Source organism: Streptomyces sp. NPDC037083, assembly GCF_055606485.1.
The window spans coordinates 3,144-45,385 of record NZ_JBVJSQ010000025.1 but is presented as its reverse complement, the minus strand read 5'-3'; the positions used below and the strand labels follow the sequence as shown (position 1 = coordinate 45,385).

The 42,242-nt window shown below is 67.7% G+C and carries 37 protein-coding genes and 4 pseudogenes; 20 read left to right on the top strand and 21 right to left on the bottom strand.

The genetic code is table 11. The features are described from left to right. Window positions 1–509: 509 nt before the first annotated feature. Window positions 510–992, top strand: coding sequence for a hypothetical protein (locus tag ACZ7DE_RS39455; protein ID WP_470769224.1), 483 nt, complete (start codon window positions 510–512; stop codon window positions 990–992). A 598-nt stretch (window positions 993–1,590) separates the two neighbouring features. Here the strand turns inward: ACZ7DE_RS39455 and ACZ7DE_RS39450 are convergent. The 10 genes from ACZ7DE_RS39450 to ACZ7DE_RS39405 form a co-directional block, all read right to left on the bottom strand. Continuing rightward, entirely contained in the window at window positions 1,591–1,764 is a 174-nt protein-coding gene (locus ACZ7DE_RS39450) for a hypothetical protein (protein WP_470769222.1), read from the bottom strand. 535 nt (window positions 1,765–2,299) lie between these two features. After that, window positions 2,300–2,557: a hypothetical protein gene (locus ACZ7DE_RS39445; protein ID WP_470769221.1), complete on the bottom strand. Its 258-nt coding sequence runs from the start codon at window positions 2,555–2,557 to the stop codon at window positions 2,300–2,302. A 1,292-nt stretch (window positions 2,558–3,849) separates the two neighbouring features. Continuing rightward, window positions 3,850–4,092 (bottom strand): hypothetical protein, encoded by a 243-nt coding sequence (locus ACZ7DE_RS39440; RefSeq protein ID WP_470769220.1) that lies wholly within the window; start codon window positions 4,090–4,092, stop codon window positions 3,850–3,852. Continuing rightward, window positions 4,089–4,943 carry a hypothetical protein gene (locus ACZ7DE_RS39435; RefSeq protein ID WP_470769219.1) on the bottom strand — a complete coding sequence of 285 codons (855 nt, stop codon included), beginning with the start codon at window positions 4,941–4,943 and terminating at the stop codon, window positions 4,089–4,091. The genes ACZ7DE_RS39440 and ACZ7DE_RS39435 overlap by 4 nt, the downstream gene beginning before the upstream one ends. A 342-nt stretch (window positions 4,944–5,285) precedes the next feature. Further along, entirely contained in the window at window positions 5,286–5,840 is a 555-nt protein-coding gene (gene tpg / locus ACZ7DE_RS39430) for a telomere-protecting terminal protein Tpg (protein WP_470769218.1), read from the bottom strand. 128 nt (window positions 5,841–5,968) lie between these two features. Beyond that, on the bottom strand, window positions 5,969–7,240 hold the full coding sequence (gene dnaB, locus ACZ7DE_RS39425; protein ID WP_470769230.1) for a replicative DNA helicase: 1,272 nt from the start codon (window positions 7,238–7,240) through the stop codon (window positions 5,969–5,971). A 200-nt stretch (window positions 7,241–7,440) separates the two neighbouring features. Next, on the bottom strand, window positions 7,441–8,445 hold the full coding sequence (locus ACZ7DE_RS39420; protein WP_470769217.1) for a hypothetical protein: 1,005 nt from the start codon (window positions 8,443–8,445) through the stop codon (window positions 7,441–7,443). A gap of 423 nt (window positions 8,446–8,868) precedes the next feature. Next, complete coding sequence (locus ACZ7DE_RS39415; RefSeq protein ID WP_470769229.1) at window positions 8,869–9,213, bottom strand: type II toxin-antitoxin system MqsA family antitoxin; 345 nt, start codon at window positions 9,211–9,213, stop codon at window positions 8,869–8,871. A 6-nt stretch (window positions 9,214–9,219) separates the two neighbouring features. Then, the gene (locus ACZ7DE_RS39410) at window positions 9,220–9,765 is read right to left on the bottom strand and encodes a GNAT family N-acetyltransferase (protein ID WP_470769215.1); all 546 of its coding nucleotides are present in this window, start codon (window positions 9,763–9,765) and stop codon (window positions 9,220–9,222) included. A gap of 10 nt (window positions 9,766–9,775) precedes the next feature. Further along, complete coding sequence (locus ACZ7DE_RS39405) at window positions 9,776–10,297, bottom strand: hypothetical protein (protein WP_470769213.1); 522 nt, start codon at window positions 10,295–10,297, stop codon at window positions 9,776–9,778. Between the two features lie 531 nt (window positions 10,298–10,828). Between ACZ7DE_RS39405 and ACZ7DE_RS39400 the strand changes: the two genes are divergently transcribed. Then, window positions 10,829–11,176, top strand: coding sequence for an RRQRL motif-containing zinc-binding protein (locus ACZ7DE_RS39400; protein WP_470769228.1), 348 nt, complete (start codon window positions 10,829–10,831; stop codon window positions 11,174–11,176). Window positions 11,177–11,272: 96 nt separating this feature from the next. Here ACZ7DE_RS39400 and ACZ7DE_RS39395 read toward each other — a convergent pair whose 3' ends face one another. Beyond that, a complete protein-coding gene (locus tag ACZ7DE_RS39395; RefSeq protein ID WP_470769212.1) occupies window positions 11,273–12,376 on the bottom strand; it encodes a ParB/RepB/Spo0J family partition protein in 1,104 nt (367 codons plus the stop codon). 35 nt (window positions 12,377–12,411) lie between these two features. Further along, entirely contained in the window at window positions 12,412–13,461 is a 1,050-nt protein-coding gene (locus ACZ7DE_RS39390) for a ParA family protein (protein ID WP_470769211.1), read from the bottom strand. Window positions 13,462–14,082: 621 nt separating this feature from the next. On the opposite strand from ACZ7DE_RS39390, the pseudogene ACZ7DE_RS39385 reads away from it, so the two are divergent. Continuing rightward, window positions 14,083–14,160: pseudogene (locus tag ACZ7DE_RS39385) on the top strand (DUF6417 family protein); the annotation flags it as partial. 63 nt (window positions 14,161–14,223) lie between these two features. Here ACZ7DE_RS39385 and ACZ7DE_RS39380 read toward each other — a convergent pair. After that, complete coding sequence (locus tag ACZ7DE_RS39380; RefSeq protein WP_470769210.1) at window positions 14,224–14,712, bottom strand: DUF6233 domain-containing protein; 489 nt, start codon at window positions 14,710–14,712, stop codon at window positions 14,224–14,226. A gap of 158 nt (window positions 14,713–14,870) precedes the next feature. On the opposite strand from ACZ7DE_RS39380, the gene tap reads away from it, so the two are divergent. After that, window positions 14,871–17,102, top strand: coding sequence for a telomere-associated protein Tap (gene tap / locus ACZ7DE_RS39375; RefSeq protein WP_470769209.1), 2,232 nt, complete (start codon window positions 14,871–14,873; stop codon window positions 17,100–17,102). Between the two features lie 11 nt (window positions 17,103–17,113). Then, entirely contained in the window at window positions 17,114–17,677 is a 564-nt protein-coding gene (tpg, locus tag ACZ7DE_RS39370; RefSeq protein WP_470769208.1) for a telomere-protecting terminal protein Tpg, read from the top strand. A 55-nt stretch (window positions 17,678–17,732) separates the two neighbouring features. Here tpg (ACZ7DE_RS39370) and ACZ7DE_RS39365 read toward each other — a convergent pair. From ACZ7DE_RS39365 to ACZ7DE_RS39345, 5 genes and pseudogenes are all read right to left on the bottom strand, one after another. Beyond that, window positions 17,733–18,147 (bottom strand): annotated as a pseudogene (locus ACZ7DE_RS39365) (IS5 family transposase); the annotation flags it as partial. 105 nt (window positions 18,148–18,252) lie between these two features. Further along, window positions 18,253–18,603 (bottom strand): hypothetical protein, encoded by a 351-nt coding sequence (locus ACZ7DE_RS39360; protein WP_470769207.1) that lies wholly within the window; start codon window positions 18,601–18,603, stop codon window positions 18,253–18,255. Between the two features lie 315 nt (window positions 18,604–18,918). Further along, window positions 18,919–20,616: a helix-turn-helix domain-containing protein gene (locus ACZ7DE_RS39355; RefSeq protein WP_470769206.1), complete on the bottom strand. Its 1,698-nt coding sequence runs from the start codon at window positions 20,614–20,616 to the stop codon at window positions 18,919–18,921. 1,014 nt (window positions 20,617–21,630) lie between these two features. After that, window positions 21,631–22,347: pseudogene (locus tag ACZ7DE_RS39350) on the bottom strand (restriction endonuclease); the annotation flags it as partial. 230 nt (window positions 22,348–22,577) lie between these two features. After that, window positions 22,578–23,435 (bottom strand): IclR family transcriptional regulator, encoded by an 858-nt coding sequence (locus ACZ7DE_RS39345; RefSeq protein ID WP_470769204.1) that lies wholly within the window; start codon window positions 23,433–23,435, stop codon window positions 22,578–22,580. 542 nt (window positions 23,436–23,977) lie between these two features. On the opposite strand from ACZ7DE_RS39345, the gene ACZ7DE_RS39340 reads away from it, so the two are divergent. From ACZ7DE_RS39340 to ACZ7DE_RS39330, 3 genes are all read left to right on the top strand, one after another. Continuing rightward, the gene (locus ACZ7DE_RS39340; protein WP_470769202.1) at window positions 23,978–24,334 is read left to right on the top strand and encodes an SH3 domain-containing protein; all 357 of its coding nucleotides are present in this window, start codon (window positions 23,978–23,980) and stop codon (window positions 24,332–24,334) included. Next, entirely contained in the window at window positions 24,322–24,720 is a 399-nt protein-coding gene (locus ACZ7DE_RS39335) for a hypothetical protein (RefSeq protein ID WP_470769201.1), read from the top strand. The genes ACZ7DE_RS39340 and ACZ7DE_RS39335 overlap by 13 nt, the downstream gene beginning before the upstream one ends. Window positions 24,721–25,611: 891 nt before the next feature. Next, entirely contained in the window at window positions 25,612–27,255 is a 1,644-nt protein-coding gene (locus tag ACZ7DE_RS39330; protein WP_470769200.1) for a DUF2637 domain-containing protein, read from the top strand. A gap of 288 nt (window positions 27,256–27,543) precedes the next feature. On the opposite strand, the gene ACZ7DE_RS39325 is transcribed toward ACZ7DE_RS39330, so the two are convergent. Both ACZ7DE_RS39325 and ACZ7DE_RS39320 read right to left on the bottom strand, forming a co-directional pair. Beyond that, window positions 27,544–27,747: a helix-turn-helix domain-containing protein gene (locus ACZ7DE_RS39325; RefSeq protein ID WP_470769226.1), complete on the bottom strand. Its 204-nt coding sequence runs from the start codon at window positions 27,745–27,747 to the stop codon at window positions 27,544–27,546. A 39-nt stretch (window positions 27,748–27,786) separates the two neighbouring features. Then, a pseudogene (locus tag ACZ7DE_RS39320) lies at window positions 27,787–27,936 on the bottom strand (helix-turn-helix domain-containing protein); the annotation flags it as partial. A gap of 94 nt (window positions 27,937–28,030) precedes the next feature. Here ACZ7DE_RS39320 and ACZ7DE_RS39315 point away from each other — a divergent pair. The 11 genes from ACZ7DE_RS39315 (at window position 28,031) to ACZ7DE_RS39265 (ending at window position 39,869) form a co-directional block, all read left to right on the top strand. Next, window positions 28,031–29,200: a conjugal transfer protein gene (locus ACZ7DE_RS39315; RefSeq protein ID WP_470769199.1), complete on the top strand. Its 1,170-nt coding sequence runs from the start codon at window positions 28,031–28,033 to the stop codon at window positions 29,198–29,200. A gap of 38 nt (window positions 29,201–29,238) precedes the next feature. Beyond that, the gene (locus tag ACZ7DE_RS39310) at window positions 29,239–29,484 is read left to right on the top strand and encodes a hypothetical protein (RefSeq protein ID WP_470769198.1); all 246 of its coding nucleotides are present in this window, start codon (window positions 29,239–29,241) and stop codon (window positions 29,482–29,484) included. Continuing rightward, a complete protein-coding gene (locus ACZ7DE_RS39305; protein ID WP_470769197.1) occupies window positions 29,481–30,032 on the top strand; it encodes a hypothetical protein in 552 nt (183 codons plus the stop codon). Before ACZ7DE_RS39310 ends, ACZ7DE_RS39305 begins: the two co-directional genes overlap by 4 nt. Window positions 30,033–30,144: 112 nt before the next feature. Next, a complete protein-coding gene (locus ACZ7DE_RS39300) occupies window positions 30,145–32,592 on the top strand; it encodes an ATP-binding protein (RefSeq protein ID WP_470769196.1) in 2,448 nt (815 codons plus the stop codon). Further along, window positions 32,589–33,203: a hypothetical protein gene (locus ACZ7DE_RS39295; RefSeq protein ID WP_470769195.1), complete on the top strand. Its 615-nt coding sequence runs from the start codon at window positions 32,589–32,591 to the stop codon at window positions 33,201–33,203. Before ACZ7DE_RS39300 ends, ACZ7DE_RS39295 begins: the two co-directional genes overlap by 4 nt. A 4-nt stretch (window positions 33,204–33,207) precedes the next feature. Beyond that, window positions 33,208–35,328 (top strand): hypothetical protein, encoded by a 2,121-nt coding sequence (locus tag ACZ7DE_RS39290; protein WP_470769194.1) that lies wholly within the window; start codon window positions 33,208–33,210, stop codon window positions 35,326–35,328. After that, entirely contained in the window at window positions 35,329–36,123 is a 795-nt protein-coding gene (locus tag ACZ7DE_RS39285) for a hypothetical protein (RefSeq protein ID WP_470769192.1), read from the top strand. Between the two features lies 1 nt (window position 36,124). Next, the gene (locus ACZ7DE_RS39280; protein ID WP_470769190.1) at window positions 36,125–37,342 is read left to right on the top strand and encodes a C40 family peptidase; all 1,218 of its coding nucleotides are present in this window, start codon (window positions 36,125–36,127) and stop codon (window positions 37,340–37,342) included. A 452-nt stretch (window positions 37,343–37,794) separates the two neighbouring features. After that, window positions 37,795–38,238 carry a hypothetical protein gene (locus tag ACZ7DE_RS39275; RefSeq protein ID WP_470769188.1) on the top strand — a complete coding sequence of 148 codons (444 nt, stop codon included), beginning with the start codon at window positions 37,795–37,797 and terminating at the stop codon, window positions 38,236–38,238. Next, window positions 38,238–39,092, top strand: a complete 855-nt coding sequence (locus ACZ7DE_RS39270) for a hypothetical protein (protein ID WP_470769187.1) — start codon at window positions 38,238–38,240, stop codon at window positions 39,090–39,092. Before ACZ7DE_RS39275 ends, ACZ7DE_RS39270 begins: the two co-directional genes overlap by 1 nt. A gap of 21 nt (window positions 39,093–39,113) precedes the next feature. Next, window positions 39,114–39,869: a nuclease-related domain-containing protein gene (locus tag ACZ7DE_RS39265; protein WP_470769185.1), complete on the top strand. Its 756-nt coding sequence runs from the start codon at window positions 39,114–39,116 to the stop codon at window positions 39,867–39,869. Between the two features lie 1,224 nt (window positions 39,870–41,093). Here the strand turns inward: ACZ7DE_RS39265 and ACZ7DE_RS39260 are convergent. Next, window positions 41,094–41,870, bottom strand: a complete 777-nt coding sequence (locus ACZ7DE_RS39260) for a replication-relaxation family protein (RefSeq protein WP_470769184.1) — start codon at window positions 41,868–41,870, stop codon at window positions 41,094–41,096. Between the two features lie 180 nt (window positions 41,871–42,050). Here ACZ7DE_RS39260 and ACZ7DE_RS39255 point away from each other — a divergent pair. Continuing rightward, window positions 42,051–42,242: hypothetical protein (locus ACZ7DE_RS39255; protein ID WP_470769182.1), on the top strand; the 192-nt coding region annotated here is incomplete at its 3' end.

The window sequence follows — 42,242 nt, the reverse complement described above, 5'->3', positions numbered from 1 at the left end:
ATCTCCCGCGGAGGCGGGTCCCTTTGGGCTGCGCCCAAAGCCAGCGAACCCCCGTGCTGCGCACGGGGGTTGCGCTCACGCTCCGCGTGAGCGCCTGCGGGACGCTGCGCGTTCCGCCCACCGGGGCGGCTGCGCCGCCCCGGTGACGCTCCGTCCGCTGCGCTCCCGAAGCTGCGGGGCCTCCGGCCCCGCGGGTGGCTTCCGCTGTGCTCTAGCCACCTGGTGGCGCTCCGCGCCACAGAGGCCGGCCCCGCTGCGCGGGTCGGCCAGGCGGGCCTTCGGCCCGAGCAGCAGGGAGAGGGGTGGCTGGGGCTGGTGACCCTGTATCAGGTGATGCAGCAAGTAGCTTTGGCGGATCCGCCCCACCACCGTTGCTTCAAATGAATCTGGAGATAGAGACTGGAATGAACGCGCACCCGCTCTAAGCTGCCAGGACTCTGCTGAGTGAGCAGGGGTTGCCTACGCATTGCGGAGGCAGTGGCAGCCGGAATCAGTCTCGAGAAGACCGGTTGAACAAGCAGAAAGAAGGGGCTCGAGTCGTCCCGGTCGAGACCGCTCAGTGCCGGCTTGAGCTCATTGATCAACAGCGTCGCCGCATGATTCAGAGAAACCTGGAGATCTCCGCCAGGGCTAAGGCGCTTGTTCGAAAGGCTATGGCCGCAGGCATTGCGGTTGACGAGTTCGCTCTCCTGACCGGCTACACCAAGCCACGAGTCACGAAGTGGTTTGCGTCGGTTCGTCGCTCTTTGGAGCAAGCCCAGCGCCAGCGGGAGCTAATCGCCATCCGGCGGGGCAAAGGGAGCCGGCCTCCCCAACATCTCTCGGAAGCAGAGTATGACCAGTGGCTTGTCGAGGCTGACTACAAACGCAGGAAGTCCTGCGTCGGTACGGCTTGCGGCCTCAGAGTCGCGGACCCAACCGCCAATCTCCCCGGCGAGGGAGGGGGCGTAGGCGTCAGCAGACCACCCGTAGCGTCCCTCAAAAGCGCCTGAAGAAGGGCTCTGGGAAGCACCGAAAACGCCCACGGAAGTGAACTGCGTCACTCTCGCGCGCCTACGCACGCGCGTAGGCGCGCACGCCCTATGACCCAGTATTAGTTAACCCACCGGTAAGTTCCCTTGTAGGCGACCGGAATTGATGGCGCGTCTGGGGCTAATGTCGCTGCACTCCCTCAGCGGAGTACGCACCGGTCAGACCGCCTCAGCCGGCGGCGGGGCGTGAACGACAGCCTCGGCCGCACCAGGCCGAGGAACGAAGCGGGGCCTGCCCGTCGGAATCTTTGGCGGATCGTGGCAGGCAGGCCCCTAGACCCTGGAGGGCCTATCCATGACGGTACACATCGACGAGCAGCCCGAGCGGGCCGGCAGCTGGGGAACGGATCGCAACGGGAGCAGTGAGCTGCCCATGTCCACACCCGTCCCCGTGCCGCAGCCCCAGAGCACCAAAATCAAGGTGCTGGTGGTGCTTCTGGCCGTCGTGACAGGTATCGCACCCGGCAGGTCGGTGACTAGCCGATTCCGCGGCGGCACGTTCCCCAGACCGTGCGTGGTCGGGGCTCCCCGGTGCCCCGACCACGCACGGGCGTGCGGCTCACCGGGCGAGTATCACGCCGACCAGCGCGACCATGACCGTGACCGCGCCGAACGCGGCAGCGAGCGGCTGGCCCCACGACGGATGACGGTGCACGACGTAGGCGGCACCGGCCGCGAGCAGCACTACGACGACGACCAGGAGCAGCACGACGAGCAGAGCAAGCGTGGACACGAACGAGTCCCCCTCGGGATTCGGGCACGCCCCCGGACGGGGCGTGCATGTTGGTTGGGCGGTGGAGGCGTTTGCCTCCCTGGCCCTTGGGGTCGTCCCAGACGTCCCGGACAGGGCGGCTCAGAGTGCTTGGCGCGGGGGTTAGCCCCGCAACCCCGTGCTGACCAGGCCGTTTACAGGCGTGCGTGTTCCTGGTCACAGAGCAGACGGGGGTGGGGTGCAGCAGGCACCGCGGCATGGCCGACTCTGCCAGCCGAGATCTTGAATTCAAGAGTTCTGACCTGCGAAAACACCCGACCGGAACTCTTGAATGCGTGCCACCGGTCCGGTAGGCGCCCCGCCGCATTGGTTATGGGGTGCATGTGACGCGGCACCCCGGGTGCAGTGAGTGAGTCGAACGCCTGGTCAGCCGACGCGAAGCGAAGGACGGACAACGCAGCCGCACGCCACTTCCCGACTACAGGGCGCGAAGCGCAGGTCAGAGACCTGTTAGCAGGTCAGGACCGCCACAGCACCCGGCCTACCAAGGCGAAGTTCACAGATACGCATCGCGGCGCGGCAGCGAATCCGGGGGCCAACTCGTAGCCGCGCCCGCGTGCCCGCGCGAGATGTTGACGGACAGGCAGTGCAGCAGCGTGGGCTTCCCGGCGCTGCTGCACTGCCGCGGCGCCGGTTCGTCGCCCTCACCCGGCACCGCACACGGACCGGAGTTCACCGCCTCGCACGCGCACGACACGCGCGCGCCTTGGGACCCGCCGCCGCGCCAGGCCTGGGCGGAGAAGAAGAACTTCACCGCGTGCCCGGTGGGCCACTCAGCGTTGGCGAAGGTGAGCCGCCAGGTTGGCAGGGTCTTCGGCGGTCACTGTGCAGACCGGCGGGCGGAGAGGGCTTGCCCAGCGAGGGTTACCTGCGAGGACAGAGCAGGCTTGCCCAAGGGTGCGGCAACCCTCGATGCGCCCCTCGGTCCCACCGTCCAGGCAACGGTGGGCGCACCCCTCCAGCCCCCTGTGGGAGCAACTGGCGAGACAGGCGCCGGGGAGTCCAAACGGGAGACACCGAGCTGCCGGACGTCCCGCCTTGGGCGCCGGCCCCGACCCGGCCGGGCTGTGACCGCAACTGTGACGAACGCTGTGACACGGCGGTTGTGACAGCCAGAACGGGCCGACCCGTACCGGGGCGCGCCCTTACGCGCACGTACGCGTGCATCGCGCGTGCGTGAAACCGCGCCACGCCCGACACGCGTCACGCGCGGCGCGCGTTGGCCCCCCTCCAGCAGCCTCCCGGGCGCAGTCCGGGCCGCTCCGGCACCCGGCATCAGCCGACCGCCGAAGCACCCCGTACGGCCTTCCCGTACGGACGGACGCGGACGGCCGGGCAGCCGGACGGACGCGAACGGCCGGCTGGGCGGACACCCGCCCACGCCGACGCCTGGCGCGGCCGCGCGGCTGCCTCTCGTGTGCACGCGTGTGCTCGTGCACGTGTGCACGCTTTTTTGTCCCAGCCTCCAAGGCCCTACCCGCAGCAGCGGCGGCCACCTCATGACCGATAAGTCCCATATATTTCTTCGTTGGCTCATCCGTGTATCGCCTGACGTACTCGCTAGTAACAGGCGGGCGGTCACACTTTCTAGCTTCTGACCTGTGTAAACGTGGGCATGCGAGGTGAAGGTTTTCGATATCGGAAACCTTGGTACACCCTGCGTACGACGGATTGGCTCATGCCTGTGCACGTCGCCTTTGCCCGTCTCCCTAACTAGGGAGCACACTGGCCGCATCAACTTCGACATACGTACAGCGAAGTTGGCAAAGCCCTTGGTCCACTGGGTGCAACCAAGTACTACGGGCATCAGGCGGAACGCGTGTTGGCGCACGCACCGCCAGCAAGAGGGGGAGGCCGGCGGCCTCCCCTTTCTGCTTGTCAGCACAAAGACCGACTTCCCGGCAGCCGCTCACTCACCTCTCGTCGGGGCAGTTCACCTCGCGGAACCGAGCACGGCGCGCGGCTGGGTGATTCCGGGTGAACGCGGGAGAGCCCCACGTGGCTCTCCCGCGCGAAGTCGGTGCTACGGGGTAGCGAGCTCCCCGCCTACTTCGCGGTGCTGGAGGTCGGCTGGGAAGCGGGCTCGTCGCTCTCCGTCGTGGTGTTGTTGCCCCCTCCGAGCAACAACACCAAAGCGGTGATGACGGCGACGGCGGAGGCGATGGAGCCGACGATGTCGCCGCGGCTGGCCGGTGCGGAGGACGCGCGGGTGTGCCGGTAGACGATGCAGCCCACCACGATGCCCACGAGCAGGATCGCGGCGCCAAGGGGGTCGACGTACACGGTCACCGGGCGTCCTCGCTCCGCGAGGGCGTCGCGACGCTCTTCTTGGCGGGAGACGCGGCGGCCGGGCTGGTGGTCTGCTTCCTGGGCTTGCGCGGCCGGATGATGGACGTGCGCTGGTACTGGTAGGCCATGGTCATGCCGAGGGGGGACAGCGGAGCCTTCTTGTACTCCTCCCGGCGCTCCACGAGGCCGAGTTCCAGGAGCTTCTTCAGGCCGCGCTCGTGCGTGTCGGGCGACCAGCCGTACCACTCGGATGCCTTCTCCGCGGGGAAGCTCGACCAGTTCTTCTCGCGGGCCACAACCAGCAAGAGCGCCAGGCCCGGCAGGTCCAGCGCCTCGTCGTAGCCCTTCGTCCAGAACGTCGTCGGGATCTGCAGGAAGCGGTCCTCCTCGGTGTCCCCGCGGGGGCGGTCGTACGGCTGGCCGCTGCCGTCCTCGCGCAGGAGGGTGACTGTGATCTTGGTACCGGCGCGGTGGCAGGTGATCAGTCGGCGCTTCTCGAGCCGACGCAGGGTCCGCCAGGCGCCGGTGCGGGCGGACTGGTCGGTCGCGGTCTCGAAGATGTCCATCATGCGGGCCCAGACGGCGCTGTCGTGGGTGGTCGACCAGCCACTCGTTCCGTTGCTGCACGCGGCCACGATCATGAGGTAGGCCTTGAGACCGCGGAGGTCTCTTCCCGTGACGAACTCCTTGAGCGGCCCGTGACGGCTCACGGCCCCTCTGGGGGCCTGGACGAAGGTCTTGCGCAGGGGCACGTTGGCGCGGATCGAGCGCTTGAGCACCGCCGTGCGGGTGTCCCGTCCGGTCGCCTTGTTCATCTGTATGTCCCGCTCGGCGGGCGATGTCGTCTTCATGCCGTCGAAGGTAGCCGTCACAGTCGGCCAAACCCAAACGGTTCAGCCTTCCGATGGGCGGACGTGCCAGCGGGTACTTGAGAGGCCAAGAGTGAGAGGTCAGGGTGAGAGTGCCAGGTGACATATCGAGTGGGAGAACAACTTGTGTAGAGGCCGAGACGCCTCAGCTCGGCTGACTGCACGCGCCGCTGGCGGTGTCGGGCCACGGCGGCGATGCTGGCCGACCACCTCGCCCGTTCGAGGAATCGCGCGCTACGCGGCCTCCGTTTCCCTCCCAGGAACGGACAGCGGGCGGTGCCGACCCCTGCTGGCTAGCCGGCCCGTCCCGCCCGACGGCTTCTGCTACAGGTCGAACTCCAGGTGCTCGACGTCCGTGAACTCCACCTCCAGCCCTTGGGCGCGGCGGCCGCCGTCGCGGAAGTACATCTCGCCCAGGCCTTCGGCGGCGATGTCGCGCAGCTGCTGCTCGCTCGCGCCGGCGTCCTGGGCGTCGAAGAGGCGGGCCGCGTACTGCGGGGCCAGGGCGATGGTGAGGTGGCGGACGCGGGCGTCGTCGGTGGTACCGGGCGCCGCGGTGAAGCCGAACCGGGCGCGGGTGTCGACGACCAGGCCGGTGCTGGTCGCCGCCTGCTTCCTGGCCTGAGCCCGGATACGGGGCTGCCACCGCTCGCGCACCGCGGCCTCGAGGCGCTGGGCGAGGTCGGCGCGGGGCCGGCGGATCTGGCCCTTCACGTAGCGCTCCACGGTGCGCTGCGAGACGTCGAGCGCGTCGGCGACCGCGCGGGTGCCCTTGAGCTGCTTGACCAGGTAACGCATCTGCGCGCCGGGCGACTTGGGGATGGGGCGGGTGAACGCCTGCTGCACGGCCCGTTCGAGGCCGTCTCCCACGAGACCCATGGGACTCTCCGTTCATGATCGGCTGTATGGCGCTGTGGCGGCCGATCGCCTGGCCGGGCAGGGAAGTTACTGCCGAGCTAGGCGATCGGCTGCGAGAGGGGCGCTCAGGGCGTCTGCGGGGCTGCCCGTCAGGTCTGGGCCATGTCGACGAACCGGCTGTAGTGGCCCTGGAAGGCGGTGGTGATGATCGCGGTCGGTCCGTTGCGGTGCTTGCCGACGATCAGGTCCGCTTCACCGGAGCGCGCGGATTCCTTGTCGTACTGGTCCTCGCGGTGCAGCAGGATCACCACGTCCGCGTCCTGCTCCAGCGAGCCGGACTCGCGCAGGTCGGAGACCTGCGGCTTCTTGTCGGTGCGCTGTTCGGGCCCGCGGTTGAGCTGGGAGAGCGCGACGACCGGCACCTGGAGCTCCTTGGCCATCAGCTTGAGCTGGCGGGAGATGTCGGAGACCTCCTGCTGACGGCTCTCGGGGCGGCGGCCGCCGCCGTACTGGAGCAGCTGCAAGTAGTCGATGACGACCAGGTCGAGCTTGCCGCGCTGCTTGAGCCGGCGAGCCTTGGTGCGGATCGACATGGCGGTCAGCTCCGGGGAGTCGTCCAGGAGCAGGTACCCGGCGTCGATCCTGGCCTTGGCCTTGGCCATGCGGGTCCAGGCGGCGTCGTCGAGCTGGCCGGAGCGAATGTGGTGCAGGGCGACGGGGCCCTCGGCGGACAGCAGCCGCATGTGGAGCTCCTTGCGGCTCATCTCCAGGGAAAAGAACGCGCTGGTGAGCTGGTGCTTGAGGCTCGCCGCCCGAGCGATGTCCAGGCCGAGCGTGCTCTTGCCCATGGCCGGGCGCCCGGCGATCAGGATGAGCTGACCGGGCTGCAAGCCGAGGGTGAGGCTGTCGAGGTCGATGAAGCCGGTGGGCACGCCGGTGAGCTCGCCGTGCTTGCGCTTCCCGGCGGCCTCGATGTCGTCGAACGTGTCGTCCATGCCCTGCGAGGCGTCCAGCAGCGACTCGTCGCCGCGGTGGCGGACCACGCCGTACAGCTTCTCCTGGGCCCGCTCAACCAGTTCCTCGGTGTCGCCGTCACGGGCGTAGCCGCTGGCGGCGATGGCCGTACCGGCGGTGACGAGGTTCCGGGCGACGGCGGCCGCGTAGACGATCTCGGCGTAGTACTCGGCGTTCGCCGCGGTGGGCACCTGCTGGACCAGCGTGTGCAGGTAGGCCGCGCCGCCGATCTTGGTCAGCTCACCGGTCTTGGTCAGGTGGGCCGCGACCGTGATCGGGTCGGCGGGCTCGCCCTTGCCGTGGACATCGAGGATCGCCCGGTAGACCGTCTCGTGCGCCGGCTTGTAGAAGTCCGAGCCGTGCAGGATCTCGGCGACGTCGCCGATCGCGTCCTTCGACAGCAGCATGCCGCCCAGGACCGACTGCTCCGCCTCCAGGTCCTGCGGCGGGAGGCGGTCGAAGTCGCGCGGGTCGATGTCCTCGTCGGACGAGGCGGGGGCGGGGATGGCTACGCTCATGGTGAATCTCCGTTCGCGGGATTCGGGCAGCGGCCGGGCCGGGCAAGGTTTCCGGCCGCTGCTGTTGTGCTGGGGAAGGCGCGTGCGGTTCAGGGGGCGGCGGCGAGGGCGGGTGCCTTGCGGCACTCGCACGGGCCGATCGGCAGGAAGGTCTCCGGGTCCTCGGCGAGGCCGGACCCGTTGCACTTCGAGCACTGCGGCGCGGCCGCCGCCGGGTGACCGCTGGCGCTGGCCGGGGCCGGCGGAAGCTTCTTGAGGTGCTTGCGGTAGATCGCAGCCGGATCGTAGACACGCTCCGGGTCGCACCCGCGGGCCAGGTGAGTGCGCAGTTCCGGCGCAGTCCAGCCCACGGCCAGAGCCTCGACAGCGAGCGGCAGCAGCATCTCGGCCACCTCGTCGCGGTTCATCCGGTCCCGGCCGGGCAGCCCGAGCAACATCTCCAACAACTCCGAGGGCTGCCTGTCGTCGGCCTGACCGTCACGGGGCGCCGGGACTGCGCCCAGGGCATCGGCGGGAAGGGGGTGGCCCTCCGGCGCAGCCGCTTCTCTCTCTCCTTCCGGGCGGGAGGTGTCACGCGAGTCACGCGCGTCAGAGAGAGAGTCTTCTTTAACAGTTTTGATCTTTTTAGCCGCCGCGGAACCGACAGTCGTAGGACCGACAGTCGGGTTCCCGTATGTCGTGCCGACCTGCGACGATGCCTCATTTTTGCTGGTCGCGACCGGCCTACGGGTTCCCGTAGGCCGGTCGTCGGTACGAGGGTCGAGCCACTCCGGCTCGACCCGGACGGCACGGGCGCCGGTGCTCACCTCGGGCAGCATCTCGGCGATGTCGTCACGGGTGAACGGGATGGAGTCGGCGGTGAACTCGGTACGCCACTTTCCGTCAGCTCCGTGCACCTTGAACTTGACCACGTAGGCCCGGGAGACAAGGTTGCGCATCGCACCCGCCAGGGCCTCCCGGCCCTCCTTGCGGCGCTTGGAGATGCCCTCGACCGTGACGTCGTCGCCGTCTCTCGCCCGCAGCAACAGCGTCAAGAGCCCCAGGGCCAGGACGTGCAGCTCGCCGTCGTCGGCTGCTCTGTTGTCGATGGCCACGAACCGAGGCGGCCTGCTCGCACGCTTCCTCACCGGGACACCTCCGGCGTACGGCGTGCGGCAACGAGTCCGGCGACAAGCTTCGGCTGAAAGAGCGAGCAGGCGGCAGGCGCTGCCTTCCCGCCCCTCGTCCCGTACTGGTAGTGCAAGAGGTACATCTCCCCGGATAGGGAGCCGCGACCTGCGCATGTGACCTAGCAGGACCCCGGAGTAGTGGCGTTGCGCAATCTTCTGCGCATACTCTGGGTAGAGGTGACCACGAGGGCTCTAGGGCCCACGGGTATCACCCGGCAGACGAGGTCACCTCGCTGCTCACGACTCGAAGCTCTTGGATGGGTGCGAGTCGATTTGCTAGGAAGCGGTCCTGTTGTGGCGACAGGGCCGCTTCGGCGTTTCTACGGGGGACGGTCCAGTCGGGGCACTTCAGCGGGCCTCAGCGAAGTCAAAGTCATCAGCTGCGTCGGGGTGCTTAGCGGCCCACCCTTTGAGCAGGTGGATGTACGCCTCCAGGTGGCGCCGTCGCGGCTTTGCCGCCCCGACTTCCCACCTGTTGAACGCGACGCGCGTGACGCCGAAAACGCTGGCGGCCTCCTCCTGGGTGAGCCCGTCGGCCTTTCGGAGACGCGCACGAACTTCCGGGGGCGGGAGCTCTTCCGGGCGGGCGACGAGAGCCTCAACCGCGTGGATCAGGTCGGACGGCACAGTTCTCCTCTCCCTCACCTGCGCCAGAACTATACAGCAATCTTTACATCCCGTAGTGGAATTGATGGCGTGTCACTGGTGCCTCCACTCCTGGGCGAGGATGGAAAACAGCACGCTGTCGCGCCACTGCCCGCTGGTGAAAACGTGGTCCCGCAGTGTGCCTTCGCGAGTGAAACCGAGCTGCTGCACAACGGCGATCGAGGCGGCGTTGTCCGGCCCGATCGCCGCGGTGATCCGGTGGAGACCGAGCTCCGTGACCCCGTACGTGACCAGAGTGCGGGCCGCGTCCGTTGCATAGCCGCGACCCCACTCCTTCGCTGCGATGGCGTAGCCCAGCTTCCCGGCCTGGACGCCGCTGAGCCCGATCCGGGCGAATCCGATCACGCGGTCGTCGTCTCCGGTGGTCACCCCGAGGTAGAACTCGGTCCGAGGTTCCTGCGTAGCGCGCTCGATTGTGCCCTCGATCATGGCGACGGCCTGAGCGCGGTCGCGGCTGTCGAAGCTCAGCCACGTCGTTACGGCGTCGTCACCGATGATTGCCAGCACATCGTCGACGTCATCGCGGGTGAAATCGCGCAGGACGACCTGGTCGCCGACGATGCGGATCGGATACGTCAACGGTGAACTCCTAGCTGGGCAGGGATTTGAGCGGCGTACGGGTGAAGGCCTCGATCTGCTCCTGGAGCCCCCCGCCGGCTTCGGCGTGCGGCGACTCGCCCAGCGCACGGTGGACTCGTTGGGCGCAGTGGATGATGCCGTTGATCCGCTGCTCTGGTAGGAGTTCGAGCATGGGCGCGACGGCCTCCGTAGCGCCCTCGAGCTCACCCGCCCGGATCCGGGTGATGGCCAGGGCACTGCGTGAGCCGGCCTGGTCCCCGAACGCCCACTCAGGCGAGCTGGTGTCCTCGTACGCGGCGACGGCCCGGTTCGCGTAGTCCGCTGCGGCCGTGGTCTCGGACGGCAGCCAGGAGAGGGATTCGGCCGCGTAGTAGATCTGACGGGTCCGGCCGAACGTGCAGAGTCCGCCCAGTTCGTCGACCTCGTCCTCCTCAGCGGAATCCCTTGCGGCCTCGGCACGCTCGAGGCGGCCCGGGTCGCATTGGCGTTGCCGAGAGCCGCCCAGGCGCGGGCCTCGCTCACGGGGAGCCACACGCTGGCGGTGCTGTTCGGAGCAAACTCCGCACCGGACTGGGCGTACTTGACGGACTCGCGAGTGCGGCCAGCCCAGTAGGAGACCAGCGACTGGATGCCGCGGATCCACGCGCGGAGCCCGTTGTGGTCCGCGTTGTCCGCACAGACCCCCCACTCGCCCCTGCCGGCCAGCATGCCCGCAAAGCCACGTCAGTGCCCTACCGATTCCGGCACGCTTCAGCGCCGACCCGACAGGCCGCCCGGCCACCCCGCCTCACCCCACGCCCCGTCAGCGGACCATCCGCCGACGGGGCGCAGCACTGCCCGCCATCACCCCGTTGGAGGACACACCGTGCTCATCCCACGCCCCCGCCGCCGGATCAGCCGGCCCCGCCCGCAGCGCCCCGGCCCCCGCTACCCTCAGCGCCCCCGAGGCCTCGCCCCCGCCTGGGGGCCGCAGTGACCACCCGCACCCGACGCCCCACAGCGCAGCCGCGCGACCGCCTACGGGTTACCTGAATACGACTGGGGCACCGCACCAGCCGAGCACCTGGCCCCACGCCGCCAGCTGCGCGCTGCGGGACTCCGCCTCGGCGGACACCAGCCCGTCGCCATCCTGCGCTGCAGAGCCTGCGGCACGCGCCCGCAGCGCGCGTGCACCCGAGCCGCCTATCTGTACCGCGTCGATCTCGCTCTGCCCGTCCGGCCGATGACCCTGGCCAAAGAAGCTGCCCTCGATGCTGCGATGGCCGCCCGTACCACCTGCCCGCAGTGCGGACGCCGCTACCACCACTGCCTACCGCTCAAGACGCTCGGGTCGTGCCTGGAGTGCCACGACGGCACGCCCGCAGACCCGACCACCTACACAACCCCCGACGCCCACGCACTGGCGGCCTGACGCCATCCGTCCTGCGGACGACCACAAAGGGCCCGGCTTTCACCGCGACACGTTCGCGGTGAAAGCCGGGCCCTTTCGCGTTTTCGGGCACGAGGGTCAGGCCGAGGTGCGGTCTCCCTGGCTCACCAGGTCATCCAGCAGCGCTGCGTACTCCGCAGGCTGCTGCTCGCGCAGGATTCTCAGCCACACACGAGCACCCTTGGCGAACACCTCCGGGTCCATCTTCAGGTGCAGGTGGGTCACTACGGAGAATGCGTCGTCGTAGGGAAGCCGTCGCGGCTGCCCGGCCTCATCCTGTCCTGTCTTCTCCGAAGCCTGGGCCTCCGGAGTATTAACGGCGTTAACGGTTGTCCCTGTCGGGGGCGCCGACTCTGACTCCGACGCGCTCGCCAAGGTGTTAACGGCGTTAACGGCCGACGAGGCAGAAGCGTCCGAACCCGGCGTGCTCGCTGGGGTATTAACGCCGTTAACGGTGGAGGTATCGACCGGCTCGGATGACGCGTTGCGCCGCCGCTGGCGGGGGGTCTTGGCGGCCGCCATAACCTTCTGCGCCTCCCCCACTTGCTGCCCCTTGGGAAGCCTGCCGATACGGCGAGCAGCCTCCACCTTCAACTCGCCGGCCTCCACCTGCTCCTGGAGCTCCGGCTTGAGCTCCAGGAGTGCCAGACGCTGCGACACCCACGCAGGCGTCTTCCCCAGCCTCCGTGCCACCTCGCCCTGCGATCCGTGGACCTTCACCAGCTTCTGGATGGCCTTGGCCTGATCCAGCGGCGGCACGTCGACGCGGTGAATGTTCGCGATCAGGGCGGATTCCAGAATGTCCGCGGCAGAGACCGCGAGATCGTCATTGACGTCGATCCGCAGCTCGGCCAAGTCGGCGAGGTCGGCAGCCGCCAGACGCCGGTTTCCGTCGATGACGACATACTCGGCGTCACCGAGCGCCGCCTCCTGACCCGGGTAGGCGCCCAAGAACGCTGCTCGCCGCACCACGGTGACGGGCTGGATCTGCCCCTTGGCGAGCAGTGACTCGGCTGTCTCTTCGATGTCGGTGAGTTCATCGCGCGGGTTGAACGGATTGCCGGCGAGCAGCTTGAGCTCCACCGCGGCGGGAGGCCGCTTTCCCTCACCGTTCATGATCTGCTGGCGGGTCCGGATCCGGCGCGGCGCCTGCTTCTCGCCCGCCCCGTCCTCCTCGCCCATGCTGAAACCTCGGGTGACCCGGGGCTGAGAGGGCGTCATACGGCAAGCTCCTTCGCCAGATCGCGCATCACCTGCGCGTGCTCACTGTCGGGCGCGTATTCAAGCAGCGGGATCTCCCCGTCCGCAGCCTCCCGACCTTCCTTCAGATCACCGATCACAGCGAGAACGGGCGGGGAACTGCTCTTCTCCCACTCATCCTTGTTCTGCTTCACGAGCTTGCCGCGCCGACTGTCGTACGCGTTGATGATCAAGCCGATGTAGTCGACCTGGATCCGGCCCTTCTTGCACAGATCCTCCATCTGGCGGCTGAGGAGCCGGAACGCGCGGTGTGAGGCCTTGTTCGCCCAGACCGGCGTGATGACCCCGGACCGGTCGGCGAGCTCCCCGTCGCGGCGACGGACGTAGTACAACGCGGTGTCCATGTTCAGACCCAGACTGGGCGGACCGTCGATGATGATGACGTCGTAGTCCGCCTCCAGCGGCTCCAGAGCCCGTTCCAGAGCGGCCTCGCTGAAGCTCACCTTGGACAGGGCGACGTCGCGCAGGAACGCGTCGTCAGAGGCGGGAAGAAGGTGGAGCCGCTCGCCGAATCGCTCGCCGTCCAGGGCCACCAGGAGATCGTGTATGTCGCCCTTCGCGGTTCCGTCCATGTGCATCATGAGGGTGTCGACGTCGTCCTCGTACATGAGCTCCTCGAACCCGAGCTCTGCAGTGAGGTGCCCCTGCGGGTCGTAGTCGACGATGAGCACCCGATGCCCGGCCTCCGCCAGAGCCTGCGCGATCCCCGACGACAAAAACGTCTTCCCCACGCCACCCTTCTGGTTGGCCACTATCACCCGCACCACCGGCTGGGCCACCAATGGAGCGGTAGGAGACGGGTGGTTGGCGAGCCACAGCGTGAGCGCCTGCGCCAGGCCCTTGACGTAGGTGACACCGCGTTCCGAGCAGGCCGCCTTGAACCGGTCCGGCTCGCCGACAGGGAGGAATGTCCCCCACGTCTTCGCTCCGTCGGTCGTGACGTCAGGGAGGTCGTCGGCTGAGTACCAGGCGTTGATCGCGTGCTCAGTTGCGTCCTGGATGTCCATTCCGTGTTCAAAGGCACGGATCTTCAAGTGTCGTCGCAGCTGGGGAGTGAGGGCTGTAATTAGCTTCTCTCGTTCCCCCCGAGGGCTCGGGATGCTCATGTGGCCGAACATTACTAGGTCATCGGTGGCGGGGGACGTAACGGGCTCCAACTCATTCCCCGGGCAGATGAGACCGCTATCCGGTGGCACCGCGTCCTGCGCGTCGTCGGCGGGCGGGGGATGACGAAGCCTCCAGGTCCCGAGCGGGGTCCCGGAGGCTCATCACGTGCTCCGCAGTCTCTGCTCAACGAGCGCGGCCCCGGTGTGGCCGTCCGGGACTCTGCACTGTTCGGTGCCGCCGCTGTGGTCTCCGGACGTCCTAGAAGAGGGCATCCGCCTTCGGCACCGGCTCACCGATAGGGAACGCCAACTGCCCCAGATCAGCCCGCTCGGGAGGGCACCGACGCGCCCGCCTACTCCTCGGCTGAAGCCCCGCAGAGCCTTTCGCCGCGTAGGCGACCGCCCTCCACCACCACACCGCCTCACCCTGCGGCCCCGGGCCGGCGACAACGCCGGCCCGGGGCCGCAGCCGTTCACCCAGCTCATGGACGACTACGACCACCTCGACCTCGACGACATCGCTTCGTCCCCGTGGAGCACGACACGCAGCGGCTGCGTCTGCTGACGCTGGACGAGGCCCATGACCTGCTGCGCGTGCTGCGCACGGTGGCCCTGGGGCGGCCGTGCTGGAGGCGAGGTGGCACACGTGCGGACCCCACTGCTTCAGGACGCACACAGGGGGCTGCCGCCGTGGCCGTACTTCCAGGTCTTGCGCTGGCATGCGGAGCAGGGGCCTACCTGGCTTCCCAGGCAGACGAACGTCGACGGGTCAGGGTCGGTGACCGGAGGCGGGGGAGTGCTCATCGTGTGGGTGTCCTTGCGGCGAGGGACGTGGGCAGGGGGCCGGGGTGGCGCCGCGGGCCTTAAGTCGATGATGTCGAGCTGGGTGTCGGGGCGGCAGTGGGTGCACGGGCGCAGGCCGTCGGCCAGGAGGCGTCGGGCCTCGTCGCGGTCGACGGCGCGGCGTTTGCCCGCCGCGTGGCAGTCGCCGGCGTGGACCTGCATGGGCGGGCGGCCGGCGCCGATGCCGAGCTCGACCGTCCACTCCGGCCGCGGGGGCCGGCGCACCCTGCCCTGCTCGATCTCCGTTTGACGCTGCCACACGGCTTCAATCTTCGCGTCGATGCGGGTCAGCCACATGACGTGCCACACCCGCCGCTCCAGAACTGATCAACCGTCCAGCCTGACCGCGGCACCCTTGCTCAATAGGACGCCGCGCACCGGCTTCACAGAATGCCGTACGCGCTACGTACGCCAAACGTACGCACAATGAACGTTTCGCGGTTAGGGTATTGGTCAGGAGGTGTGCCATGTCTGAGCTGTTCGACGCGGTCGATGCGCTGCTCGCGTCCCGCGCCACGCTGCCGCCGCCGCCGGAGCGTAAGCGGCTACGCGCCGCGCACGGCCTGACGATTGACGAAGTGGCCACCGCGCTGAGAGTGCGCCGGGCCACGGTGTCCGGCTGGGAGTCCGGCAAGACGGAGCCCCGCCCGCCGGAGCGTGACGCCTACGCCCGGCTGCTGGACAAGCTCGCGGAGCTCTACCCCGCCCCGGCCGACGCCACCGCGCCCGTCGCGGCTGTGTCGGCTACGTTCACCGCCGCACCCAGCCCGGTGGAAGCGCGGTCTTTGTCCGCAGGTCCGGCGCCCGACGCATCGGCCATGACTGCTACCGAGAACACCCAGACCCCTGTCCCTGTCGCTGCTGCTCCGGCGGCCGCGCCGCGTTCGGCGCGCGCCACCAGGACGTCGTCGACGTCGCGCCGCCCGGGCGCGCGGAAGGCGGCCTCGGCCGGTACTCCGGCGGGTGACGCCGACCCGCGGTTCGAGAACGGCCCGCTGGCGGTCGTCGACGTCGAGGATGGGCAGGTGCTGGCCTACTGCGTCGGCGGCCTGGTGCTGGACGTGCCCGCCAAGTCCCTGCCGTCCCTGGTGGACTGGACGCTCAAGGAGGCGAAGCTCGGGGCGCCGAAGCTGTCCGGTCCGGGCAAGGACGCTGACCCGCTGCTCGTGCTCACCCAGTCCGCATTGGAGCGTTACGGCCTGCCGGCCACTCTCACGGAGGAGGAGCGGCTCGCGGGGCGGATCCCGGAGGGCCACAAGGTCATCAAGCAGCTCGCGCGGGCGGAGTGGAAACTGACCAAGCGCGGCTTCGGCCCGTGGGCGCGGATCTACCGCCCGGCGACCGGTTCGGAGCGGGCCTGCGTGCAGCTGTGCATCCCGTCGTGGAATGCGCTGGACTCCCGGCACTGGGGTGAGGCCGGGCAGCTGGCGCCGGCGGAACTCGCCCGGGTGCTGGGCGTGTACGCGTCGCGGGTGATGACGCCGCGCGGATCGACCGCGGTGACGGGCCTGGAGCTGATGACCGCGCTGCATCCGGCGACCCGGGCCTCCGAACCGGACGCGGCGGGCAGGCGGCACTCCGAGCACAATCCCGGCTCGCTGGGTAAGGACCCGGTCGACCCGGCGCCGTGCGAGGCCCCCGACGGCCACCCGATCCTCAAGGACCTGCCCCGGTTCCACGTCCGGGGACCTGCGGAGAAGCTGTTCGAGGAGGCTTACGACTGGGCGCGGCCGATGACGGATGCCGAGTGCACCCTGCGCCACCTGGTGGGCATCGACGTCAACATGGCCTTTGCCGCCGGCGCCAACGGCTTGAACGTCGGCCTCGGTGCCCCGACACACGTCAAGGCTCCGGCGTTCGACCCGAAGCTGCCCGGCTCGTGGCTGGTCGACCTGTCCCATGTGGACCTGTCGCGGGTGAAGGTCGGCAAGGAGTGGGTGGAGCTGGACGGCAGCCTTCTGCCTTCCCCGTTCACGCCGAAGGGCGAGCGTCCCGAGGGGCCGGCTTGGTATGCGACGCCGACTGTGGCGTACGCGGTGGAGCTGGGCTACGAGGTGCGCCCGCTTCAGGCGTGGGTGCGGCGGGAGAGCGGCCGTTACCTGGACGGCTGGTACAACCGGCTGCGTGACGCGTACCTCGTCACGATGGCCGATCTCGGTGTCGACGCCGATCTCGCCCCGGCCGACTTCCTCGCGGGCATGGACGGCTACAAGGCCCGCGACCCGGAGCTGGCGATCGTCGTCTCCGCGGTGAAGGCGACGGTGAAGGGCGGCCTGGGCAAGCTGCGTGAGCGCCCGCGCGGGGAGGGCTGGCGGCCGGGCGAGCCGTGGCGGGCGCTGTCCCGCCCGACGTGGCGGCCGGACATCCGCGCTGCGGTCATCGCCCGCACCCGGATCAACCTGCACCGCAAGATCGTCAAGCATGCGGCATTCACCGGGCAGTACCCGATTGCGATCCTGTCGGACTGCGTCGTCTACGCCGCCTCCGGGCCCTCGCCGTTGGACTTCCTGCCCTACCGGGAGGGCAAGCCGCTGCCCGGCGGCTTCAAGCTCGGGGTCAACCCGGGCCTGGTTAAGCACGAGGGCACCCAGCCCGTGCTGTGGGGCGAGGAGATCCGCGAGCGGTTCAACGCCCCGGAGCTCAACCTCGCCCGGTACATCAAGGACGGCACCGTCACCGACGCCGACACCGGCGAGTAAAGGAGCAGGCGATGGCCAAAGAGTTCGGCGATGGCCTGGACAAGGCGGTCCAGAAGGCGTTCACCCGCCCCGCACCCAAGTCCGCAGGCCCGCAGATGCGGTACCTGGTCAAGCAGCTGAGCGGCACAAAGGCAGTCGCCGACCTTCTCGGCATCTCCCAGCGGCAGGTAGAACGGTACGTGGCAGGCAAGGCCAAAAAGCCCCGCTCGAACCTCGCCGCGCGCCTGGAGCACGAGGTGAAGGCCCGATGGCAGCCACAGATCCGGGCCAAGGCCCGCGAGAAGGCAGCGACGACCGGCGGCATCGTCATCGACGTCCACGCCCGCCTCGGATACGCCGGCGCGCCGATCCACACAACGGACGAGGACCGCATCCGACACCTCACCGTGGCCCTGCCCCCGCAGCACGCCGCACGCCTCTTCGACGCCCAGCAACAGGGAGCCAGCGACGACCGGCTGCGCGAGCTCACCGCCGAAGCACTCAAGGAGGTGTACTTCCAAGACGGCGGCCGCCGCGCCGGCTCTCTCCAAGAGGTGCAGATCAACGACGTGCTGGACCTTGAGTTCGAGCTGTAACAGACTCGCACTGAGCGCTTCAGTTGGCGAGTGAGCGCGGCACTCGACGAGCTGAGCGTTCAGCCATTTCGGAGTACGCCTTGTCGGCCAGGACGACGTCCGGACTGGTGCGAGGCCGGCCACGCTGCCGCTCGAAGGCAGGCGCGTCACCGGCCTGTCCTGCCGTCAGGGCGAACGCCAGGTGTCGGCATTGGCCGTCGGCCACCAGGTGGATCTTCGTGGTCAGTCCGCCGCGGGACCGGCCGATGGCGTGGTCGTTCGGTTCGCCGGCCGGGGCTCCTTTTTGCGGGCCCCGGCCGCGTGCTGGTGGGCGCGCACAATGGTGGAGTCCACCGAAACGGCCTAGTTCAGGTCCTCGTCGGCGTCGGCCTGGCCGTCAGCGCGGTGAACACCCGCCCCCAGGTGCCGTCGGCGGCCCACATGCGCAGCCGGTTGTAGACGCCTCGCCAGTTGCCGTATTTCTCGGGCAGCACTTGGCCCGTCCGCGCTACTACACCGGAAAGGCGCGTCGAAGCATGGCGCCTGTGGGCCCAAGGAGTGGGTCCACGGACCCGGGTGCGTGGAGCGCGAGAGGTCTATTTTGCAATGCCGTTACCCGGATCTGTTGGCGGGCAACTAAGGCTGCCCGCAGAAGGCGCCGGTTGGAGCAAGGCGGCCGGTGGTTGAGGCTCGCCGTCCTGCTGCACCGTGCGGACGAGGGCTTCCATCTGGAATAAGCGGAAGCCTCTCCGGGCGAGGGTGCGCACGAAGCTCTCGCCGAGAGGGGCGATCTCCGGATGCTGCTCAATCAGCTCACGCGCCTGATGATGGGTGAGGTCTCGGCCCGGTGTCCACTCACGTGGTGCCTGGCGGTTCCGCGTCGCCCAGGCGTCGAGGTCCCGGACGGCCTGGGCGAGCTCGACGGCATGAGAACTCTTCTCTTCCATCGCTTGACCATCTCCCAGGCTGTGGCGTGCACTGCCACACGCTGCCCGACGACCTCGACCGCCAGCTCACGGACTCTGGCTAGGGCCTCGTTCACGTCGATCTGTGTGGTCGTGGACTCCATCAGTGGTGGGCTCCTCCTTGGCGAGATGCCCGCTCCCCCATAGCGCGGGCACCAAGTGTCCTGGCTGCAAGCTACATGACCGGTCTTGGTTGGCTGGTGCCAACTCCGCTGCGAGCAAAACGCGTTGGCACCAGCGCAAAACACGGGAAAGGCTTCGGCGTGTGGTGCCCCAGGGGGCACCACACGGCTGGCCTTAGCTGTGCATGGGAGGCTTGCCGGACACGGCCATGCTCCTGCACCTGACGCACAGCCCGTTGCCGTCGTAACCCACTGCGTGCCGTCTCTCAGGGCAGCCGGTGCCGTCGGGACCTGGGCACCAACGGTCATGCAGCGACGTTCGAGGCGGGATGACGGCCTGGTCTTCCGGAGCGGGGCGCTCGGCGCGTGCAGCCAGAACCGCCTCTTGCCCCTGGGCGCCAAGCTGATTCCGGCTGGCCTTGTACTTCCTGGCCAGTGCGTCGGCAGCGAGGCGGGCCGCAAGTGCCTGGCCGAGGACTTCGGCTCCTTCCGCAACCGCGAGTCTCCTCGCCCTGGCGACCTCTTCGGTCAGGTACTCACGGAAGTCGGCGGCCGCCGACTCGTCGTTCTCCTTGCCGGCTCGAGCGAGGTAGTAGGCCAGAGCCTGGTCGATGAGCGCGGCAGTGGCGCGCTCAGTTGAGGCGAGAACCCTCGAGCACTCCTCACAGGGCTGGCCGACGGTGCCACGGTCCTCCTTGCAGTGTGGGCATGCTCTGCGCCTGGCCTCGGCTTCCTTCTCTGCGGCTGCGGCCTTGCGGTCCCGCTCACGGTCGGCGCGGCGATTCTTTTCCCGCTCTATGCAGGCTCGGCACAAAGAGCCGTCGTCGAAGAACTCGCCGTCCTCGCACCGGGGATCGGGGCACGGTCCCGGCTTGAGCATGGCCACTGCGGCGCCGATGGGGCTGGTCAGAGTGCCTGCTGTGTGGTGCTCCATGTAGCCGTGCGTCACCCAGCGCCGGGCGACCCTGTCGCCGAGCCTTCGGGCCTGAGCGAGACCGCCATCGGTCAGCTGCTGCTCGATCGCCTTGAGTAAGGTCTTGGGCCAGTTGAAGCGGGCGGTATCACGCAGGGCCTCCGACAGGGCGTCGGGGAAAGCCTCCAGGACAGCCTGGACCTCCTTCGTTACCAGCTGCCCTTCCCTGCCAGATCGGACCGATCTCTGATGCTGCGCTTCAGCGCCGCTGGCTGCGGCGGAGCCACTAGACGTCTCGCGCGTGCTACTACCTGCAGATGGCCTACGGCCGTTCCCAGCGCTACGCGCTGAAGGCGCTGTCTGTCGTTCACGTTGGTCTGGTTGATGTTGGTCTGGTTTTGCGCCCCCATTGTCAGGGGTACGGGCACCCCCATTTCTTGCGGACCGCGCCCCACCATTTTCAGGGGTACCGGTGCCCCCATTTTTGGGGGCACCGCGATGACCTGTGGTTTCTAGTTCGAATGCCTCGGTGTCGCTCTGCTCGGCCTGCGCTGCCGCAGCCAGGCGCGCGTTGCGGCGGGCGAGCCACTCCTGACGGGTGAGGGGACCGGCGTAACCCTGCGGAGGGCGGAACCTGATGTCGTAGACGTAGCGGCGGCGCATCCCACCCTGGTAGCGCTTCTCGGTCAGGACGACGGCGCCGATCGCTTCCAGGGATTCCCGGTAGGGCTTGAGCTGGTCGGGCTTCTTCAGGCCCATGGCGTCGGCGAGCTCGGCTTGGGTCGGCCAGACGCGGTTGTCCTTGCGGCCGTGGTTGACGCACGAAGCGAGGACTGTCCACAGCTCACGGTGAGCTGACTTGACCCCGGAGTAGGTGATCCATTCGGGGACCATCGTGAAGGGCAGCGGGCCGTCGCTGCTGATGACGTCGAAGTCGTCATCGAATGCGGGCTCGCTCATCGGCCCTGCCTCAAGCTGGTGATGGGCTGGGCGGAAAACGGGTAGAAGGGTGCGTGGGGCTGGGGTGACAAGAGTGCTTCCCTTTGCAGCGATTCGGGGAGCCTCATTGGCCAGATAGTGGGCAAGCGGCGCGATCAGGGTGCTGCTGCTGCTGGGCCACGTCTATTCTGGCTCCGCCGGCGTGTGGGCAACACGCCGGCACGAGGCTCCACCTGCGGGTGCGGGCTGGCGCCCCTCATCAGGGGCGAAGACTCTGGGCGAGTCGAACTTCGGTGGCCGTTCCGTTTCGGCGGGGCGGCCACCGGCTTTCAGCGGGGCGGAGCAGGGCGGGATCTGCCACTCAAGCCTGCTGATCGGCTCCTGACGTTCAGCGCAGCGCAGCGCGGCGGTTGCTGTGGCGGTATCGCCCGAACTTGTACGCTCATAGAAAGCGCACCTCCCCGTGATCATGGTGCGGCCGCTCTGCTGGGTCTCGACCCCCGGCAGTGGACCGACAGGCCCCCGCAAGGGGCCTGTCGCGTTTGAGAGATCTTTATCCCCCTGATGGTCTATCCGATCACACGCAACGTAACGGGCGTGTCGCAGGTCGGACCAAGCCGTCGGCTGAGGACCTCAGTTGGCATCACTGTCGCCGGGGGGGGGCGTTTCAAGAACGGCGCGGCGGCCTTGCACAGCACGGGCGCGTACCAGCCATCGCCGCACCACGAGAGAGTCAGCGACTTCACCACTCCATCGCACGGGCTGGCCCGCCGGGCGAGGTGCTTGGCGACCGACCCGGTCGCCATCAGTTAGCCATCCCACCAACGCGCGCGGAAGAAGCACTGGAGCAGCTGACCCGGGCTCTGCAGGATGAGAACGTCACCGGGCGATGACAGGCCGTCGACGCCGAGCACCCGCAGAAGCATCTCCGCAAGGCCGACCGCATCGCGGACGCAGAGATCGTGCAGGACGCTCCCCACCACTGCGGGGACAAGCCACGGCCCCAATTGCAGGCCGAACAAGACGGTCTTTTCTGCTCAAAGGTGACGTTCGGCGCGGGGGTGGTACCGCTCGCAGGAGTTCCCACAGCGGACGCGACCCCGCCGCCCACACGGCGAGCGTCTGTCGGTCGACGACGTGTAGCCGCTGCTGCTTGGCAAAGTCCACGGCCGGACCGGTGACCCGGCCGTGGGTGATGATCACGGCGACGTCCGCCCCGTGCACCTGCCTGGCCGTGCCGTTGAGGACCTGCAAAATCCGGGGTGCCCACCGCCGGGCCCTGAGCGCCGTTGCGGCGGTGCTTGCACTGGATGACCCACCGCCGGCCGAAAGGGTCGGTGGCCTTCACGTCAGCGCCGAGGTCTCCAGGGCCGCCGACCCGCTGGGCATCCTGGCAGCCGTCGCGGTGCATCAGGTCCCGGACCGCCTCCTCGAACCGGGTGTGGTGCAGCGCGTCCAACTGGGCCAGCCCGAACCACAGGCCCTGCGACCGAACCGCCTCCCACCGAGCTTGCTGCTGACGGCTGTACAGCCATCCGGCGCCCGCCAGCAGGGCGAGGACCAGGAGCAGGAGCAGGACGAGCACCCACCAGTGGGCCAGCAACCAGTTGACCACCATCACCACCAGGCTGATGACCGCGGCCGCCGCCATGGCGAAGCCGCAGCCTGGCCGATCAGCTGGGCTTCTTTTTGCTGCTGCCTCTTGCTGGGCCGTCGGCTACGCCGCCGTGCCTGCGGCCGCCGGCGGGTCACCGTTCCCAGGGGATCGGGTACGACACCGTGGGACCAGGCTTCGGCGCTCGCGCGGCGGGACGCTGTCGAACCGGATCGGATACTGCACCGTGGACTGCGGCCGCGGAGTCCCCTCGTCTTTCGCAGGGGTGTTTCCGTTGCCCAGTCCGATCACGGCCAAGGCCGCGACACCGAAGATCATCGTCTCTCGTTTTGCACCCGGCGCCCAGCGCGAATGTCCGCGAACGGCACTACTCCACGCTCAGGTCTCCCCGGACGGCTCGCTTGTCGGCGGAGGTCTTTGCGTCGCTGGTCGGCAACGGCTCGCCGTAGCGCGGCGTTTTCCTCCCACTTGTGGCGTCCTTCCCGGGACCACCCGACACAAGCAGGCTGAGTCGGTTCGCGGCCGCCGTCATCACAGCGATCGGGACCGCCAGGTCCTTCGGCATCAGTGACGAGGGCTTGAGAATGGCGACAGCCCCGTAGACGGCATCGCCCCACATGACGGGGGCGGCGATCGAGTCCCATCCAGGGATCTCCTCGCGGCCCACGGCGTACCCGGCCTGCTGGATGGCCTTCAGGGAGGCCACGAAGTCGTCGGGATCCCGGACCACGCCCGGCCCTGCGGCGGCGGGTACCTGTTCAGCTAGGACGCTGGCGACCATGGGGGGCGGCAGGTGCGCTGCGATCACGCGTCCAGAGGCACCCACTCGCAAGGTGGAACCAACCTCCACAAGCTCCGTGGCGGTCAGGCCAAGTGCGTCGAAGTCATACCGCCCAGGTGCGTAGTCGACGCAAGACCGGTGAGGTCCGCCGTATGGGGAGAGGCCCCACAGCAGCGCGAATCCGTCCAGGGCCTGGCTTGCCTGCTCCAGCACAGGGTGAAAAGTTTCGGCGCCGGGCGTGTTCACCATGGCCTGCATTCCGAGCTGCGCGGCTCCGGGCCCGAGCCGGTATCGGCCAGGAGGCACGCGGACGAAGAGCATGCTGGGAATTCCGGACTGCAATATGCGATAGACAACGGCCACATTGAGACCCGTGGCTTCGGCGATCTCGCTAGGGCCGTGGGTGGGGCCGGACAGGCGAGTGAAAGCCTCCAACACGAGCATGACCCGTCGCGCATGAGCGGTGCCGCTTGGTCGGGCGGCTCCTATCTCATCTTGTGAATTGATTGTGTGGACCTTCTGTGCTGCGGCACTAAACAACTAAGCCCCTCGTCGCGTAATCCGCTTCTCCCTCCGGCGGCGGACGGGGAGCGGTCACCCCTCGGACCGAATGGCCCATACAGCTCTCGTGGCCGGTGGTACATGTCCTCCAACCCCTCGGCCCCGCAACCCCCTTGGGGGAGTACTGAACCGCTTGGGCCACTCTACATGCGCCAGGCGAAAAGGCTCCCCATATTCATATCAGGTCAAAGCGGGCCTCTCTGGGTTGTCATTGCGTGATGCGCAATGCAGACGTTTCGTGACGCGAAAAAGACCAAGGAAAGAGATTATCCTATCTGCAGCATTGCGCGAGGCGGAAAAAGGGGAACGGCTGCTCATTGCGCGGTGCGAAAAAAGTTGACACGTCTCTGCCGAACTCAATTGACTTCCTTCTGGTTTCATTCGCAAAGGGCATTCGCGAGGATGCCGGTAACTACGGGGAAGACATGCAGATACGCAAAGCCATAACAGCCCTGTCGCTGACCGCCGCTCTTGCGGGATCCGGCCTGGTGGTCGCCGCGGGCACGGCCGAGGCCGCCGCGAAGGGCTGCTACGTCACGGCCTCGTCGGCCAACATCCGGTCCAAGGCCTCCTCCAGCTCCACCGCGGTGGGTGTCGCCTACAAGGGCAACAAGTGCTCGGAGAAGGACTACGACTACAAGGGCGGCTATGGATGGACCAAGGTCAAGATGACCACGGGCACGGCCAAGGGCAAGACCGGCTGGATCAGGGACGACCTGCTTCACACCGCGGCGGAGGACGTCCACACGTGCATCCCGGAGGACACCGCATGCCACAACTGATCAAGAGCCCGCGCGTCCGTGCCGGCGCGGTCGTAGGAACCCTGAGTCTCGCCCTCCTCACCGGCCTGGCCGCCACGCCCGCCTCTGCGAACAGCTCCGGCTGGTGGACCTCCCCCGGCAAGCGAGCCGAGGGTTTCTACAACTCCCTGACCGGCCGGGTCTACGCGAACGACATCAAGAAAGACGGCTATAGCGCGATCACCCAGGTCCGCACCGCCAAACACGGCTACTTCGTCGTCGACGTCACGGACAAGGTGGCCAACAACGGGGGCAGCTGGAAAACCCCGACCCTCTACGCGGGGGTGCGCTTCAAGATGAGGGTCTGCGTGTACAAGACCGGCCACAAGCCCACGAAGTGCGGGTCCTGGCACGAGTTCGACAAGTAAGAGCTGAGTCTCCTCCCGGAGCAGCCTCGCGTCACCGAACTCAAAGCGTGTCACCCTCTGGCGGACCTGATCAGGGCTCCCGACGGCCGTTAGGGGGTCAAGCAGTGGCCGAAGTGTGGGTGGCCACCAACCTGGCCGATGACGGCAAGCGGTACCGACTGATCCGAGCCGAGGACGTCCCGCATATACCCCGTCGGCGAGCGCCACGACTGCTTGTCCAGGTCCCTGGCGGCGAGGTGTGCGGCTGGGTGGCCTTGGCGGACAGTCCGAGCCGTACTTTCGGTTCACCGGGTGGGATCGAACTGATCCTCGGTACCGCCGCCAGTGCCGGATCGCTTCCACCCGAACCGGCCGCTGCGCTGGACCTCGCCCGCCTCAAGGCGCGCGAGGTCCAGCCGCTGGTCTGTCCGCCCCTTCATTGAGGGCGACGCGTGGGTGTGGCGGACAGGCAGCTGCGCGGTGCTCGTGAAGGAGCGCTCCTCGCGCGCTGAGCTTGCCGCGCTGCGCACCGCCCGCTTTGTGACCCGCCACCAGACCCGAGGGCCGCCGGACCTGACCTGGCGGTCCTCGGGTCTGGTCGAGCGGACCTCGATGCTGTGTCCGCCCGGCGCTTCACGGGTCCCTGAATTCGTTGATCTCTAGGAACAGCGTTTGTCGACCGGTTCTGGAGACAGTGCCTCCCAAACTCATCAACATCACCCGACCGTGGTTCTGGGCGCCTCCCAAACCCGTCGACAAGTGACGTCACTACTGCTCGACAAAGCCACCCCCCCCCGGTGTTCCTGACAGCCTCCGTCCCTGGCTGCAGGCAAATGGCCCGCTACCGGGCCGCAGCGCCATGAGAGGCTGAAGAGATCGTGACCGCGCGTCAGAAGAAGGAAGGACCAGCAAGTGACGGGGGACATACGGGGGACGGCACCGGTTGCATACAGCCGGGCCCACCGCATTCTGATCGGCATAGTGGTCTGCGGAGCGCTGATCATCGCCGGGATCGGCTTCGTCGGCTCCTACGCGGCTGTCCGTGAACTTGCCGAGAAGAAGGGCTTCGGGGCCTTCTCCCTGGTCTTTCCCATCGGCGTGGACGCCGGCATCTGTGTCCTGCTGGCACTCGACCTCCTGCTGACGTGGATCCGCATCCCCTTCCCGCTGCTCCGTCAGACCGCCTGGCTACTTACCACCGCCACGATCGCCTTCAACGGCGCCGCCGCCTGGCCCGACGCACTCGGCGTGGGGATGCACGCCGTCATACCGATCCTCTTCATCATCGCGGTCGAGGCCGCCCGCCATGCGATCGGCAGAATCGCGGACATCACCGCAGACAAGCACATGGAAGGTGTACGCCTCACCCGCTGGCTGCTGTCTCCCCTCCCGACGTTCCTGCTGTGGCGCCGTATGAAGCTGTGGGAGATCCGTAACTATGAGGAAGCCATCAGGCTCGAACAGCACCGTCTCGTCTACGAGTCCCAGCTGCGGGCAGAGTACGGCCGGGCATGGCGCCGCAAGGCTCCGATTGAAGCAGTACTGCCCTTGCGCCTTGCCCGGTACGGCATTCCCCTCGCCGAGACGGCACCACATGTCCTTGAGGATGCCGGTCTGGACATCTCCGTCGGCGCGACACGCATTGATGAATCGGCGGTCGAGACTTCACAGTCCGGCGACCACCAGGGAGTGCCCGACACCACAGAGGACGCCGCTGCCCCGCTCGGCCACTATCAGGACGCGGTACAGCAGCTGGAGCCCGCTGTGGAGCAAACAGCCGTACAGGTGAGCGAGGAACAGTGCGTCCAAGCCATCCACGTCTACGGCGTCCAGTACGGCGTGCTCCCCAACGCCCGGCAACTGGGGTTGTTCCTGCTGGATGCGTACGGGGTGGCCGATCCACTGACCGGGGGGCCCGTCGTCGAGGAGCAGCTCCGTCCCATACTGCAACAGTTCCGTCAGTTGTACGCCCGCGGCACTGACGCTCAGGCGACCGCGGAGACGACAAGGGCCGACATGGCTGGCGCAGGCTTCCTGGAAGGGGCCGAGACTCAGACGACCGAGCTGAGCAGCGCTCAGCCCACCGCCCAGGACCACGCCGCCCGACAACCCATGGACCAAGGGGGTATGGAAGAAGCGTCGGCTGTAGACGCCATGCCGTCCGGGTCGGCCGCGGAACCTTCGCGAGCGCCTGGTCTGCTGGCCGTGGAGAACTCCTGGCCGACCGATGATCCGACGCCCCAGGAGCAGTCCTCCGCTGAACTTGTGCCAAGCGGTACGGTCATGACCGAGGACGAGGTGGTCGACCAGCAGGCGATGCCTCAGCAACAGGCTCAGGAGCCCAGCTCAGACCCCATCCATCAGCAGATCGTCAGCATCGTCGGCTGGCTTGATGAGGCGGAGGAAGCGGGGGAGAAGCTCTCCGGCGCGGAGGTCGCCCGGCGCCTTGGCGTATCTCCTCGAACCGGGCAGCGGCGACTCGATAAGGCCCTCGAGTACCGCAGCGAAGACCAGCGGTTCCACGGCCGGGCTCACCTCCGGTCAGTCAGCGGCTGACCTGCTCGGTGGCAGATGAAGTGGTGAACCCTCCTGCCGGTACCAACGCCGACTAAAGCCCCGGCATGCGGTCAACGCCGCGACTCCGGGCCTTGTTGTGCTCTTGGCGTGTGCCTTCGTCCTGGTCACGGCCTCGCTGGCGGGTGTGCCCTGGGGTACGCGGGAAAAGAAGCGGAATCGACTCGCCTTGCCCCTCAAAAAAACCCTTTCCATCGCAAAGTGCATTTAAGTAGCCAATCGGGCTAGCGGCGCTACCGTCTTGCATTCTGTGGGTTTGTCGACAAAGGGCTATCTATTCTTCGGCTTCTTGAATGGGGCGCTGTTTCTAACGGTCCGTTCATCGGTATTGAAGAGAGCTTCCAGTGCGGGCACCCATCTGTCGGGGAGAGCCTGGCGTCCTCTCTCGACATCGCAATAGGTGCTGACCGCGACCTTCAGGGCCTGTGCTACCTGCGTCTGAGTGAAGCCCAGGAGTCGCCGCAGAACCCGCAACGTCGTCTCCCCGTCTACGAGTTCGACAAGATCGAGCGGGGAGACGCCGAGACGTCTGGCCAACCGGGGGAGGTACCGTGGACCGGGTCGCTGGTTCTTCGTCTCCCACATGGCAACTGTGCTGCGAGAGCAGCCCACCTCATCTGCCAACACCTGTTGGGGGATTCCACGTGCCTGCCGCAACTCTGTGACAAGCCATCCCCGTAGACGCCATCCGTTTGCCCCCGTGCGCATGGCACAGGACTCTACTCGCCCTGAAACGAACTCTTTTGACGATCAGTAGTTGACGGCGTACTGTCCAGAACTGTTCGGGCCTATCACGGGGGAAGGTCATCTGGGGATGAGTGCGTTCAAGACGGCTGTGTGGAAGGTTCTCAACCTGCCAGAGCCTCGCAACGACACCAGAGCTCCGCAACAACCGGAACCATCCCCGCAGCAGCCCACATCACTGGCCGGTGCCGCGCAGTGGGTGGCCGCGGGCAAACGGGCACAGGCCGAGCTTCACGGCCACGGCGAGCCCAAGGCTGCGACCGAACCTAAGCAAACACGGACCCCGGTCACGCCCTGGGCTCTCCAGGAGGAGAAGAGCGGCACGAGGGCTCTGGTCACCGCAGGCCGGATCGCGCTGTGGTCGGTAGTCGCCCTGGCTGCGATCACCGGCGTCAGGTCGTGGTTTTGGCCGAACGAGCCCGCGCCCGCTCCGGCCCCGAAGGTTCAGCAGGGCCCCACCTACCCTGTGCAGGACGCCCAGTCGGTTGCCGCCCGCTTTGCGTACTCCTACCTGACGTGGGACGAGGCGAAGCCGGAGGAGCGGACCAAGGCCCTGGCGCGGGACATGCCCAAGGGCATCGACACCTCCGCAGGTTGGAACGCGAAGGGGCAGCAGTCCGTACTCATCGCCCAGCCGGGCAAGGTGGACGAACTCGGCGACCAGCGGGCGCGGGTGCACGTGGACGTGCTGGTCAACACTCCTGGCCAGGCGAGCGACAAGAAGAAGACCCAGCCGGCCGAGCAGAAGTGGATCGGGCTTGAGGTCCCAGTTCTCTACACCTCCGGCCGGATCGTCGTCACTGGTGAGCCCGGCATCGTGGGCGTCCCCACCTCCGGCCCTTCGGTCACCGACCAGAACGCGGCTGATAGCGACGTCCAGTTGTCCGCTCAGACCCAGAGCACTGTGGACACGTTCTTCACGGAGTACGCCAAGGGTGAGGCCGACAGCGTGACCGCTCCGGGTGCGAGTGTTCCGCCGCTGCCCGCCGGGATGACGCTGCTGGACGTCCAGAGCTGGAACGTCGACCAGGGCAAGGGGAGCGACCGCACTGGTACCGCCGTCGTCCGCTGGCAGATCGGTGACGCGGAGCTGGAGCAGACCTACCGGGTCGAACTGACCCGGGTTGCTTCGGCCGATGCCGAACGCTGGCAGGTGGCGGAAGTTCACGGCGGAGCGTCCTGAAGCTCCGCCCGCACGAACCGAACGAGGGGATACGAGGCATGACCGAGGGCGTCAACTTGGCGTTGACTTCTGGTGCAGACCTGAAGACGTGGGTTTTCCTGATCGCCGGAAACATCTTCCTGATCATTCTGGTGGTCCGGGCGATCGGCCATTACGCGAAGCGTGAGTGGGGCGAGCTGATCGGCCACGTCATCACCGGCATCCTGGTGGCGGGCTTCGTGTTCGCCACCGATACCACCAAGACGATGTTCGTGGAGATCTTCAACAAGGTCGCGGGCGCGTGAGTCGGGTCGGACACACCTACACCCGCCACTTCGATCTTGAAACGCGCCAGCACGAGATTTTCGGCATGGACCTGGGCGAAGGCCCGTCCCGCCGGATGCTCGTGACCGGCGTAGTGATCTACGCACTGTGGACCGGGACTCTGCTGGCCCTGTTCGGGCTGCCCAGTCAGCTGACGTTCACGCTGTACTTCGCGCCGCCGGCAGTAGTCACGTTCTACGGCGCTCAGCGCAGCCGGAGAAACGAACGCAGGTGGAACCTCACCCAGTGGGCGCTGTGGGTGCGCTATCTGACGGTCGGACACCGGCCCGTCATCAACGGCGGCCGCCGCGCGGCAGAGCGCAACGAGTGGATGCCGATGCGGGCCCGCCTCGGTGAGCGCGCCGAGGCGTTTGTAGAGCTTCCCGGCATGGGGGTCTTCGAGAGCGCCCTCGGCAAGGACGCGCCAAGGCCGACCGCCGGCCGCAGCGTTCCGTTCGACACCAAGACCCGGTTGTACGGGCCAGACGTGGTGTACCGGGCCCGAAAGCGCACCGGCGGCAAGAAGTAATAAGAGGGGTACGGGGATGAAGATCGCGAAGGCAGTCGGGCGTTTCCTCGGAGTCGCGGGCGACCGGTCGGCACCGCCGCCGCGTTACGTGGCTCTGGCGGACGGAGTCGTGGTGACGGAGACTCACGCGGAGGCGTGGTACGTCCTGTCCAGCAGCAACACAGACCTGATGTCCGAGAGCGCGCGAGACGCCGAGCACGACCAGGCGTCCAGTGCGCTCGCGCGCATCCTCGCAGGGCACGAGTGCCACCTGCGGATTTTGTGGAGCCCCCTCAACGCGGAGGACTACCGCGTGGAGGCAGAGGAACTATTCACCGCCGGTGACTTCCAGTCGTGGGCGGACGCGCGTATCGAGCGGTTGAACGATCTTGCTCTGTCAAGCCGCCAGTTGCTGCTGGGTGTGCGTATCCAGGAGCGTTCCGGCCAGGCCCAGGCCCGCGGCCGAAGCGGTCTGCAGGATGCCCTCGGCATCAAGTCGACGGGCATTCCGCAGCGTGAACTTGCCCGGCTCGACGCGCTCGCGCGACGGCTGGGCCGACAGTTGGAGACGACACCGTGGCGGGCCAAGCCAGCACCGGTCGAGGTCCTGGCTTGGATGATCGCTCGTGAACAGCACCGGGTCACCGCACTGCCCAGCGCCAATTCCGCAGGGGTGATCTCCGGTGCGAAGCTGGCCGCCCTCACCCGCGGTCGCGTGGTCCCCTACCCGGACCACGTACGCGTGATCGACTCGCACGGTGAAGTCGCGTCCTGGACCAGCGTCCTGACGATGGACAGCTTCCCGGAAGAGATGGAGAGCCCCGGACCGGGAGAGTGGCTGCGGACCGTCAGCGAGATCACGTACGTCCCCGAGTACGACGAGGAGGGCGTCGACCCTGACGTCCAGATCCTCCCCGTCAACCCGGAGCCCAGCGTCCGCTTCAAGGTGCTGCACCGCCGCGACGCACTGAAGATCACGGAGGAAACCCGGCGCCTGGCCAAGGAACAGGGCGACTCGGCCGCCCAGCACTCCGCCGGGACGCCCGCAGCCGACATCATCGAGACCGAAGAGACCATGACCCAGCTCGCGCGAGACATGAAGCGCGAGGACGTCACCCTGATGGAGGACCATCCCCGGCTGGTCGTCTCCAGCGACGTCTCGCTGGACGACCTTCGGTCGAAGATCGACGCCGTGGTCACCCACTTCGGCGGACTCGGCATCGAGGTGTCCGTCGCCAGCGAGGAGCAGAAGGAACTTTGGCTGGAGACGCTGCCCGGCGACAAGGTCCGCGTCCCTGACCTCAACCACATCCGCACCGTCGGCGCGTTCGCCGGAAGCTGGTTCTGGGGCGGTGCCAGCGTCGGAGACGACACCGGCCCTGTCATCGGCTACCTCACCGGCTCCACCCCCGGGCTGGTCCGCAACGACTTGACCGGCGGCAGCCAGCGGGGCGACGCGACCACCACCGCTTTCATCGGCAGGTCCGGCCGAGGCAAGACGACCGCGATGATGATGAGCTTGCTGGACTCGGCGTTCCGCGGCAGCTTCGTCCTGGCACTCGACTTCAAGGGCGACATGGGCGGCCTGGTCGGCGCCGGCCGCCGGTACGGCCTGAACGCGCACCTGGTCGAGACGGGCAGTCAGTACGCCGGTGTTGCCGACCTGTTCACGCTTCTGACCGGCGAGAGCGCCGAGCGGGCCCAGACCGAGGTCCCCGCTCAGCTGGGCATCGCCCTGCCTCAGCACCTGCGGATGCGCGGTGCCGAGACGCCGATCCAGTCGGCCGTCAACGAGGTGATCGCCGCCGGTGACCCGCAGGTGTGGAAGGTCATCGAGTACCTGCGGCAGTCCTCCGACGACCTGGCGAAGGAGGCTGGAGAGGCGCTGTACGAACTCGCGCAGACGGGACTCGGCGCCCCGTTCATGGGCAAGCCGTCCGGCAGCGCGTTCATGCGTCCCGAGCCCGGCATTTGGGTGGTGCAGATCCCCGGAATCTCGCTTCCCGCCCCGGACGACGACCGCGAGGACTGGTCCGTGCACCAGCGGCTCAGTGTGGCCCTGGTCCACTCGATGCTCGCGTTCGGTATCTCGATGGCCGGCCGCAAGGACCTGCGGGGCCTCCGAAAGGCGATCGCAGTCCCCGAGGTGCATGTCCTGACCGCGACCCGCGAAGGCAGTTCCTTCCTGCAGTACATCGCGCGAGTCGGCCGCGCGTTGCAGACCGCTCTCGTCATCGACACTCAGGACCCGGAGTCGCTGGCGAAGCTGACCGGCTTGATAGAGCAGATCACCACCATGTTCGGTTTCCAGCTCACGAGCGCTGAGCAACAGGACGCGCTCGCCGCCCTGCTCGACCTGCCGGTGGGCGACCACACCCGGGCCCTGATCCAGGCCATCGGCGTGGACTACGACCAAGAGATCCGGCACGGTCACGCGATCATGCGCGACCGCAGGTTCCAGTCCGCCACCGTCCAGTTCGACGTCCCGTCGCTGGAGCTGCTGGAGCTGCTGAGCACGACGCCGAAGGTCGACACCGGTGGGACCAATCTGACCAAGGAACCGCAGGGGGTAGGGGTATGAAGCGCGCCGTGACCGTCGCCGCCGCCGTGGCGGCCGCCGTACTCGTCGCCGGATGCTCATCGAAGGACGACGGGGAGAAAGGCAGCACCGGCGGAGACAGTGCCGCCGACGCCACGAAGGCCGCCGTGCTGGCCGCCCAGAAGTACCAGAACGCCGTCAACGACGAGGACTGGACCACGGCGTGCGGGCTCCGCACCGAGCGGTACCGGCACGGCTCGGTCAAGGAGTGCGTCGCCAACAACCAGCCGAAGACCACGAGCCCGGAACCGACGCCGACCAACAGCGAGAGCGAATTTCCGCCGCTGCGTCGGGCGGACGGCTCCATCGTCCCCGGCAAGTCCACGCCGAGCGCCAGCGGTCCTGATCGGGCGGAGACAGGGGAGGTCAAGGCCAGCGCGCCGCAAGACGTCCCCGCGGCAGGTGACCACCCGGCCGGCACGGGAGTGCGCGTCGAGTACACCGTCACCTGGCCCGACTCCACCACCACTAGCCGCAAGGCCCTGCGCGTCGTCCGGCAGGGCGACGCCTGGCTGATCGACCAGTCCGAGGACATCGCGGAGTCGGACGAAACCCACGGCAACCCCGTCCGCGACGCGCTGACGAGGGGATGACGCAGTGACCAGCCTTGAACGCAAGACCTACCGGTTCAGCGTGCTGAAGCTGCTGATCCGACTGCAGAACTTCCGTCTGCCCCGCAAGCGGAACATCCTGATCCCGGTCCTGGGGATCTACGTCACACTGCTGGTGACCGCGCAGTCGGCATGGGCAGCGGACTACACCCCGGTCGGTATTGGCGACCTCCTCCCCTCGGTCTCGATCCCCTACACCAAGGGGCAGGGCACCCTCTACGAGGAGTACGGCAACCCGCTGCTCTACACGGCCACTGATGACTACGGCATGTGGGACGTCATGGACCCGATGCTGGAGATCCCGGCCATCATCTGCATGGGGCTCACCGCGGTGGTCGGTTCGGCTGCAGTCACCATCGTGCAGTGGATCTTCAACGTCACCACGATCCCGCCGCTGGAAAGCGCCATCACCGATTCGGTGGGCGGTGCCGCCAAGACGCTCACCGAGACGCTGCTGCCGTCCGCGATGGTGATCGGCGCGCTGGTGGCATGGGCCAACCACCGCAAGGCCAGCGGATCGAGCCTGTCACAGCTGGGCTGGGTAGCCGTGTCCACCGTCTTTTCGATCTCCCTGCTGATGTCGCCTCAGACATGGGTCAACGGCATCGACTCCGTCCGCAACGTCGGTTCCAGCGTGGCCATGAACGCAACCAGCGCCGGCCTGGGAGACGGCACCAAGGAGCCCATCGACCTCGGTCACAAGACCACGTACGGCAACAACGAGCGCGACAACATGCTGCGGAAGTCGTCCGACGCGGTCTGGCGGACGTACGTCGTCACGCCGTGGTGCGTGGTGGAGTTCGGCAGCTTGGAGGCATGCAAGGACAAGGGGAAGGAATTCCTGGACCAGGGCATGGACAGGGACAAGCGCAAGGAGTGGCTGGACGACCACGCGGGCGGCGACGACATCGGCGGCGCCAGCAACACGTGGGTCGACGGACACAATCCGGTGGGCCGCATGATGGTCGCCATCCCCGCGTTGATCTGTGTCGTGCTCTTCGCCGCCCTGGTCCTGATGCTGGCGTTCGCCAGCCTGGCGTCACTGATCGGCGCCCTCATGATGCTGCTGTCCGGAGTGATCTTCGCTTGCCTCTGGATCATCCCGGGCCGCCCCAGGATGTGGGGCACCCGCTGGTTCGACTTCCTTCTCGGCTACACGCTGCAGAGCGGCATCGCGACGATGACCCTCGGCGGCGTCCTGGTCGTGACCACCGCCTCCACCCAGCAGATGGGCGAGTACGGGTACGCAGCGGCCGCCGGTATCTCCATCGCCACCGCGGTTGTCGCCTTCAAGTTCCGGGGCGTCCTGGAATCGATCGTCGGAGTCACCGGCCTGACCAGCCCAGCCGCCGCCGTCGGCGGACTGCTGGCCGCCCGCGCTGCAGGCAAGGCCGGATGGGGCATGACCAAGGCACTCGGCCAAGGCCTCGGCAGCATGCGATTCCCCCGCATGCCCCGATTCCCCCGGCGCAGCCCCGGAGGCGGCGGAGGCGGCAACAGCGGCCGCCCGACTCCGCAGCTTCCGCCGGGCGGTACCCCCGGAGCACTGTCCGGTTCCCGGCGCCCCATACCGCCGCTGCCCTCCGGGCAGAGCGCGGGCGCCGCACTGCCGGGCAGCAGCAGCCGCAGGGAAGTTGGTCCCCTTACGAGCCGCCCCGAGCTGCCTTCGTCCACCGCCCCGGCCCGCGGCCGGTCCGTGGCCGACGGCCCGGCCACGGCCGTCCCGGGTACCCGCCGCCCTGCGGAAGTAGGGGGTTCAGTGCCCCGCCAGGCTCTGCCCGCCGGAAGCGCCTCCGCCCAGTCGGCGACCCAGCCCGCGTCGGGCAACGCGAACCGCCCGGCCACTGGAGCGGCCAGCCGCCCGTCGCCGACGCTGCGCACCGAGAACGGCGGTGCCAGCTACACCTTCCGGCAGGGACCGAAGACCGGCTCCTCCGCACCGAAGGTGATCCCGCACAAGGTGGTCCGCTCGACACCCAACAGGCCCGGCGGGTCCACCGGACCCAACCCGAGCCGGCCAGAGGCCCGCACCCGTACCCGCACCCGCGGAAGCGGGCGCGGTCTAGCCGTGCCCACCATGACGCGCCGCAACGGGGGGAGGAACTAAATGACCAGCGACGACAAGCGCCCGCGTAGCCCGGCGGAGTTCCGCGAGCTGCTGCGGGAGGTGTACGAGCCCCCCGAGGTAGAGGAGGAGGGCAAGCGCCGTCACCGGCGCCGTGCCCGCCGCCAGGCCCGCCGCGACGCGAAGCAGAACCGCAAGTCCACGGTCAAGCAGGTGCTGGAGGAGGAGCGGGCCAAGGAGCCCATGAACCCGGCCGGTGCCGCCGTGATCATCGTTGTGATCCTGGTCGTGGGGTTCGGCGCCACGAAGTGGATTCTCGGTGACGAGAAATCGCAGGACACCGTCAGCGTCGCCCCGAGCTCGACCGCTGCCGATCCTGCCGCCGGCGGCAGCACGACGCCCAGCACCACGCCGAGCGCGTCCACCTCGCCCTCGGTCTCCGTGCCGCCAGTGGACCTGAGTTCGCCAGAGAAGACCGCGGAGGGCTGGGCCCGGGTCTACATGACCCGCAATCCGCCGGTCGACAAAGAGCACGAGACCGTTGTCGAGCGTGCGGCACCCTGGATGACCGAGGCCCTGGCCCGGAACCTGGCGGGCAACGAAGACAGCCTGTGGAACAACCTGATCTCCAACGGCGGGATGTCGACCGTGACCACCGTCGACGTGAGCAAGGCCGACGAGAAGCTGGGCATCGACACCCCGCTCAGGGTCTGGCGGGAGGTCACGGTCAAGACGGCCATCGAGGGCTACAAGAAGTACGACAAGACCTATGTCTTCCAGGCGGAGATGACGCGCGACGACGACGAGTGGCGCGTGTCGAGGGTGCTGGGGGTCTGACGTGAACTCGCGCCAGGCCGCCATGATGGCCACGGGGGTGGCGCGTCGAGGGGCAGCACTGAAGCTCGCTGTTCCCGCGAGTCTCCTCTTCTTCGCCTTCCTTATAGGACTCGGGATCGTCGGCGGTATCTCCGGCAGCTCCCAGGCGTCCGCCGCGTCCTGCGGCGGCGCCGGACTGCCCGATGCCCAATACGAGAGCGACGACGAGAGCGATGGAGGTGGCACCGATAGCACCGATGGACTCCATGCACAGCAGATCAAGAACGCCAAGATCATCGACTCGGAGGCGATAAAGGCCAAACTCCCCGGCAGGGCAACTCTCATCGCTTTGATGACGGGCCTTCAGGAGTCGACTCTCCTGAACCTGGACCACGGCGATAGGGACAGCGTTGGTGTTTTCCAGCAACGTCCGTCCACGGGCTGGGGCAGCAAAGGACAGATCATGGACGTGCACTATGCGGCCAGGATGTTCTTCCTCGGGGGGGACGGAGGCGATCCGCCGGGCCTCACTGACATAAAGGGCTGGGACACCAAAGACCTGGGAGCCGCTGCCCAAGCGGTACAGCGCTCGGCAGCCCCCACGCTCTATGCGGGCCAGGAGTCCGAGGCTCGTCGGATCGCCAAGGAAGCCGGAATCAACCTCACCCGCGCCGGCAAGGCGAGCACCCAGCCGACCGACACCCCGTCAGGCGGCACATCCGCCCCGTCCGGCACCCCGAGTGGGGCACCCACCGAGCGGTGCGAGAACGAGGGGGACCAGCAGGACACCCCCGCCAAGCCGGGCACCGCATTCCACGACGGTGATGCGAACTGGCCCGCCGAGGTGAAGAACCCCCGGTCCACCGCTGACGCTGTGGCCTGGGCCCGGCGGGAGGCCGACAGCGGTTCCACTGAGTGGTACCGCAGGTGCCTCGCCTTCGTGGCAATCGCCAACGGGTGGAGCTTTTCCGGTACCAACTACGCGATAGACCACTATTGGGAAATGCCCTCCAGGATGAGGCACAACCGGGACCGCAACCCCCCGGTGGGCGCCCTCATGTACTGGAGCACCGACAGCCGGGCCGGACACGTCGCCATCTACGTCGGTAACGGCGAGATCGCGTCCAACGACATCCGCGAGCCCGGCCGGATCTCGATCGTCCCTGCCACCGACATTGAGTCGAAATGGGGTGCTACGTACCAGGGTTGGGCGCCCCCGTACTTCCCCAAGGGAGGATAAGACGTGGCATGTCAGTGCCTTTTGAGATGATCTAACCACGCTCAACGCCTGATCGACGCCACCAGCACCGAACTGCCCGACCGTAAACGGCCGGGACGGTTCTGTACTACGGCGCCGGGCCCGCGCTCGACGCCATCCAGAGAGGCTGTGCCGCCACATGGACCGACCCGGACCGGCTGCACACGGACAAGCAGTAAGGAAAGCGTCGATGCCTGTTGTGGCTATTACGGCGGCAGCGGTAGCAGGAGCACCGACCAGACCAACGGACTGCACGCCCAGCAGCTGGCCAACGCCGCGAAGTACGTCGGCTTGGCTCCGCCCTACTTCCCGAAGGGCGGCTGAACAACGGCCCGGCCGCTCGCGAGTCCATATGGGGGTGAACGGGCTGGGCTGAGCCACAGCTGGTAGGCCACCGGCGGGCTGGCACACAACGAAACCGAAAGGGAGGCAGCATGGGGGATGCCCAAGACAGGCAGAGAAAGGTCGCCTGCCAGTACCTCAACGAGTGGGACCCGCAGGCATGGACGTGCCACGGTCACACCGAGAAACCGGAGACGAGCGCCTGCTACGTCACCTTGGACCTGACCACCGGGAAACTGGCCGTCGGAGCGACCGACGAGTTCGCTGACGGGCCGCCCTGGCTGGTCGCCGTCTGCTGGTGCTTCCGCTGGCCTATAGCGCCGCTGCCGGCCGACCGCGCCAACGCGCTGCTGGACAAGCTTGCCCCCTACGCTCAGCGATTGATCGACACCACCAGCACTGAGGCACGCCACAGCAACCGACCGGCGACCATGTTGCACTATGGCGCCGGCGCAGCGATCGACGCCATCCAAAGACAGTGCGCCGGCACGTGGACCGACCCCGACCGGCTCGTAGAACGACCTGGGAAAGCTTGATGCCAGTCATAACGAATCCGGAACAGGTCCCCCTGCGGCCCGTCTACACCATCGTGGTCAGCGCCGACGAGGAAGTCACCGTCGACGGCCAGCGCATCGACAAGCTCCCTGGCCAGGACGCCCGGGAAGCCGCTCTGGCCGACATCCGAGAACGAGCCGCCCGCAGGGGCCACCCGGTACGGGTCATAGCGAAGGAACCTGACGGCAGCGCGTGGCCGCTGATCATCGACTACGACGGAGCCGTCACTCCCCTCGACGCCTGTCACCCGACGCCGCCAGTACCGCAGACGCATACGCCCCCTCCGGAACCGGCCATCAGCCACCTCCCACCGCCCACCGGCGACCCCCTGCCCGTCACCCCCCTCACCCCGGCGGCCGACTGGCTGACACCACTGCCCTACGACTTCCAGCAGATGCTCGCCCAGGTGAAGGCCGCAGAGGATGCGGGAGACCTGCCCGCAGCCGGCGTACTGGCTCAAGACCTCGAGGAAGTACTGGAAGACGGCTACGGCCCCGCCCACCCCTTTACCGTCAACACCCTTTCGACACGTGCGTATCTGGCACTGCGCCAGGGTGACTGGCACAACAGCATGGTCCTTCACCTTCAGGCCGCTGAAAGGCGCCATCAGCAGCAAGCCCCACGAGCCGAAACCCTCAGGCTCGCACGGAACGCCCACTTCTGCTGGAAGCAACTGGCCAAGCCGACCAACAACCCCGCCCACGCTCACGCACCCATGACAGCCGCTCAGTGGGGCGGCGAGGTGCTGCGCGTCCTGCGGTTGGTCGGCACCGAACTCGTCATCATCACGGTCACCGAGCAGTGGGCCGCCCGTCTGCAGCCCGCTGCCTCCTGAGACACAGCCGAAGGGGGACAGATGGCCATGCGCAGCGGCGCCGGCCAGTCCGCGCAAAACGAGTACGAACGACGTCTGCACTCGTGGCGGACCACCGCCCGCCGCCGCTTCCTGCGCGGGCTCCCCTTCGTGATCGTGGCAGCGGCACTGCTGGAGTGGTGGGTGGGCTGGCAGACCACCGGCGTGCCGCTGTACGGCCACGTCACCGCTCTCGCCGTGATTGTGGCCTGGTGCACCTCCCTGGCGGCCCCGCGCCACGTCACCGCCTGGCGAGCGGGAGCCGAGGGCGAGCGCAAGACGGCCCGAGCCCTCGTCCCCTTGGCGCGCCGAGGAGCGATAGTCCTTCATGACCGGGCCATCCCCGGCAGCAGGGCCAACCTCGACCACCTCGCCATCGGCCATTGGGGCATCGCCTACATTGACACCAAGAACTGGCAGGCCAAGGGCGCGCATGTCAGCATCAGCCGCGACGGCTCCACCCTCTGGTACGGCCGCTACGCGCAGAACAAGACGGTCTCCACAACCAAGTGGGAGGCAGAGCGGGCCACTGCCGCCCTGAGCCGCCCCCTCGACGGCATCCCGGTCCACATCCAGCCCGTCATCGCCGTACACGGAGCCAAGGTCGGCCGCCGCGGCGTACTCGCCTTCGACGGAGTGATCATCCTCGAGGCCCACCGGCTGGCCGCACACCTGCGGCGCCAGCGCCCGGTCCTCTCGCCCGACCAGATCACCCAGATCGGGGAGATCACCAACCACGCCCTGCCCCCCAAGCAGTAACCATCCGCCGGAAGCCGAAGGCGCCGCGCCCAGCGATGAACCCGGGCGCGGCGGCGAGGCAGTCACACCGGCGATGAAGGTCGCATTCATCCACGACGAGCCGACATCCTCCGGCACCACAAGCCAAGGAGGCGGCAACAGACCGACGCTGTCGGCACGGGGAACGCCTTGCCCGGCCAGGCCGCCCGGGCATGGCGACCTCAGCGGCCAACGTGATCCGCCCGGGAATCCCCGCATGGCTAAACAAACACCTCGCCATCCGGTCCCAGAACCTGCGCCTCGACCGGTCGCGGTCTCACGCGAAACAGAGACCCATGCCGCTGCGCTAGGCGCTGGCCGATCCTTCGGCCACGGTGACCACCCGGGCGAAACAGACGATCAGCGACTGGTCACCGATGGCCATGGGCCGCTGGGCCACCCGCACCGGCTCCCGTACATGGGGCCGGCGCGGGTGGCCGCCAGACAGCCCTCAGTCGGCGAATGACCGACAGGAACATCCCGCCATCGGCCATGGGTGGCTGCCGGCCAGGCGGCCGTGGCCGATGGCCGGTGACTGACGACCGGCCGATGGACGCAGCGACAAGCCGCAGATAGACCGACAGTCCGGCACATCATTACGACAAGTACCTACTGCGGCCTCCCCAACCGCTGGTTCCTCGCGCCACCAGCGCTGCGGATACTGCGGCCAGGACACCTGAAGGGAGTGTGGCCCGACCTGACCGACGGCGGCCGGTGCGGCTGGCCGACGCTCGGTCGGATAGCTGCGGATGGCCGGCGTGACCGATTTAAACGGCGCTTCGCGAGACCACCTGACCGATGTGACCGGTGGGCGTGGCAGAGCTTGGACGACGTGACCGGCAGGCGCGGCAGGTGGCCGTTGCGCATCGATCGGTCACCCGGTCATGACCGGTTCTCCGTCGACCGGCCGTGGCCGATCCATCGACCGGCTGACCGACTGTCCCCGCCGCACGTCCCCTCCGGCGCGCCTGGCCGCACTGAGCGGGGAACCGGAGAACCGGTCGTGGCTGGGACGCTGGCCGGTCGATGGATCGGCCAATGGTTGTGACCGGACGGGTTGTGGAAGCGGTCGACCAGGCCGGAACGGCCCGCAGACCAACGGCATGCTGGCACACCGCCGCCCCCCCCCCCGCACAGACGAAGCCGCGGGTGCAGGGCCCTCAAGCCCGCGAGCCGGAAGCCCTCACAGCACCCGGAAATGCCCCTTCACGGTCTTTCCCATGGGCGCACCACAATACGTGGTTCCCGGCCGGCCTTCTCCGCGCTGGTGTTCGCATCAGCGGCGGCGGCCCGCACACCTTCGAGGAGATGCGGATAAACCCAGTAGACAACTCCAGTGATATGCGGGGCATAAGCGTAGGAGAGCATGATCCGTGTCAGGCGCGGCCTGCTCTTTCGGCTGCGCTCTAGCTCGTGAATCCAAACATCCGACTCGTTTACCAAGGATGCGAGATCTGGGAATGCGCGGCCGCCGGTCCCCCGGCCTGCCCCCATCTCGATATCCGATCGCAGTCGCGCTTCAGGTCCAGCTGCGGGGTTCGGCTCGGTCCTTCGGATTTCCTGCTCAGTCATGATCACGTGGGATGGCTGTTTCTCCGCCAGGTGGTGAGCCAGATCGATCACGGATAGATCGTGTTCCAGTTCGGCAATCTTGGGAGCGCCGGTCGAACCGGTCAGCTCCACCGCCCGCAATCCTTCACGCGTCAGCCAATGGACCCGAGGGTAATCGGCGAGCATTCGCGCGTGATCGACCAGTCCCAGTTCATGTAGTGCCCTCAGTCGACGTTCGTATATCTCCAGTCGACGATTTCCGTCACGCTTGTTGAACTCCCTTGCCACCTGGCGGGCCGTAACGGCTCGCCAGCGGCCCATCCAGGTCAGGATCTCAACGTCACGGGACGTCAGCCGCCTCTGAGGTCGGTGCGGTTGACTGCGGCCCCGGTGATCACTCCCGCCCGGATCCACGACCGTGCTCGAATCCATGCTTGCTCCTCTGCTCAACCTCTGCTGACCCAAGCATAGTTCACATTGCTCTGACCTGGTAGGTCGTCACTTCGCCATCGGAGACCCCACGCCCACAACGTCAGTAGTCAGATGCGAAGTGAGAGTGGTAGTGAGAGGAGAGGCTAGGGTCTGAGGGAGAGAGACAGAGAGGGGGGAGGGATGGAAGGGGGAGGGGAGAAGGGGTTGAGTAAAGAGGAAAAGCGAAGAAAAAGAGATAAAAGAAGAGAGGAAAAGAAGAGAGGAAAAGAAGAGAGGAAAAGAAGAGAGGAAAAGAAGAGAGGAAAAGAAGAGAGGAAAAGAAGAGGGAGGAGGGGGAGGCGGAAGTGCAGAGGAGGGGAGCGGGAAGAGATC

What these genes read in the sequence shown, in the direction of transcription:
- tpg (WP_470769208.1), top strand. Translation starts at nt 17,114, where the DNA reads ATGGCCAAAGAGTTCGGCGATGGCCTGGACAAGGCGGTCCAGAAGGCG.
- ACZ7DE_RS39265 (WP_470769185.1), top strand. Translation starts at nt 39,114, where the DNA reads ATGGCCATGCGCAGCGGCGCCGGCCAGTCCGCGCAAAACGAGTACGAA.
- ACZ7DE_RS39355 (WP_470769206.1), bottom strand. Translation starts at nt 20,616, where the DNA reads ATGAGCGAGCCCGCATTCGATGACGACTTCGACGTCATCAGCAGCGAC.
- ACZ7DE_RS39395 (WP_470769212.1), bottom strand. Translation starts at nt 12,376, where the DNA reads ATGGGCGAGGAGGACGGGGCGGGCGAGAAGCAGGCGCCGCGCCGGATC.
- ACZ7DE_RS39390 (WP_470769211.1), bottom strand. Translation starts at nt 13,461, where the DNA reads ATGGACATCCAGGACGCAACTGAGCACGCGATCAACGCCTGGTACTCA.
- ACZ7DE_RS39340 (WP_470769202.1), top strand. Translation starts at nt 23,978, where the DNA reads ATGCAGATACGCAAAGCCATAACAGCCCTGTCGCTGACCGCCGCTCTT.
- ACZ7DE_RS39360 (WP_470769207.1), bottom strand. Translation starts at nt 18,603, where the DNA reads ATGGAAGAGAAGAGTTCTCATGCCGTCGAGCTCGCCCAGGCCGTCCGG.
- ACZ7DE_RS39260 (WP_470769184.1), bottom strand. Translation starts at nt 41,870, where the DNA reads ATGGATTCGAGCACGGTCGTGGATCCGGGCGGGAGTGATCACCGGGGC.
- tap (WP_470769209.1), top strand. Translation starts at nt 14,871, where the DNA reads ATGTCTGAGCTGTTCGACGCGGTCGATGCGCTGCTCGCGTCCCGCGCC.
- ACZ7DE_RS39335 (WP_470769201.1), top strand. Translation starts at nt 24,322, where the DNA reads ATGCCACAACTGATCAAGAGCCCGCGCGTCCGTGCCGGCGCGGTCGTA.
- dnaB (WP_470769230.1), bottom strand. Translation starts at nt 7,240, where the DNA reads ATGCTGCTGTCGAAGGACGCGATCGGCGACGTCGCCGAGATCCTGCAC.
- ACZ7DE_RS39435 (WP_470769219.1), bottom strand. Translation starts at nt 4,943, where the DNA reads ATGAAGACGACATCGCCCGCCGAGCGGGACATACAGATGAACAAGGCG.
- ACZ7DE_RS39285 (WP_470769192.1), top strand. Translation starts at nt 35,329, where the DNA reads ATGACCAGCGACGACAAGCGCCCGCGTAGCCCGGCGGAGTTCCGCGAG.
- tpg (WP_470769218.1), bottom strand. Translation starts at nt 5,840, where the DNA reads ATGGGTCTCGTGGGAGACGGCCTCGAACGGGCCGTGCAGCAGGCGTTC.
- ACZ7DE_RS39270 (WP_470769187.1), top strand. Translation starts at nt 38,238, where the DNA reads ATGCCAGTCATAACGAATCCGGAACAGGTCCCCCTGCGGCCCGTCTAC.
- ACZ7DE_RS39275 (WP_470769188.1), top strand. Translation starts at nt 37,795, where the DNA reads ATGGGGGATGCCCAAGACAGGCAGAGAAAGGTCGCCTGCCAGTACCTC.
- ACZ7DE_RS39310 (WP_470769198.1), top strand. Translation starts at nt 29,239, where the DNA reads ATGACCGAGGGCGTCAACTTGGCGTTGACTTCTGGTGCAGACCTGAAG.
- ACZ7DE_RS39295 (WP_470769195.1), top strand. Translation starts at nt 32,589, where the DNA reads ATGAAGCGCGCCGTGACCGTCGCCGCCGCCGTGGCGGCCGCCGTACTC.
- ACZ7DE_RS39345 (WP_470769204.1), bottom strand. Translation starts at nt 23,435, where the DNA reads ATGCTCGTGTTGGAGGCTTTCACTCGCCTGTCCGGCCCCACCCACGGC.